Source organism: Acinetobacter sp. FDAARGOS_559 (assembly GCF_003940475.1).
GTDB lineage: Bacteria > Pseudomonadota > Gammaproteobacteria > Pseudomonadales > Moraxellaceae > Acinetobacter > Acinetobacter baumannii.
On the sequence record NZ_RKJG01000005.1, the window covers coordinates 4088537 to 4146207 of the forward strand.

General features: G+C 38.8%; 54 protein-coding genes (2 of these 54 running past the window's edge). 23 read left to right on the forward strand and 31 right to left on the reverse strand.

Translation table 11 applies throughout. From position 1 onward, the window contains the following. The 4 genes from EGS71_RS21260 to EGS71_RS21275 form a co-directional block, all read right to left on the reverse strand. On the reverse strand, positions 1-357 hold the start of the coding sequence (locus EGS71_RS21260; RefSeq protein WP_000278280.1) for a PLP-dependent aminotransferase family protein. Its footprint begins 1062 nt before the window's first position; the window shows 357 of its 1419 coding nt (coding positions 1-357); its start codon is at positions 355-357; its stop codon lies beyond the left edge, outside the window. Positions 358-455: 98 nt separating this feature from the next. Beyond that, on the reverse strand, positions 456-590 hold the full coding sequence (locus tag EGS71_RS21265) for a hypothetical protein (protein WP_000749814.1): 135 nt from the start codon (positions 588-590) through the stop codon (positions 456-458). 14 nt (positions 591-604) lie between these two features. After that, positions 605-1609, reverse strand: coding sequence for a cytochrome d ubiquinol oxidase subunit II (gene cydB, locus EGS71_RS21270; protein ID WP_000566432.1), 1005 nt, complete (start codon positions 1607-1609; stop codon positions 605-607). Continuing rightward, positions 1602-3047: a cytochrome ubiquinol oxidase subunit I gene (locus tag EGS71_RS21275; RefSeq protein ID WP_000052002.1), complete on the reverse strand. Its 1446-nt coding sequence runs from the start codon at positions 3045-3047 to the stop codon at positions 1602-1604. Before EGS71_RS21275 ends, cydB begins: the two co-directional genes overlap by 8 nt. Before the next feature lie 653 nt (positions 3048-3700). Here EGS71_RS21275 and EGS71_RS21285 point away from each other — a divergent pair. The 4 genes from EGS71_RS21285 to EGS71_RS21300 all read left to right on the forward strand — a co-directional run bounded on the left by EGS71_RS21285 (position 3701) and on the right by EGS71_RS21300 (position 9164). Further along, positions 3701-4519 (forward strand): hypothetical protein, encoded by an 819-nt coding sequence (locus tag EGS71_RS21285; protein WP_000471024.1) that lies wholly within the window; start codon positions 3701-3703, stop codon positions 4517-4519. A gap of 118 nt (positions 4520-4637) precedes the next feature. Further along, positions 4638-5933 (forward strand): acyl-CoA dehydrogenase family protein, encoded by a 1296-nt coding sequence (locus EGS71_RS21290; protein ID WP_000183272.1) that lies wholly within the window; start codon positions 4638-4640, stop codon positions 5931-5933. Between the two features lie 177 nt (positions 5934-6110). Continuing rightward, the gene (locus tag EGS71_RS21295) at positions 6111-7502 is read left to right on the forward strand and encodes an LLM class flavin-dependent oxidoreductase (RefSeq protein ID WP_000166741.1); all 1392 of its coding nucleotides are present in this window, start codon (positions 6111-6113) and stop codon (positions 7500-7502) included. Positions 7503-7697: 195 nt separating this feature from the next. Continuing rightward, complete coding sequence (locus tag EGS71_RS21300) at positions 7698-9164, forward strand: MFS transporter (protein ID WP_000027030.1); 1467 nt, start codon at positions 7698-7700, stop codon at positions 9162-9164. 59 nt (positions 9165-9223) lie between these two features. On the opposite strand, the gene EGS71_RS21305 is transcribed toward EGS71_RS21300, so the two are convergent. After that, entirely contained in the window at positions 9224-10408 is a 1185-nt protein-coding gene (locus EGS71_RS21305; RefSeq protein ID WP_000472480.1) for a hypothetical protein, read from the reverse strand. Positions 10409-10849: 441 nt separating this feature from the next. Between EGS71_RS21305 and tauA the strand changes: the two genes are divergently transcribed. From tauA to tauD, 4 genes are read left to right on the forward strand one after another with little or no spacing between them, the layout of a single operon-like run. After that, the gene (gene tauA / locus EGS71_RS21310; RefSeq protein ID WP_000651495.1) at positions 10850-11890 is read left to right on the forward strand and encodes a taurine ABC transporter substrate-binding protein; all 1041 of its coding nucleotides are present in this window, start codon (positions 10850-10852) and stop codon (positions 11888-11890) included. A 9-nt stretch (positions 11891-11899) separates the two neighbouring features. Next, a complete protein-coding gene (locus tag EGS71_RS21315) occupies positions 11900-12694 on the forward strand; it encodes a taurine ABC transporter ATP-binding protein (protein ID WP_000114470.1) in 795 nt (264 codons plus the stop codon). Next, positions 12691-13560: a taurine ABC transporter permease TauC gene (gene tauC, locus EGS71_RS21320; RefSeq protein WP_001092656.1), complete on the forward strand. Its 870-nt coding sequence runs from the start codon at positions 12691-12693 to the stop codon at positions 13558-13560. Before EGS71_RS21315 ends, tauC begins: the two co-directional genes overlap by 4 nt. A gap of 8 nt (positions 13561-13568) precedes the next feature. Beyond that, complete coding sequence (gene tauD, locus EGS71_RS21325; RefSeq protein ID WP_001099243.1) at positions 13569-14450, forward strand: taurine dioxygenase; 882 nt, start codon at positions 13569-13571, stop codon at positions 14448-14450. A gap of 67 nt (positions 14451-14517) precedes the next feature. Here the strand turns inward: tauD and EGS71_RS21330 are convergent, their stop codons facing one another. Together EGS71_RS21330 and EGS71_RS21335 are read right to left on the reverse strand one after the other, a co-directional pair. Continuing rightward, a complete protein-coding gene (locus tag EGS71_RS21330) occupies positions 14518-15252 on the reverse strand; it encodes an aspartate/glutamate racemase family protein (RefSeq protein WP_000694031.1) in 735 nt (244 codons plus the stop codon). Continuing rightward, positions 15249-16718: an NCS1 family nucleobase:cation symporter-1 gene (locus tag EGS71_RS21335; RefSeq protein ID WP_001066262.1), complete on the reverse strand. Its 1470-nt coding sequence runs from the start codon at positions 16716-16718 to the stop codon at positions 15249-15251. Before EGS71_RS21335 ends, EGS71_RS21330 begins: the two co-directional genes overlap by 4 nt. Positions 16719-17114: 396 nt before the next feature. Between EGS71_RS21335 and EGS71_RS21340 the strand changes: the two genes are divergently transcribed. Next, positions 17115-17864 (forward strand): GntR family transcriptional regulator, encoded by a 750-nt coding sequence (locus EGS71_RS21340; RefSeq protein ID WP_002015881.1) that lies wholly within the window; start codon positions 17115-17117, stop codon positions 17862-17864. 38 nt (positions 17865-17902) lie between these two features. On the opposite strand, the gene EGS71_RS21345 is transcribed toward EGS71_RS21340, so the two are convergent. Beyond that, the gene (locus EGS71_RS21345; RefSeq protein WP_000375416.1) at positions 17903-18793 is read right to left on the reverse strand and encodes a LysR family transcriptional regulator; all 891 of its coding nucleotides are present in this window, start codon (positions 18791-18793) and stop codon (positions 17903-17905) included. A 194-nt stretch (positions 18794-18987) separates the two neighbouring features. On the opposite strand from EGS71_RS21345, the gene EGS71_RS21350 reads away from it, so the two are divergent. From EGS71_RS21350 to EGS71_RS21360, 3 genes are all read left to right on the forward strand, one after another. Beyond that, a complete protein-coding gene (locus EGS71_RS21350) occupies positions 18988-19674 on the forward strand; it encodes a hydrolase (protein WP_001043290.1) in 687 nt (228 codons plus the stop codon). Between the two features lie 110 nt (positions 19675-19784). Then, positions 19785-21659, forward strand: a complete 1875-nt coding sequence (locus tag EGS71_RS21355; RefSeq protein WP_000136116.1) for an amidohydrolase — start codon at positions 19785-19787, stop codon at positions 21657-21659. A 57-nt stretch (positions 21660-21716) separates the two neighbouring features. After that, the gene (locus EGS71_RS21360; protein WP_000784878.1) at positions 21717-21878 is read left to right on the forward strand and encodes a DUF1427 family protein; all 162 of its coding nucleotides are present in this window, start codon (positions 21717-21719) and stop codon (positions 21876-21878) included. Positions 21879-21946: 68 nt separating this feature from the next. Here EGS71_RS21360 and arsC read toward each other — a convergent pair whose 3' ends face one another. Then, positions 21947-22375, reverse strand: coding sequence for an arsenate reductase (glutaredoxin) (gene arsC, locus EGS71_RS21365; protein WP_000138010.1), 429 nt, complete (start codon positions 22373-22375; stop codon positions 21947-21949). 84 nt (positions 22376-22459) lie between these two features. Between arsC and EGS71_RS21370 the strand changes: the two genes are divergently transcribed. Further along, positions 22460-22789 carry an ArsR/SmtB family transcription factor gene (locus EGS71_RS21370; protein ID WP_000610147.1) on the forward strand — a complete coding sequence of 110 codons (330 nt, stop codon included), beginning with the start codon at positions 22460-22462 and terminating at the stop codon, positions 22787-22789. A 100-nt stretch (positions 22790-22889) separates the two neighbouring features. Next, positions 22890-23924: an ACR3 family arsenite efflux transporter gene (arsB, locus tag EGS71_RS21375; RefSeq protein ID WP_002015531.1), complete on the forward strand. Its 1035-nt coding sequence runs from the start codon at positions 22890-22892 to the stop codon at positions 23922-23924. 91 nt (positions 23925-24015) lie between these two features. Here arsB and EGS71_RS21380 read toward each other — a convergent pair whose 3' ends face one another. Then, the gene (locus EGS71_RS21380; protein WP_000886381.1) at positions 24016-24918 is read right to left on the reverse strand and encodes a LysR family transcriptional regulator; all 903 of its coding nucleotides are present in this window, start codon (positions 24916-24918) and stop codon (positions 24016-24018) included. A 101-nt stretch (positions 24919-25019) separates the two neighbouring features. Between EGS71_RS21380 and EGS71_RS21385 the strand changes: the two genes are divergently transcribed. The 3 genes from EGS71_RS21385 to ahpF all read left to right on the forward strand — a co-directional run bounded on the left by EGS71_RS21385 (position 25020) and on the right by ahpF (position 27843). After that, positions 25020-25580: a chromate transporter gene (locus EGS71_RS21385; RefSeq protein WP_001017018.1), complete on the forward strand. Its 561-nt coding sequence runs from the start codon at positions 25020-25022 to the stop codon at positions 25578-25580. Next, on the forward strand, positions 25580-26101 hold the full coding sequence (locus EGS71_RS21390; protein WP_000501457.1) for a chromate transporter: 522 nt from the start codon (positions 25580-25582) through the stop codon (positions 26099-26101). The genes EGS71_RS21385 and EGS71_RS21390 overlap by 1 nt, the downstream gene beginning before the upstream one ends. Before the next feature lie 176 nt (positions 26102-26277). Next, a complete protein-coding gene (ahpF, locus tag EGS71_RS21395; RefSeq protein ID WP_000886815.1) occupies positions 26278-27843 on the forward strand; it encodes an alkyl hydroperoxide reductase subunit F in 1566 nt (521 codons plus the stop codon). A gap of 53 nt (positions 27844-27896) precedes the next feature. On the opposite strand, the gene EGS71_RS21400 is transcribed toward ahpF, so the two are convergent. The 8 genes from EGS71_RS21400 to EGS71_RS21435 all read right to left on the reverse strand — a co-directional run bounded on the left by EGS71_RS21400 (position 27897) and on the right by EGS71_RS21435 (position 41459). Next, entirely contained in the window at positions 27897-29903 is a 2007-nt protein-coding gene (locus tag EGS71_RS21400) for an esterase/lipase family protein (protein WP_000498041.1), read from the reverse strand. Positions 29904-30019: 116 nt separating this feature from the next. Beyond that, positions 30020-30961, reverse strand: coding sequence for an ABUW_2363 family tetratricopeptide repeat lipoprotein (locus EGS71_RS21405; RefSeq protein WP_001009736.1), 942 nt, complete (start codon positions 30959-30961; stop codon positions 30020-30022). Positions 30962-31064: 103 nt separating this feature from the next. Continuing rightward, positions 31065-31880, reverse strand: a complete 816-nt coding sequence (gene cysE / locus EGS71_RS21410; protein WP_000917698.1) for a serine O-acetyltransferase — start codon at positions 31878-31880, stop codon at positions 31065-31067. Beyond that, positions 31873-32712, reverse strand: coding sequence for an RNA methyltransferase (locus tag EGS71_RS21415; protein WP_000051400.1), 840 nt, complete (start codon positions 32710-32712; stop codon positions 31873-31875). Before EGS71_RS21415 ends, cysE begins: the two co-directional genes overlap by 8 nt. A gap of 14 nt (positions 32713-32726) precedes the next feature. After that, entirely contained in the window at positions 32727-36290 is a 3564-nt protein-coding gene (dnaE, locus tag EGS71_RS21420; RefSeq protein ID WP_001160984.1) for a DNA polymerase III subunit alpha, read from the reverse strand. A 214-nt stretch (positions 36291-36504) separates the two neighbouring features. Then, a complete protein-coding gene (locus EGS71_RS21425) occupies positions 36505-37572 on the reverse strand; it encodes a type II asparaginase (protein ID WP_000956445.1) in 1068 nt (355 codons plus the stop codon). Positions 37573-38255: 683 nt separating this feature from the next. After that, positions 38256-39563, reverse strand: a complete 1308-nt coding sequence (locus EGS71_RS21430) for a dicarboxylate/amino acid:cation symporter (RefSeq protein ID WP_000810598.1) — start codon at positions 39561-39563, stop codon at positions 38256-38258. Between the two features lie 465 nt (positions 39564-40028). Next, the gene (locus EGS71_RS21435) at positions 40029-41459 is read right to left on the reverse strand and encodes a pyridoxal phosphate-dependent aminotransferase (RefSeq protein ID WP_000078703.1); all 1431 of its coding nucleotides are present in this window, start codon (positions 41457-41459) and stop codon (positions 40029-40031) included. 240 nt (positions 41460-41699) lie between these two features. Here EGS71_RS21435 and msrB point away from each other — a divergent pair, with 240 nt between their 5' ends. The 4 genes from msrB (at position 41700) to EGS71_RS21455 (ending at position 44143) form a co-directional block, all read left to right on the forward strand. Then, positions 41700-42119: a peptide-methionine (R)-S-oxide reductase MsrB gene (msrB, locus tag EGS71_RS21440; protein ID WP_000521160.1), complete on the forward strand. Its 420-nt coding sequence runs from the start codon at positions 41700-41702 to the stop codon at positions 42117-42119. Beyond that, positions 42116-42601, forward strand: a complete 486-nt coding sequence (locus EGS71_RS21445) for a glutathione peroxidase (RefSeq protein ID WP_000066032.1) — start codon at positions 42116-42118, stop codon at positions 42599-42601. Before msrB ends, EGS71_RS21445 begins: the two co-directional genes overlap by 4 nt. After that, positions 42601-43446, forward strand: coding sequence for an AraC family transcriptional regulator (locus EGS71_RS21450; RefSeq protein ID WP_000535310.1), 846 nt, complete (start codon positions 42601-42603; stop codon positions 43444-43446). Before EGS71_RS21445 ends, EGS71_RS21450 begins: the two co-directional genes overlap by 1 nt. Positions 43447-43510: 64 nt before the next feature. Next, entirely contained in the window at positions 43511-44143 is a 633-nt protein-coding gene (locus tag EGS71_RS21455) for a LysE family translocator (protein ID WP_000451670.1), read from the forward strand. Between the two features lie 57 nt (positions 44144-44200). On the opposite strand, the gene dapC is transcribed toward EGS71_RS21455, so the two are convergent. The 6 genes from dapC to EGS71_RS21485 all read right to left on the reverse strand — a co-directional run bounded on the left by dapC (position 44201) and on the right by EGS71_RS21485 (position 50994). Then, complete coding sequence (gene dapC / locus EGS71_RS21460; protein ID WP_002009171.1) at positions 44201-45370, reverse strand: succinyldiaminopimelate transaminase; 1170 nt, start codon at positions 45368-45370, stop codon at positions 44201-44203. Between the two features lie 25 nt (positions 45371-45395). Continuing rightward, positions 45396-48059, reverse strand: coding sequence for a [protein-PII] uridylyltransferase (gene glnD / locus EGS71_RS21465; RefSeq protein ID WP_000608324.1), 2664 nt, complete (start codon positions 48057-48059; stop codon positions 45396-45398). Positions 48060-48086: 27 nt separating this feature from the next. Beyond that, a complete protein-coding gene (purT, locus tag EGS71_RS21470; protein ID WP_085944079.1) occupies positions 48087-49304 on the reverse strand; it encodes a formate-dependent phosphoribosylglycinamide formyltransferase in 1218 nt (405 codons plus the stop codon). Between the two features lie 102 nt (positions 49305-49406). Beyond that, positions 49407-49796: a tautomerase family protein gene (locus EGS71_RS21475; RefSeq protein ID WP_000084507.1), complete on the reverse strand. Its 390-nt coding sequence runs from the start codon at positions 49794-49796 to the stop codon at positions 49407-49409. Positions 49797-49928: 132 nt separating this feature from the next. Then, on the reverse strand, positions 49929-50270 hold the full coding sequence (gene ygaH, locus EGS71_RS21480; protein WP_001047275.1) for an L-valine transporter subunit YgaH: 342 nt from the start codon (positions 50268-50270) through the stop codon (positions 49929-49931). 1 nt (position 50271) lies between these two features. After that, positions 50272-50994, reverse strand: coding sequence for an AzlC family ABC transporter permease (locus EGS71_RS21485; protein ID WP_001111398.1), 723 nt, complete (start codon positions 50992-50994; stop codon positions 50272-50274). Between the two features lie 121 nt (positions 50995-51115). Here EGS71_RS21485 and EGS71_RS21490 point away from each other — a divergent pair, with 121 nt between their 5' ends. After that, complete coding sequence (locus EGS71_RS21490) at positions 51116-51586, forward strand: hypothetical protein (protein ID WP_025464664.1); 471 nt, start codon at positions 51116-51118, stop codon at positions 51584-51586. Between the two features lie 72 nt (positions 51587-51658). On the opposite strand, the gene EGS71_RS21495 is transcribed toward EGS71_RS21490, so the two are convergent. Then, positions 51659-51994 carry a hypothetical protein gene (locus tag EGS71_RS21495; protein ID WP_000736698.1) on the reverse strand — a complete coding sequence of 112 codons (336 nt, stop codon included), beginning with the start codon at positions 51992-51994 and terminating at the stop codon, positions 51659-51661. Positions 51995-52166: 172 nt separating this feature from the next. Then, on the reverse strand, positions 52167-52874 hold the full coding sequence (locus tag EGS71_RS21500) for a Crp/Fnr family transcriptional regulator (protein WP_000342695.1): 708 nt from the start codon (positions 52872-52874) through the stop codon (positions 52167-52169). Positions 52875-52966: 92 nt separating this feature from the next. Between EGS71_RS21500 and EGS71_RS21505 the strand changes: the two genes are divergently transcribed. Continuing rightward, a complete protein-coding gene (locus EGS71_RS21505) occupies positions 52967-53488 on the forward strand; it encodes a DUF962 domain-containing protein (protein WP_000067185.1) in 522 nt (173 codons plus the stop codon). A gap of 46 nt (positions 53489-53534) precedes the next feature. Here EGS71_RS21505 and ychF read toward each other — a convergent pair whose 3' ends face one another. The 5 genes from ychF to EGS71_RS21530 all read right to left on the reverse strand — a co-directional run. Further along, on the reverse strand, positions 53535-54626 hold the full coding sequence (ychF, locus tag EGS71_RS21510) for a redox-regulated ATPase YchF (protein ID WP_000506572.1): 1092 nt from the start codon (positions 54624-54626) through the stop codon (positions 53535-53537). Between the two features lie 93 nt (positions 54627-54719). Continuing rightward, positions 54720-55379, reverse strand: coding sequence for a methionine ABC transporter permease (locus EGS71_RS21515; protein WP_001153960.1), 660 nt, complete (start codon positions 55377-55379; stop codon positions 54720-54722). Beyond that, positions 55360-56436 carry a methionine ABC transporter ATP-binding protein gene (locus EGS71_RS21520; protein WP_085944078.1) on the reverse strand — a complete coding sequence of 359 codons (1077 nt, stop codon included), beginning with the start codon at positions 56434-56436 and terminating at the stop codon, positions 55360-55362. The genes EGS71_RS21515 and EGS71_RS21520 overlap by 20 nt, the downstream gene beginning before the upstream one ends. Before the next feature lie 5 nt (positions 56437-56441). Further along, positions 56442-57275, reverse strand: coding sequence for a MetQ/NlpA family ABC transporter substrate-binding protein (locus tag EGS71_RS21525; RefSeq protein ID WP_001007356.1), 834 nt, complete (start codon positions 57273-57275; stop codon positions 56442-56444). A 13-nt stretch (positions 57276-57288) separates the two neighbouring features. Continuing rightward, on the reverse strand, positions 57289-57671 hold the end of the coding sequence (locus EGS71_RS21530; protein WP_000079416.1) for a MetQ/NlpA family ABC transporter substrate-binding protein. It continues 448 nt past the right edge of the window; the window shows 383 of its 831 coding nt (coding positions 449-831); its start codon lies beyond the right edge, outside the window; it ends in the stop codon at positions 57289-57291.

Consider the following 57671-nt stretch of genomic DNA (forward strand, 5'->3'; position numbering starts at 1 on the left):
AGCTAAAAGTTGACTATCAGGAAAAGCTGAACCAAAAGGCACAACAGACTCATGTTGAATCGATTTAAGATATTTAAAAACTAAAGAATTAATTTCAATTTTAGAATTAAGTGAAACGACCGAATATTGTTCCAGTGGCTTTAGTGCAATTTGCTCGGCAACAAAATATCCCGATTTTTCTTTTGAATAGATCAGACCTTGTGATTCAAGCTCCTGATAAGCATTCATCACAGTCATTAAACTAAAACCAGAACGTTGGACCTGATCTCTTAATGAAGGTAATTTCTCATGTGCATTTAAAGTGCCGCTTTCAATAAGTTGGCGAATGCTATGGGCGAGTTGTTCGGATTTATACATGTATGGGCTGCACGAAATAACAAAATAAAAGATGCACTGAACCAATAATAAATGCCGCTTGCAGAATCTACAAACGGCATTTGTTTATAAGGATGGGTTTACTTTAAGTAAGGGGCAGCATAAATCAATATCACTTTAAACAAACCCGCAATCACAGCTAAGGCTAAAAAACCGCCAAGCCATAACAGAATAAACCATTGGGTTTGACTGAGTTTAACTGACGACTTTTTCATAACACCCCCGTACCTTAATGATAACCTTCATCACCTACACGAACTTTGTCACGGAATACCCAGTAAGACACAATGGTGTAAGTAATAATGATTGGAATCAGAATAAGCGCACCCACTAAAGCAAACATTTGACTGGAATGAGGCGCTGCCGCTTGCCAAATCGTAACTGATGGTGGAATGATATTTGGCCACAAACTAATTACAAAACCAGTAAAGGCAAGGAAGACCAATGCCAAGGTATATATAAATGGTTTGTGATCTTGCTGTTTTTTACATGCCGATAAAATCAGGCCAACAAACAATAAGACCAAAATAGGCACTGGACTAAAATAAAACAGATTTGGTAAAGAGAACCAACGCTCTGCAATTTCGGGGTGTGTTAACGGCGTATATAAGCTGACGGCACCAAAGATAATGAGCAGCGCAATAATTAACTTTGGCATCAGCTCATACATACGTTGCTGCAAGCCTTTTTCAGTTTTTAAAATGAGCCAACCACAGCCTAAAGTGGCATACATGGCAACTACACCAATACCTGTGAAAATGGAGAATGCAGTAAGCCAGTCAAAAGGGCCACCGGCAAAAATACCGTTTTCGGTTTTAATCCCTTGAATATAGGCCCCTAAAATAATCCCTTGGAGGAAGCTCGTTAAAACCGAACCCCAAATAAAAGCTAAGTCCCAAAGGTGTTTGGTCCGATGAGCTTTAAAACGGAATTCAAAAGCAACTCCACGGAAAATCAAGGCAATGACCATGAAAATAATAGGCAGGTAGAGCGCAGATAAAACCGTTGAATAGACCAGCGGGAAGGCTGCATACAGGCCAGCACCCCCAAGTACCATCCAGGTTTCATTACCATCCCAGACAGGAGCGACGGTATTCATCATCACGTCACGTTCTTGGCTATTCTTAATGAAGGGGAACATAATCCCGATTCCTAAGTCAAAGCCATCCATGACCACGTAAATTAAAACACCTAAACCGATAATACCGACCCATATTAAAGAAAGATCAATCATGACGGTTCTCCCCAGAGTTTTGTTTGCTGTCAATATTTTCATCAACTGCACTAAGTGGACGCATCGGTGTTTTAAAGTGTCCTACGCCGCCTGCTTCCATATTTGGCGTGTCGATAAATACAGGGCCTTTATTAATGAGTTTTAAGGTGTAGTAGATACCGCTACCAAAAACGATGGTGTAAACCACCACAAAAATAAAGAGACTTAGACCCACCTGATCTGCTGAAACAGTATGTGATAAACCATCTTTGGTTCGCATAATGCCATATACCACCCAAGGTTGACGGCCTACTTCGGTAGTAATCCACCCAGCCAGCATTGCCACATAACCTGCAGGCCCCATCACTACAGCAAATTTATGAAACCATGATGTTTCATAGAGTTTTCCTCTTTTACGTAACCAAAGAGCAATGAGTGATAAGGTGACCATAAGGACGCCAAGACCCACCATGACACGGAAACTCCAGAAAATAATGGTCGAGTTTGGACGGTCTTCAGGTGCGAATTCTTTTAAGCCAGTCACTTGACCATCTAAACTGTGAGTCAAAATTAAGCTACCCAAATATGGAACGCCCACTTCAAAGTGATTTCGTTCTTCTTTCATATCCGGTATGGCAAATAATAGTAACGGCATAGGCTCGTTATGATTGGTTTCCCAGTGACCTTCCATAGCAGCAAGTTTGGCCGGTTGATGCTCACGAGTATTTAAACCGTGGTTATCGCCAATTACCACTTGTAAACAAGAAGTCACAAGCACCATCCAAAGACCCATCGAGAATGATTTTTTCACCAATTCATCACGACGGCCCTTTACCAAGTGCCATGCAGATGTTCCCACTACCAATAAAGATGAAACCAAGAAGGCAGCAGCACCCATATGTGCAAAGCGGTAAGGGAAGGACGGGTTGAAGACAATAGCTAGCCAGTCTTTTGGCACAATAATGCCATTTTCGATGGCAAAACCTTGCGGCGTTTGCATCCAGCTATTGGAAGATAGAATCCAGAACATGGAAATACATGTTCCGATGGCAACCATAAGCGTTGCAAAGAAATGGGCTCTAGGACCAACACGGCCCCAACCAAACAGCATGATTCCTAAGAAACCCGCTTCTAAGAAGAAGGCACTCAAGACTTCATAGGTAAGTAAAGGACCAGTAATGCTTCCTGCTACTCGTGAAAACTCACTCCAGTTGGTACCAAACTGGTAACTCATCACGACACCGGAAACAACTCCCATACCAAACGCAACGGCAAAGATCTTAATCCAGTATTTAAATAGATCTTTATAAATAGGGTTTTGCGTTCTTAACCATTTCCATTCTAAAACTGCCAAAAAACAGGCAAGTCCAATAGAGGTGGCCGGAAAAATAATATGGAAGGATACTGTAAAAGCAAATTGTATTCGTGCTAATTCTAAAGCGGTTAGACCGAGGCTCATAAACTTTCCCCCTGTGAACTAGCTGATGATGATTAAATGATTTAAATACTTAATTTCAGGCAAAAAAGTACTTTGGCAATTAAGCTTACTTCTGTGATAAATGTTCTTAGCAAGTAAAGTGCCAACAGGGTAAAGCAACATAATTGCTTGATATTTCAAGAGAATAGAACGATTGATTGTTCTCAATCTGTTAACAAAGTTTAGGCTTGATGTTGCATTTGTAAAAATACATGTTGCATTGAAACATTGATGAAATATCTGGCGATATGCAATAGATCGTTTCATGAAAACTACCTACCTTAAGAAGTTTTCTTAATCATGCACTCACTGTATTTGTATATGTAGATACAGAAATTTTTTATAAAACTATAACAGTTAAACCGTGTTTTGATGGCGTGCTATAGTTTTTTTTCAATCATCTGTAGCTATATATCCAGTCCTCTAAAGTTCAAAATAAAAATGAACAGGATTTACCGCCAACCTAAATCAACTTTCAAGACTCAATGTGAACGCTGTTTTAGATTTTATATAAGTACATGATAGTGTTCTTCTTTTCTATTCCATTGTTGTTTTGTGTAGGGCCTGGTTGTTGCGTGTTTCTTAAAGACCTAAGTGTAAGTGTAGCGCTTCTAAAATAGCTTGGATGTTAAAAAATGTTTATCACTTCTCAACTGAACATTATTCATAAAATTATTAAAAATCAGTCTATTTCCACCTTGGTAATAGATCAGTTGGAACAGACTTATGTGAACCTTGAAGCAACCTTACTTAGAGCGAAAATACTTAGGGATTTTTCTAAAACTCAAACCGTGTATTTAATTCAGTCTCACATTGAGCCACAGCAAAGCAGTTTGACTTATCTATTCTCGCCATTTATTTTTGCAAACTTAAACAAAGCAGCCATTTATACAACACCGGCGACTCCACCTGTGCTAAATATCCTTAATAAATACTATCAAGCTGACAAGAAGGTCGTATTTAAGGTAGACGAAGTTCTAGAAAGCCTAAAAATATATCTAGATTTAGAATTAATGGAGATGGGAGAAGCTGACTTTATTTATTTGAATTTAATCAAAGCATTGTGTCGAAGTGATATCTCTACAGTTTTTTTAATTACCCATTTAGAGCTTGATTTAGAGGCGTTAAAGCAACTTGAACAGTTCTTAAAAATAAAAATTCATTGGGTAAAAGTCATAAAAGATAAGGGTCTAAAAGGCTTGGATCAGTTGGATATGCGTAAATTATTATTTAAAAATAAAGATGAAATGCATGTTCAATTATGCGCTCTGTTTGCTCAAATGAATGCAGCACTGGTCGGCCTATGCGATACCTTTACTGCCAGTCAAATGACACACTTAATTGATGACATGTTTTATTCAGAGCATATTTTCGAAAAACTTTCTGTCTATTCAGAATATATGCAAACCTTATTGCAAAGTCAGCATAGTCTTCACAAAAAACAAATTGCTTAGCAATGCCATGCTTTTGATTGGTGTTATATCAAGATTGAATACTGTTATAAAAAAATAATCGTTTTCATGTGAAATAAATATTTTATGGTAAAAGCAAAGCAATATTGGTTTTACTTACATGACAAATTTAAATTTTGAGCATCATCTCGGTTCATTAACTCACGCTGCACTGAGTCAGGCTTCAATCATTTCGCGGGTATGGGGTGAAGGACCTTCTGAACGGTATGATGAATTGGCAAGTAACTTCAGACCGACTTTTGCCCGTATTAAAGAAGGGGCTTTAATCCGTGAGCAGCAGCATATTTTGCCCTATGAACAACTTCAATGGCTTAAGGATATTGGTTTTACACGGTTAAGACTTCCAAAAACTCATGGGGGCTTTGATGCAACCATTCCTGAACTATTTGCATTGCTCATTGAACTTGCAGAGGCCGACTCAAACTTACCGCAAGCTTTGCGTGTGCATTTTGGTTTTACAGAAGATGTCTTGGTAAGTAAAGATAAGGCGTTTCAACAGCGTTGGCTTAACCGAATTGCCAATGGCGAAACAGTGGGTAGTGCATGGTCTGAAGGCGGGAAAGAGTCAATCGATCAGTTCGAAACTCATTTATATCGAGACAGTGAAGGAAAAATTCGCGTTAAAGGGAAAAAATATTACACCACAGGGAGTCTATATGCAGACTGGGTGGATGTTGGTGTAACAGATTTAAAGGGTGAATCTGGCTCAGTCGTTGTTCGCCGTGAAGATGAAGGTGTTGAAATTGTTGATGACTGGAATGGCTTTGGTCAGCAACTTACCGCGAGTGGTACAGCATATTTCCATGACGTATTGGTGGATGAAACTGAAATTTTACCTGACGATGACCGTTTTAAATATTCAGCGGCTTACTATCAACTGGTCCAGCTAGCAATCATTACAGGTCTAGGACGTGCTGCAACCTATGATGTTTCTCAAGCTGTTGCTAAACGTACCCGAAACTATACGCATGCGAATGCCCAATTTGTAAAGCAGGATCCGCAAATTTTACAAGTCGTAGGCCAAATCCGTGGCGCGGCTTATAGTGCAGGAGCGATTGTTGAAAAAGTTGCACAAAGCTTACAGCGTGCTTACTTGGCTGCATTTCAAAATAATGAGCAGCTTGAAGAAGAACAAAATGCACTTGCCGAGCTTGAAAGTGCGCAGTCTCAAACGGTCATTACCGATCTAATTTTAAATGCTTCCACGATTTTATTTGACGCTTTAGGTGCTTCTGCAACAGACAAAGATTTAGGTCTAGATCGATATTGGCGTAATGTAAGAACTTTATCTTCACATAACCCAAGAGTATTTAAAAATCGAATTGTAGGTGATTTTAGTGTGAACGGCACATTACCACCGTATCAATGGCGAATTGGTGAAGTTGCTAAACAATAAATTATAGTTTTAGATATTAAGCTGCTATTTTTAGCGGCTTAATATTATTTATATTTTTTAAAATAAATTATAAAAAACTATTAGAATAAAATCATATTTTGTTTGGGGTATATATTATAAAGAAAATATAAAAATTGCTTTAGTATAAAAATTAAATAAAATGCTGGTTGATATTTTATGACTAAGAGAATTAGTTTTAACGCTTTTGAAATGAATTGTATTGCCCACCAATCTCCTGGATTATGGCGACATCCTCAAGATCGATCTGTTGAATATAAAGATTTAGAATATTGGACGGATTTAGCCCAAATTCTTGAGCGTGGTTTTTTTGACGGTATTTTTATTGCAGATGTGCTTGGTATTTATGACGTTTATCATCAAAGTGCTGAACATGCTTTAACAGGCGCGGTGCAAGTTCCAGTCAATGATCCTTTGCAGATTGTGCCAGCGATGGCCGCAGTCACAAAGCACTTGGGTTTTGGTGTCACGACTTCTATTTCCTTTGAACATCCGTATCCTTTTGCTAGACGTATTAGCACGCTAGACCATTTAACCAAAGGGCGAGTTGGTTGGAATATCGTGACGTCTTATTTGGAAAGCGGTTCAAAAAACTTGGGCCTAAAAACTCAGGTTAACCATGATAATCGTTATGATATTGCTGATGAATACTTAGAAGTCCTTTACAAACTTTGGGAAGGTTCTTGGGAAGAGGGTTCGGTACTACGTGACCGTGAAAGCGGTATCTTTGCTGACTATAAAAAAGTGCATCCAATTCAGCACGAAGGTAAATACTTTACTGTACCGGGCATCCATATTTGTGAACCATCACCGCAGCGAACGCCAGTACTTTATCAAGCAGGCGCGTCATCACGCGGCCAGAAGTTTGCGAGTCAAAATGCCGAGTGTGTATTCATCGCAGCGCCGTCTAAAATTGCCACTAAAAAAGTGGTACAGGGCATTCGCCAAAAATTGGTCCAAGAAGGCCGCGACCCGTACTCAGTTAAAATTTATGCACTTTTGTCGATTGTCACTGATGAAACCGATGCAAAATCACAGGCTAAGTTTAAAGAATATCAAAGCTATGGAAGCTACGATGGCGCTTTAACATTGCTGTCTGGCTGGTCGGGTGTGGATTTTTCACAATATCAACCCACCGATAAAGTTGAATATATTCAAACCAATGCCATTCAATCTTTATTAGATTCTTATGTAAATGCAGACCCAGAACGTGTTTGGACCATTGAAGAAATTGCAAATTGGAATAGTTTAGGTGGTAATGGACCTGTACTTGTAGGTTCGGCAGAAACCGTTTCGGATGCTCTACAGCAATGGGTTGAAGATACCGATGTCGATGGCTTTAACTTAGCCTACATTTTGGCGCATCAAACCTTTGCCGATGTAGTTGAGTTTATTGTGCCGGAGCTGCAAAAACGAGGGGTATATCAAACCTCATATGCACAAGGAACATTAAGAGAAAAACTATTTGGTGCTGGGCCATATTTGCCTGAAAATCACCGAGGTGCAAAATATCGTAATCTAAAAGAGTTAAAACTTGCTGAGGCGAGTTAAATATTTTGGAAAGTCTTTAAATAAATAGCTGGTTAAATACCAGCTTTTATTTTGTCTTTTTATATCGATTTTACTGCTGAGTTAATAATGAAAAGATAATTCTATAATTTAGATTAAAACATCAGATTAATTTGTTTTTGTATTATGTAAATAATCATTATTTTGTTCCTGTGATTAAAATTCAGGAATTATTAAGTGAGCATACAAGAACTCGATCATAACCATCGTTATGAAATTAAATCTCCCGATGATGTTTCACAATTAATTTCCAAATTTGCAGGGAAGGGTAAATCGAATAAAGTTATTTGGTTGGCACTGATTGGCGTATTTATTGATGCCTATGATCTAACAACGCTCTCTTTCGGTATTGAGCAAGTCATCTCAGAGTTTTCCTTAAACCCAGTCATGACCGGTGTGGTGGCATCAGCAATTGTTTGCGGAACCATTGTGGGTAACCTGATTGGTGGTTGGCTGACAGATAAAATCGGCCGTTATCGGGTCTTCATGGCGGACATGGTGCTGTTTGTTATTGCTGCAATTGTCGCGGGCTTTGCACCAAATGTTTGGGTTTTGATTTTAGCCCGATTCATTATGGGAATTAGTGTTGGTATTGATTTGCCTGTTGCAATGTCATACTTATCTGAGTTTTCCAAATTTAACGGTAGTAGCAACAAGGCAGCGCGTCTAGCCGCATGGTGCCCAATGTGGTATGCCGCTTCTTCGGTGTGTTTTGGGCTGGTTCTGGCGCTTTATTTTCTTTTACCACCCGAGCATAGCAACTGGTTATGGCGAGCATCCTTAATTTTTGGAGCAGTGCCAGCATTACTTATTATTTTTATTCGCGGTAAATATTTGACTGAGTCACCAATCTGGCTTGCAAACCAAGGCGATTTAAAAGGGGCCGCTCAAGTTCTACAAGAATCCTATGCAATTCATGCAGTCGCTACAGTTGAAAAAGTAGAAAGAACTGCTGAAAAGAAAAAGCGTGAGGGTTTTGCAGTTTTATTTAATAAAACCTATTTGCCAAGAACTATTGTGGCAATTGTGATTCACATTTCGGTGGCATTTCAGTACACGACCATTGCCTTCTTTTTACCTTCTATTTTAACGCGTTTCTTTCATACCGATGTCTTGACGACCATTACTACAACACTCGGGCTTAATTTATTGTTTGCATTTACGGGCGGGCTGTTAGGTGTATTTGTTGCCAGCAGATTTAAATCTCGTCATGTGTTGCTTACAGGCTTTTTACTCCAGTTTATAGCCCTCATTGCCTTGGCATTCATTGGTGAACCCGGTAATAGCTTTTTACTCTACACTGCAATTGGCATGCTCGGGCTTTGGCTTTTTGCTGAAGGTTTTGGGCCAGGTGCACAAATGATGGTTTATCCAACCATGGCTTATCCAGCTTCGATTCGTGGCGTTGGGGTTGGCTTTAACCGGGCAGTAACGGGCGTTGCTCAAGCAATTGCTTTGTTTGTTTTACCAATCTGGATGGCGGGATATAAAACCGATGTTTACCTGATTATTTCTATCTTTGCGTTTATTCCTTTAATTGTGATTGGACTACTGATTAAGTTTGAGCCTACCGCCCAAGATGTTGATGTTATTGATGAAGATAAAACAGAACTTCCTCTCAATAATTCACCAGTAATTGACTAGAGTGAAATAGATATCTAAATAAAAACAAAGGCCAACATCTGTTGGCCTTTGTTTTGGAGTTAGAAGTAATAAGCAAAAATTACAAATGCTTTTTTGTTCCATTTATCGTTAGTTCCACCAGCCGCAAGGCCTTCACTGTCTCCTAAATATGGATCGTGTTTACCCACCAGCAACTCGGCTTGTACTGTCAATTTTTGATAGTTAAACGCAATGCCGGGAATAAAACGGGTGGAGTCTTTGAAGCCATCTTGCTCTTTTCGATAAGAACTATAGTTTAGGTAGGGGCGAACAGAGGTAATTGGGCCAAACTGCTGAGGAAATAAATAGCTGAGTTCTGCTGAATAAATCTGGCCTTTGGTTGCTGAGTTAAATGAATAATCGAAACCACCTAAAGTCAGGTGGTCTTTATATTGAGCGTCGGCATTATCAATGTCTTGATAACCAGCCAAAAGCTGTAAATTCCATTGATTGTAATTGGTATTGCTAAAAACTGAATAGACTTGGCGATCGCCATCTTGTCCTGAACGTTTATTTTCAATGGTGGAGTACCATGCAGAGGCGCCAAGTTGAGTAGAGAAATTTTCTTGGCCTAAGATATTCTTAAAGGTATGAGCACCGCGAACAACAATTGAGTTCTTTTCTTTGGTATTAGTGCCTTGCGGTACAGAGTCATCTGCATTGACAGGGTTGATACTAAAACGACTCGAGTCTTTGCTTTTACCTCTATAGGTGCCACCATCGGTAGGATAAAAGGCGAGTTGTGCTTCATTGATTCCATCATTGAAATCATATTTTACCCCAAGGTTGTGTACATCTTCCCAACCAGCACTATTGGCAATGCCTAAATAATAAGTATTTCCCCAAAAGCGGCCCAAGCCAAAAGGAACGGGGTTTAAGCCAGCAATAATTTTACTGTTGTCATTAATTTTATAACCTAACCACGCATCGGTAAGCCAATTGGCATCTCCTAAATGCCCGTAATATTCATAAACCCGATAATCTAGGCGGCCTATCCATTTCGGGGAGTTGTAATCTAGCCATAAGACCGCGTCATTAAAAGAAAATTTACTGGTAGTGGGATCAGAGTCAAAATCATAAATATATTTAGCCCGAACAGTACCACTTACTTTAAGTTCACCTTCTTCAGCATTGCCAAAGGTAAGGGCTGCATGACTTGAGAGGCTGAATGTAAGCAAAGACGTTGTAATTAATGTTTTTGTCAAAATTTGAGAATGTTTAAACAAAAGAATTTTTCTCCTCTTAAAAATAAAAATTAAATTTGCCTCATGTATAAACCAGAAAAAGATTTGTCCAAATCTTAATATTTGCAGAAGATTCAAGATAAAAAGATAATAAAATCTGTACTTTATATAAAAGAATGAAAATTAATGAAATGCAAAACTTTGGGTATAGAGACAAAAATAAAAATGATGAAATATGAGTAGGATAAAATAATTAAAAGGGGGATGTCAGGGTCTTCTGATCATATGATTTGGGAATATCGTTTTTAATTATTGATATATAAGTAATTTAATTTTACCACTAATCTGTAAGTTTGCTTGAAATTTGCTTTTTACCAAAAGATAAAAACTTATGAAGAAAAGTTATTTATAAAAACCAGATAAGCAACTCATATTTTTTTATTTTTCATTATAAGGCCAGCTGCATACCATGAGCTTATATTATTGAAAGATCATGAAATTATGAGCACGAAGACCAAACCGTTGATTATCACGGCAATTGTTATAGTCGCAATTGTTGCATTTATCGTATGGCAAAATAAAAAAGACAATAATACAAGTGCTTCAGTTCGTGACAATAAACCTGTCGTGATTGCTTATCAAACTGGGGTTGACCCAAGCAAAGTTGCACAGGCGAATGGAGACTATGAAAAACATAGTCAACGTACTATTCAATGGAAAAAATTTGATGCGGGTTCAGATGTTGTCAATGCACTTGCTTCAGGTGATGTGGTACTTGGTAATATTGGTTCAAGCCCACTTGCTGCCGCGGCAAGCCGTAATTTACCGATTGAAGTATTCTTAATTACTTCAAAACTTGGTGCATCTGAAGCACTCGTGGTGAGTAATAAATCAGGCATTAAAACTCCTCAAGATTTAATTGGCAAAACCATTGCTGTACCGTTTGTTTCGACAACCCATTACAGCCTTTTGTCTGCACTTAAACATTGGAACATTCCAGAAGACAAAGTAAAAATTATTAACTTGCGTCCACCTGAAATTTCAGCTGCTTGGGAACGTGGTGATATTGATGCTGCCTATGTGTGGGAACCTGCTTTAAGTAAAGCCAAAGCATCTGGTACGGTTTTAACTGACTCAAAACAAGTCGGTGAATGGGGTGCTCCAACTTATGACTTATGGGTTGTACGTAAAGACTTTGCAGAGAAAAATCCTGACTTTTTGAAAGCTTTTGTCCAAACCACACTTGAGCAACTCGAAAAATATAACCAAGACCCAGCCGCTTACGTTAAAGATGCCGATAACGTGCAAAAAATTGCGCAGCTCACAGGTTCTGATGCAAAAGATATCCCGCTTTTATTAAGTGGAAATATTTATCTTGACCACGCTCAGCAAAAACAAACATTAGATGGTGAATTTGCGCAAAATATTTTTGATACAGCGAAGTTCTTAAAAGGTCAGGGCAAGGTCGATCAACTTAAAGCCGATTATAAAGGCAATGTGAATTCTTCATTTTTGCAGCCTTAAGGAGTTGTCATGAGTGTACTTGAAGCCAAACATATTCATCTGACTTTTCCTAAACAGCAAAAGCCAGTTTTACAAGACATTAACCTAACCATTGAAGAAGGTTCTTTAACCGTGATTTTAGGTGAGTCGGGTTGTGGCAAAACAACTTTGCTTAATATCTTGGCAGGGTTTCAAAAGCCGAGTTCTGGTGATGTGCTTGTAAATCATGAAGTCGTAACTGGACCAGATGTAACTCGTGCTGTTGTATTTCAAGATCATGCCTTACTTCCTTGGTTGAATGTTGCAGATAATGTTGGCTTCGCTTTGCAGTTAAAAGGTTTAAAGCGTGCAGAGATTGAGAAACAAGTGAGTGCAATTTTAAAAATTGTGGGTTTAAGTCACGTTGAAAAAGCCAATATCTGGGAACTTTCCGGTGGTATGAAACAACGTGTTGGTATTGCCAGAGCTTTGATCAGTCACGCGCCGTTTATTTTATTAGATGAACCTTTTGCCGCATTAGATGCTTTTACGCGTGAAAACATGCAGCAGTTAGTGCTCGATTTATGGATTCAACAAAATAAAAGCTTCTTTTTGATTACTCATGACATTGAAGAAGCATTATTGCTCAGCAATCAGTTAGTTCTGATGACAGCGCATCCAGGCAAAATTGTAGAAACTCTACACCTCGATTTTGCCCAACGGTACCGTCAGGGCGAGTCTATTCGTTCAATTAAATCGGATCCTCAATTTATTCAGCTCAGAGAACAGTTATTTGAAAGTTTAAGGGCACAAAAACAAAGCGGTAAGGAGGCGTTACCTACATGAACACTAAAGATAACGTCTATGAATATGACAAAGCAGAGCTTAAACCTGAGTTAAATGTGCAAACAGAAAATGCTTCATTTCTATCATCATTTTTTGAGAAGCATCGTACTTTGGCGGTCAGCATAATCAGTGTGGGAAGTGTAGTTGCACTCTGGTTCCTCATTACTGCTTTGCATGTTGTACCTGAACTGTTTTTACCGAGTCCACAGGCAGTCTGGCAAAAATTTATATCGGTCAGCCAAGAAGGCTTTATGAAAGCAACTTTGTGGCAACATTTGGCAGCCAGCATTTCTCGTGTATTTTTAGCTTTGATTGCTGCCGTGGTGATTGGTGTTCCGCTGGGTTTGTGGATGGGGCTGAACAAATGGGTTCGCGCTGTTCTAGATCCTTTGGTTGAATTATTACGTCCAATTCCACCGTTAGCTTATTTGCCATTACTTGTTATTTGGTTCGGTATTGGTGAAACCACAAAAGTACTTTTGATTTTCTTCTCGATTTTGGCGCCTGTCATTATTAGTAGTGCGCATGGTGTGTTAAGCCATCAGCTTAATCGTGAACGTGCGGCATTGTCGTTAGGGGCAAGTCAGTCACAAGTCTTTTGGCATGTCATTTTACCAACCGCTTTGCCTCATATTATTACCGGTATTCGTATTGGTCTTGGGGTGGGCTGGTCAACATTAGTTGCAGCTGAGTTGGTTGCAGCGGACCGTGGTATTGGTTTTATGGTGCAATCGGCAGCACAGTTCTTAATTACCGATACGGTGATTCTGGGCATTATTGTGATTGCGATTGTCGCAGTTAGTTTTGAGCTGTTTTTACGTTGGTTACAAAAACAGTTTTCTCCTTGGTATGGTCAGCAGTTGTAGTAAAGAAGATGAATACAGTAGTAGCAAACTTAAATATAGAAGTGATCAAGCCTACCATTGGCGCAATTATTCACGATATTGATTTGAATGCGTTAAATGAACAGACAACGCAACAAATCCAGCAGGCTTTGCTTGATCATCAAGTCATTTTTTTTCGAAAGCAACAATTAGCTCCGCAAGCACAAGCAGACTTGGCCCGTAGTTTTGGCACGTTGCATGTGCACCCGATTTATCCTTCAATTGAAGATGTACCTGAGGTGATGGTACTCGACAGTTGGAAACAAGATTTGCGTGACAATGAACTTTGGCACACAGACGTGACTTTTAGTAAAACTCCACCTTTAGGTTGTGTGTTGCAAGCCATTAAAATTCCACCTGTAGGCGGTGACACGTTGTGGTCGAGTAATACAGCAGCTTTTAAAGGGCTTCCGCTTGAGTTACAGCAAAAATTGCGTGGCTTAACTGCAACACACGATATTCGTAAGTCTTTTCCACTTGAGCGTTTTGCCCATAACGAAGAAGAGCGTGAAAAGCTTTTACAAACCTTTAAGCGTAACCCGCCAGTAGTTCACCCAGTGGTACGTACTCATCCGGTTACAGGTGAGCCTTTGTTATTTGTAAGCGAGGGTTTTACCACACACATTAATGAGTTACCCGAGCAAGAAAGTGAGCAATTACTTAACTTCTTGTTTGAACATGCGACCCAAGAGCAATTTCATTTACGCTGGAAATGGCAAGACGGTGACGTCGCGATTTGGGATAACCGTTGCACACAACATAAAGCATTATTTGATTATGGCGATGCCCATCGAATTATGCACCGCGCAACTATTAATGGCGATGTGCCATTTTATAAAGAAGAACAACAGCCAGAGTTAGCAGAGGCTTAATTCTTTTGATTATTCTTTGTTTCAATTCCAAATCTGAGTTTTGAGCTGGAATTGAAATATTAACTCTTTAGCGTACTCCAAAACCTGACAATATGCCTGTGTAGTTCTTTACAGGAGGTGAGGCCCAATCACCAACTTTGCTTGTTTTTAAATTTAACTGAACTAACATTTCAGCTTGTTTAACTGCTGCTGCAACGCCGTCTATAACTATTACGCCCAACTCGTTTTGTAGTTTTAGGCATAAATCGCTCATACCTGCACAGCCCAAAACAATCGCATCGCTTTTATCTTCTGCGAGTGCTTTTTTGCACTCATCTCTTATTGTTCGATAAGCATCTGAGTCAGGAAGCTCCAACTCTTCAACTGCAATGTCACAAGCTCGAACATTTTTGCAAAATGGTGTAGCCCCGTAGCGATGAGCCAGATGCCAACTCATATTCACTGTGCGTTGTAAGGTCGTGACCACACTAAAACCAGTACTTACATAACTTGCAGTTCGCATAGCTGCTTCGGCAATCCCAATCACAGGTGCCGAACTGATTTCACGGGCGGCATAAAGCGCAGGATCACCAAAACAGGCAATAACATAAGCATCTGCATCTAGAAGTTCACCTTGGCGAATTTCCTCTAGCACACCTACGGCACTTAGGGCTTCATCATAATAACTTTCAATTGTTGCAGGGCCCATTTGAGGACTCACAGCAATAATTTGAGTATCAGAATTTGCGACTATCTTTGCTGATGCAGCAATTTTGTCAGTCATGCTTTGGGTGGTATTAGGATTAATAATTTTAATTTTCATTGTACTTTTACCTTAGTCATTGCTGATTTAGCATGGGCAAGCGGTTGGTTAAGAAATCGGTAAATGACAAAACCGAATCCCATCCCAATAAACCATGTGAAATTAGCCAGCCCAGACAGTTGTGGTAAAAGTACGCAGAGAATAGGAATTAATGAAGCTGGAATTAACGCATAAAAGGCAGAGTGGTTATAACCATTTTTGTACCAATACGAGCCTTGAGTATCTAAAGTATATAAATCATCTACCACGATTTTTTGTTTTTTAACGAGGTAAAAATCGGCGAGCAATACACCAAAAAGTGGACCGATAAATGCACCTAAAATATCAATGGTGTAATGGATCACTTGAGGGTTATTAAATAAATTCCATGGGGTAATGAAAATTGAACCTACTGCTGCAATCATTCCACCCGTGCGCCAGCTAATTTTGCTCGGTGAAACGTTGGAAAAATCAAAGGCAGGTGAAACAAAGTTAGCGACAATATTAATTCCGATAGTGGCAATCATTAAGGTCAAACTACCTAAAATGACTACAAATGTGTTATCCAGTTTTCCAACCATCTCGACAGGGTCTGTAATAAGTTTTCCATATACTGGAAGCGTTGCTGCAATACACACCACAGTAAGTAAAGAAAAGCCTAAGAAGTTAATTGGTAAGCCAAGAAAGTTCCCCATTTTAATCGCGTTAAAGCTTTTACCATAACGAGAGAAGTCGCCAAAATTCAGCATCGGTCCTGAAAAATATGAGACAACAAGCGCAATAGCACCAATCATGACTGGTACAACTGCAAAACCGTCGTATTGAACCCCACTTAAATTTAAATCAATATTCTGCCAGCCAGCTTTCCAGATCAGCCAGACTGCCATGGCAAACATTACAACGTAGACAGCTGGACCCGCCCAGTCAATGAACTTACGAATGCTGTCCATGCCAGACCAGAAAACAATCGCTTGTAGTAACCAAAGCAGCATGAAGCCAACCCATCCTAAATAGGAAAGCCCAAGAAAGCCGTAAGTTGAAACATCAGCATAGACTGACCATTCTGGAAAGAACTTTAAAATGACCAATAAAAAAGCACTGGAGGCCAAATAAGTTTGAATGCCATACCATGCGACAGCAATAAGACCACGGATAACGGCAGGGATATTTGCACCAAGCACACCGAAAGTGGCACGACAAATCACAGGATAGGGCGTGCCTGTTTGTTGGCTAGACTTGGCAATGAGATTTGTAAAAAACTGAACAATTGCAATGCCGATGAGTAAAGATAAAAGTACCTGCCAGCTATTTAGCCCTAGTGCAAAAAGGCTCCCAGCCATGACATAGCCGCCGACACTATGAACATCAGACATCCAGAAGGCAAAAATATTATAAGCGCCCCATGTTTGCTTTTTTAAAGGAGCTAAGTCTTGATTTGTCAGTTTTGCATCATAAGAAGGTTTAATTATTGCTTCGGTATTATTCATCTTGAACACTCACTTCCTTAAGATGGAGGCACTTTCAGCAGTATTGTTTTTCTGTCTAAAAGAATGAAATTAAAATTGTGTACAATGTGATATTTAAATTGTGCACAATTTTAATTGAGCAAAAGTTATGCCAAATTTAGGAAGTAGTGTTTATGAGTCATTAAAACTGGTATGGATTTTGGATATGAAGAGACAGATTTATAAAATGAGAAGTGCTTAATTTTTTATAAAAAGTAAGTAAATTTAGGTATATAAGTGGATATTTAGAGATCTAATATTAAATTGTTCAGCTCAACATAAGCGTTGTGAAAATGAGAGAAATATTTCCAAACGCTTAAGTTAAACTTACACTATTCAAAATAGATGAAGTTCTAAAAAGAGGAGGCATTAATAAAAATGGAGAAATCAATGCCATCGAATGCACCAAAAAAAGCCGTAGAAATGAGCAATGATGAAATTGATGACCATATATATAACGCTATTGTAGATGCTATTTTAAATCGACAACTTGCCCCTGGCGCACGTTTAGTTGAAGCACCCTTATGCGAAGCATTTGGTGTAACGCGAGGAGTGTTAAGACGTGTTTTCGTCAAACTTGCACATGATAAGGTTATTGAAATTCAACCCAATCGTGGGGCACTCATCGCAAAACATAGTGCAAATGAAACAAAAGAAGTCTTTGAAGCACGCAGCATGCTGGAAATCGCCACTGTAAGAAAACTAGCACAAAAGTCTCATCGCCTAGATTTTAGTGAGCTTCGGACTTTGGTAGAACAAGAGTCGCATGAGCGTTTAGCTGGCAATTGGGCCGAGTGGATTAAGCTATCAGGTCAATTTCATTTAAAGCTGATTGAAGCTAATCAAAATTCGATCATGACCAGTTATTTGCAGACACTTATTGCGAGGACTTCGTTATTAATTGGCTTATATGAAATTCCAAAACATAATAATTGTTCGGCAGATGAACACCGTGCAATTTTAGATGCCATTGAACAAGGCGATGAAAAACGAGCAACGCAATTGATGGAAGAACATTTAGAACACTACGCAACCACATTTATTGAAGAAAACAGTACAGTATCTGCCGAGCAAAATTTATTAAATTTATTTAAAAATAAGAGAATTGAAACACCTCAAACTAATTAAAAATCTGGGCCAATTCCTGTGGAAAAGGCCCAGATTGGTTATTTTATGGGAATGATTTGATGTGTTAAAAAATCAATAAATAGTTTTACTTTCTTCGATAAAATCTTACGATTTGGCCATGTGACATATAAGTGAAGTGGCTGACTGGTATAATCTTCCAAACATTTCTGTAACTTACCTTCTTTATAATAAGGCTCTGCAATAAACTCTGGAAGAAAAACAATACCGTGATCTTTTAAACACATATCCAATAATAGTTCACCATTATTACACGTCATCACAGGGAAACAATTAAAAGACACTTCTTTCTGATCTTTTTGAAAAATCAATTTTTTATGTCGGCTATCTTGATAGTAAATTAGAAACTTATGTTCTTTAAGTTCTTCTAAAGAAGTAGGTAATCCATGTTGATTGAAATATTCAGGTGTTGCATATAAATAACGTTGATAGGTATTTAAAATTTTACTATTTGCCAAACTTGGCGCAGATCCATCTAAGCGTATGGTCAGATCAAATTTGTGTTGATTCACATCTAATAGCTGATCTGTCATAAACAAATCAATTTTAATACTGGGATATTTCTCAATAAAGTCTGAAATGATATGTTGAAGGAAAATGTTGCTAAAAGACATGGGCGTATTGAGCTTGAGTTCGCCTTCAGGATATTGCTGGTTATAGCTAATCTCGTAAGTTGCCCATTCAAATTCACTCAATATAACCTTGCAATGTTGGTAAAATTTTTCCCCACAACTGGTCAGATTCATTTGTCTGGTTGTTCGATTTAATAGTGTTGTTTTTAAATCATTTTCGAGATAGCAAACACGTTTGGCTACCAAATCACGAGAAATATCGAGTGCTCTAGCTGCGCTACTAAAATTCCCATGTTCTACGACACTTACAAAAGTGGAAATACAGTCTAATCGATCCATGGATAACTAAAAATTAAAAAATATATATCCATGATTAAACTATAAAAATTAAAAAGCAATCATTGATTTGATTGTATCCATACAGGATACAGATTCGAGCTGTTTTGCTGTCTATGTTTTTACATTTTTATCTGTTTTGATAATAACCAGTAGGCAATTTTAAAGCCTTATATAATGAATAATGGAGTTTAGACGTGAATAAATCACTTTTAGAACAACTATCACCAACCAATTGTCAGGTTATTTTTATTGATCATCAGCCGCAAATGGCTTTTGGGGTACAGTCAATAGATCGCCAAGTATTAAAGAATAATACTGTAGGGTTAGCAAAAGCGGCTAAAACATTCAATATTCCTGTCACCATTACAACGGTTGAAACTGAAAGCTTTTCTGGTCATACCTACCCAGAACTTTTAGATGTATTTCCAGATGCTCCTTTACTAGAACGTACTTCAATGAATTCATGGGATGACCAAAAAGTACGTGATTCGCTTGCAAAAAATAATCGTAAAAAAGTGATTGTTTCAGGTTTGTGGACTGAAGTGTGCAATAACACCTTTGCTTTTGGCGCCATGCTTGAAGGCGATTATGAGATTTATATGGTCGCAGATGCTTCAGGCGGTACATCGAAAGAAGCACATGACTACGCCATGCAACGCATGATTCAGGCAGGTGTTGTTCCGGTAACTTGGCAACAAGTATTACTCGAATGGCAGCGTGACTGGGCACACCGTGATACATACGATGCAGTTATGGCGATTGTACGTGAGCATTCTGGTGCTTACGGTATGGGTGTGGACTATGCCTATACGATGGTACATAAGGCACCTGAGCGTACAACATCAAAACATGAAGTACTTGCACCCGTTCCTGCAAAATAAAACAGTACTGATTTAGATAAAGGTATGTCTAGTATTCAATATTTAAGTGATATTAATACAGATATATCTTTATTTTTTTAGAACGATAATTCACAAGAATGGAGTTCAGAATGACCGAAATAAACCTCATACTTAAAAACGGTAAAATCACAACACTAGATCCTCAAAACCCCGAAGTACAAGCAATTGCGATTGCAGATGGTAAAGTCGTCCGCACGGGTACAACTGATGAGGTTATGAAACTCGCAACTCCAACAAGTAAAGTTGTAGACTTAAATGGTCGTCGCGTTATACCGGGTCTAAATGACAGTCATTTGCATATTATTCGTGGTGGTCTAAATTACAATATGGAACTGCGCTGGGAAGGTGTGCCATCCGTTGCAGATGCACTACGCTTACTCAAAGAACAAGCAGATAATACGCCTGCTCCACAATGGGTCCGTGTAGTAGGCGGTTGGACTGAGTTCCAGTTTGCCGAAAAGCGTTTACCGACTTTAGAAGAAATTAATAAAGCTGCGCCAGATACTCCGGTATTCGTTTTACATTTATATGCCAGTGCCTTGTTGAACCGAGCTGCGCTTGATGTATTAGGCTTTAATAAAGACACGCCAGACCCACCGGGTGGCAAGATTGTAAGAGATGAAAAGGGTGAGCCAACAGGTCTGTTGCTCGCAACTCCATCCGCTATGATTTTATATTCGACCTTAGGTAAAGCGCCGAAATTGCCAGTTGAAGATCAAGTCAATTCGACTCGTCATTTCATGCGTGAATTAAACCGATTAGGTATTACTTCAGCAATTGATGCAGGTGGTGGAGGTCAAAACTACCCTGAAGATTATGATGTGATTAAGCAATTACATGATCAAAATCAAATGACTGTGCGAATTGCTTATAACTTATTTGCTCAAAAGGCAGGCCAAGAGCTTGATGATTATCGTCGCTGGACAGAAATGACATTCCCGGGTGATGGTGATGAATTATTTAGAATGAATGGAGCAGGTGAGAACCTGACTTGGTCAGCGGGTGACTTTGAAGATTTCTATGAGCCACGTCCGGATTTACCAGAAAAAATGGAAGGTGAACTCGAAGCTATTGTAGAGCACTTGGCTGAAAAGAAATGGCCATTCCGTATCCATGCAACTTATGATGAAAGTATTAATCGTCTGCTCAATGTATTTGAGCGCGTCAATTCAAAACAGCCATTTGCGACACGATTTATTATTGACCATGCCGAAACTGTATCTGAGCGTAATATCGAACGTATTGGTGCGTTGGGTGGTGGTATCGCGATTCAGCATCGTATGGCATATCAAGGTGAGATTTTCGTAAAACGCTATGGTGCCGAAGCTGCCCAAGCAACGCCACCAGTCAAGAAAATGTTAGAACTCGGTGTACCTGTGGGTGCGGGAACAGATGCGACTCGTGTTGCATCTTATAACCCTTGGGTGTGTTTGTATTGGCTGACTACAGGTAAAACAGTAGGTGGGTTACCTTTGTATGATGAAAAAAATCTATTAGATCGTCAAACCGCCCTCAAACTCTGGACGAAAGGTTCGGCTTGGTTCTCAGGTGAAAAAGATATCAAAGGTTCACTCACAGCAGGGGAACTTGCCGACTTAGTTGTGTTGTCAGATGACTACTTTAAAGTTGAAGCAGAAGATATCCAGTGGATTGAGTCTGTACTCACTGTTTTAGGTGGAAAAGTGGTGTACGCAGGGGCAGAGTTTAAGCAAGACGATCCGCCGTTACCGCCAGCATCTCCAACATGGTCGCCAGTAAAACGCTTCGGTGGTCAGTGGCGCTTATCTGAAAACCGTAATGCACCATCGAATCAATCATTACAGTCACAAAGTGCATTGTGTGCATGTGCTAGTAGCTGTGGAATGCATGGACACAGCCACGCTTGGATGCTTGATGTTCCTGTAAATGATAAGGACAAAAAATCTTTCTGGGGCGCACTTGGGTGCTCGTGTTTTGCATTTTAAATAAAACAGTATGGGAACCTGCCTCATTAAATAGCTTGTTTCCTTAAGGTATGTACGATGAAAATGTACTTGTTATCTTTGGCTGTAGGGTTGCTTGTTGGTGTCTTATATTATGTTTTAAATGTTAAGTCACCAGCTCCACCTCTTGTTGCATTAGTCGGTTTATTAGGCATGTTAATAGGAGAGCAACTGCTTCCTTTTATCAAATCCTATTTTTAATCCGTTTCATTCAAAAAAGCTAAATGGTGCCATGTCATTTAGCTTTTTATATTAATAAGTATCTTCAATTACTTTAAACGACGGCCTTGTTCATCAATGATCACTTCACCATCTTCTTTTGCAAAATAGCCTAAGTTTTGTGAATCTAAAATGTCTAGTACCATCTCAGAAGGGCGGCAAAGTCGCGTGCCTTTTGGTGTAACCACAAATGGGCGATTAATTAAAATTGGATATTGCACCATAAAATCAATTAACTGTTCATCGGTCCAATGGTCTTGTTCTAACTCTAAATCTTTATAGGGTTCAACATTTTTACGAATTGCTTCACGTACACTTAGGTTCGAATCCTTAATGAGTTGAATCAATTCATCTTTACTTGGCGGTGTTTGCAAATATTCAATAACGATAGGTTCAATTCCTGCATGACGAATAAGCGCCAATGTATTGCGCGAGGTCCCGCAAGCAGGGTTATGGTAAATCTTCACTAGCTCAGTCATGACAAATTTATCGATGAATTAAGATATTGCATTTATATATGGATATTCGTATATTTGCAATAACGAATATATTTTGTTGAAGATATGATCAACCAAGTCGATTTCTTTAAATGTCTATCTGACCAAACTCGGTTAAATATTCTTAAATTAGTTCTAAATAAACAAAATATTTGTGTCTGTGAGCTAACCGAACAGCTTGAGTTGAGCCAACCCAAAATTTCTAGACACTTAGCTTTGTTACGAACTCATGGCGTATTACTGGATGAAAGAAAAGGACAGTGGGTTTATTACAGCTTAAATCCTGATTTACCTGTTTGGGCTTTAGATATTTTAAAAGTGATAGAAAATGACGAGAGTGGGACAAAAGTAAAACAACAAGATCAGTCTTTCATCACGACAACGTGTTGTGATTAATCTTCCTAAATTTTGTCTTAGAAAATGCAGATTTATTTAGCATAAGTGCATAAGTCATTTGTGTGTATTGAACGTAATTAATTTCTTCTTCGAGTAGAACATGACCAAACAAGGGCTTTCCTTTTTAGATCGAAACCTGACGCTATGGATTTTTATAGCAATGGCTTTAGGTTTAGCGATTGGAGTTTTCTTTCCTCAGGCATCTGTGTCTTTAAATGAATTAAGTGTAGATAACGTTAATATTCCAATCGCAATCGGTTTGGTTTTAATGATGTATCCGCCATTGGCAAAAGTGGACTATGCGGCTTTACCAGAAGTATTTAAGGATAAGAAAACCTTAACTTTATCTTTGATACAAAACTGGATTATTGCTCCAGTTTTAATGTTTATCCTTGCGATTGTTTTTTTGCATAACTATCCGGAGTATATGACGGGCCTTATTTTGATAGGCTTGGCACGTTGTATTGCAATGGTATTGGTCTGGAATGGCTTAGCTTGTGGTGATAACCAATATGTTGCAGCTTTAGTCGCCTTTAACAGTATTTTTCAGATTTTATTTTTTAGTACCTATGCATGGTTGTTCTTAACTTTCTTGCCGCCATATTTTGGTGTGGCAGGACAAGTGATTGATGTCAATTTCTGGACCATCACACATGCTGTTTTGGTGTACTTAGGTATTCCATTCTTAATGGGTTTCTTGACACGTTTGATTTTAGTCAAGTCGAAAGGGTTGGAATGGTATCAAACTAAATTTTTACCAAAGATCAGCCCGATTAGTTTAATTGCTTTACTTTTTACCATTGTGGCGATGTTTAGTTTAAAAGGTGGCGATGTGGTGAGCTTACCTTTAGATGTATTACGTATTGCGATTCCACTCACGATTTACTTTGTAGTGATGTTCTTTATTAGTTTCTTTATGAGTAAACGGATGGGGAATAACTACCCACGTACCACTGCTATTTCATTTACCGCGGCAGGTAATAACTTTGAGTTGGCTTTAGCTGTAGCTATTGCAACTTTTGGTTTAGCATCACCTGTAGCATTTACCACAGTGATTGGACCATTGGTTGAAGTACCCGTTTTAATTTCACTCGTCACCGTTTCGCTTTGGTTAAAGAAAAAGTATTACTCTTAAAATCGTAAAATTTATTTGAACTATTTTTTGCTAAAAATGACTTTAACAAAGTGCCTTTATATAGGCACTTTTTATTGCCTAGCTTTTACACTTAGGTCATTGTTGGTAATAGTTTTTGCATGAGTTCAATGAAGTTTGACACTTTAGCTGAGTTTTCATTTTCTCGTGTAATTAAGTAAATAGGCGCATTTAGTTTTATCGAATCATCAAACTCGCGATAGACGATTTCATGGTCCCAAAAGTTATGCATTGAAGCCGGCACAATACTAATTCCAATACCGGCAGCCACTAAATTGAGGGTCGCAGTAGGGCGTGGCGCTTCTTGAATAATACGCGGACTAAAACCTGCCTGATAGCAGCTATATAAAATATTGTCATATAAGCCTTGCCCTGAAGAGCGACGGTATAAAACAAAATTTTCCTCTGATAAGTTACTTAAACTAATTTTTTTCTTCTGTGTAAGCGGATGGCCGATAGGTAAGGCCACCACCATTGGCTCGTTTAATATATGAAGATGCTTCAAACCAATATCTCGGCTAATCGGCGCTCTTAAAAAGGCAATATCAAGTTTTTCTGAAATTAACCAGTCCAGTTGCTTTTGACTGCCTGCTTCTTCAAGTTTGGTTTGCACAGCAGGGTACATTTCTCGATATGAACGTAATACGAGTGAAATGAGCGGATGCAAACCTGCGGAACTTGTAAAGCCAATATTGAGTTGTCCAGTTTTACCTTGGCTAACATCTTGGACTAATTTAGGAATATGGCGGGCATGTTCTAATAAAAGTTGTGCTTCTTTAAATAATGCTAAACCCGCTTCCGTCGGTTCAATCCCGCGCGGTTGACGAATAAGTAACTGTGTACCGAGTTCTTGTTCAAGTTTTTTAAGTAAACGCGTTAAAGGTGGCTGTTGAATAAACAAACGGTTTGCTGCATGAGTAATATTTCTTTCTTCAACCACCACTACAAAGGCATGAAGCTTATATAAATCGAGCATAGGAATACCTTTAGGGTATGGTTAATGAAAATAAAAGCATTTGTAGATATATCATAAAAGTATCATTCTATCTTGGTCGGATAAAGTGAAAAGTAACGAAAATGAACCATGTTGAGATTGCCGTGCAGAAGGATACCGTTCCTACTTGCACAGAGTTATTTTTAGGTTTTTTAACATTAGGTTTAATTGGATTTGGTGGTGTGCTGCCTTTAGCCCGTAAAGTTATTGTAGAGCAAAGGCATTGGTTAAGCCCTGAAAAATTCACTGAGTTACTTGGTCTGTGTCAATTTTTACCGGGCGGCAATATTATTAATTTATCGGTTGCGATTGGCATGGAGTTTCGCGGTGTCCGTGGAGCAGTGAGCTCACTCATTGGTTTAATCTTCGCACCTACCGTAATTGTTGTACTTTTACATTATGTCTATGAGCAGTTCCAAGACAACTTAATGGTTAAACACCTTTTTGAAGGTTTAGGAGCAGCAGCAGCAGGGCTTCTGGTTGCCACAGGTCTGAAAATGCTTAAGCCTTTGTTATGTAATCCATTAGCAATCTGTGTTGTGGTAGCGGCAATTGTCAGCATTGCCTTTCTAAAAATTCCTTTACTTTTGACTATGCTGATTTTACTTGCGTTTTATTCAGCCATCATTTGGAGACGTGTGTAATGGGTGCCGTACTACTTACTTTAGCAATCATTTTTACTCAGTTGTCTCTTATTGCATTTGGTGGTGGGAATACGATTTTGCCCGAAATGCAACGCCAAGTAGTCGATATCCATCACTGGATGACGGCGCAAGAATTTAGTGCTCTGTTTGCCATGGCACAAGCTGCACCTGGTCCAAATATGATGATTGTACCTTTGGTAGGGTGGCATGTAGCAGGGTTGTCTGGTCTATTGGTGACGTCTACTGCTAAATTTTTACCGTCATCTCTTATTACTGTATTTGTGATGAGAGGCTGGTCAAAATTCAAAGATAAGAAATGGCGCCGTGTTTTACAGCTTGCTTTACAACCTGTCACTGTGGGAACGGTACTTGCCAGTGCTTGGATTATCTCTGAGGCAGCGGCAATAAATACTTTACTTATCATTATGGTAGTCATTGCAACTTTATTATCTTTAATTAAAAAAGTTCATCCTTTGCATGTTTTGATTGCTGGGGCTGTATTTGGTGTGGTCTTACTCTAGTTTAACCAGTTTGCCGACCTGCGCTGGGATGAGTTCAGGTTGGCTTTTTTTGATTGAAGAAATGATAAAATCTAAAAAACCGATCAAATATATAAAAACATACTGTTTTACCTATTCATTGTTTTAACGTACTATGCATCTATTGAAAGAATTTGGATGCATTGGAGTAAAAACAGATGTTAGATCAAAACATTAAAACTCAATTAAAAGCTTACCTAGAACGTTTAGAAAGTCCAATCGAATTAGTTGCTGCTTTAGATGAATCAGACAAAGCTGCTCAAATTAAAGAATTAGTAACTGAAATCGCTGAGCTTTCTGACAAGGTAACAGCCCGTTTTGACGGTAATAATACACGTCGCCCAAGCTTTGGTGTGGCTAAAGCAGGTGAACAACCTCGTGTGTTCTTCGCAGGCTTACCAATGGGTCATGAGTTTACGTCTTTGATCTTGGCTCTGTTACAAGTGTCTGGCTATGCACCTAAAGTTTCGAATGAAGTTTTAAATCAGATTAAAGGCTTAAACCTCAAAGCCAACTTTGATGTGTTTGTTTCGCTTAGCTGTCATAACTGTCCGGACGTGGTACAGGCCCTTAACCTGATTGCCATTTATAATCCGAACACCACGGCAACCATGATTGATGGTGCATTCTTCCAAGACGAAGTGGAACAACGCAAAATCATGGCTGTACCGATGGTATTCCAGGACAATGAACACATTGGTCAAGGTCGTATGACCCTTGAAGAGATTGTGGCAAAACTTGATACCAATTCAGCTGAAAAAGACGCAGCAGCACTCAATGCCAAAGATGCGTTTGATGTATTGGTGATTGGTGGTGGACCTGCGGGTGCAACAGCTGCAATCTATGCAGCACGTAAAGGCATTAACACAGGTATCGTGGCTGAACGCTTTGGTGGTCAGGTCATGGACACCATGGACATTGAAAACTTCACTTCTGTGCAAAAAACACAAGGTCCTAAGTTTGCTGCTGAAATGGAAGCACATGTTCGTGAATACGATGTGGATATCATGAACCTGCAACGTGTCAGCAAAATCACGGGTGCAGACCAAACAGCAAATGGCTTGGTTGAAGTTGAACTTGAAAACGGTGCAAAACTTGAATCGAAAACTGTGATCCTTTCAACAGGTGCACGTTGGAGAGAAATGAATGTACCGGGTGAAGCTGAATACCGTACCCGTGGTGTTGCTTACTGCCCACACTGTGATGGTCCATTGTTCAAAGGCAAACGTGTTGCCGTGATTGGTGGTGGTAACTCAGGTGTTGAAGCTGCAATTGACCTTGCAGGTATTGTTGAGCATGTAACTTTAGTTGAGTTTGACACTAAACTTCGTGCTGACCAAGTGTTGCAAAACAAGTTAAATAGCTTGCCAAATACCACTGTGATTATGAATGCATTAAGTACAGAAGTATTGGGTGACGGTTCACAAGTAACCGGTCTTAAATATAAAGACCGTGCGACTGATGAAGAGCATGTGGTAGAGCTTGCAGGGATCTTTGTACAGATTGGTTTACTTCCAAACACTGACTTCTTAAAAGACAGTGAGGTTGAGTTAACCAACCGTGGCGAGATCATTGTCAATGACCGCAACGAAACCAATGTGAAAGGTGTATTTGCTGCGGGTGACTGTACCACTGTACCGTACAAGCAGATCATTATTGCTACAGGTGAAGGCGCTAAAGCATCACTCTCTGCGTTTGATTACATCATCCGTTCTGAGCAATAAAATCTGACCTAAAACAAAAGAGCCAAAGGATATCCTTTGGCTCTTTTTATTTTTTATGGTTTATACAAACCATGTTCAACTAAATGCTCTCGTAAAATACGACGTAGTTCTAATACGGCTTGAGGTGTTAACTGAATAGAGTGTCCACCCGGTAGAACTTTCTCAGATTTAGCACCTTCTAAGTGAGCACTTTTATAAGGAACAATACCATCGGTAATCACATTTGGATCATCACTTTTGGTAATGTTGCCCATAATTGAGTGGAAGATTAACCCTTGATGTGGATTAATATTCTCAGTGAGTTCCATAAATTTAGATTGATGGCTTAAGTCGCTTGGTCCATTTTGAATCAGGCCATTATCAATATTATTCAAGAAATCTTTAATATCTAAATTTTCTGTGGTGAGCGAAGTTGCAACAGCTGATAAAAAAGCACCCGGTAAGCGGATAATTTTACGCGCAGCTAATGTGAACCAACGATCGGCATAATCTGTACCTCGGTGTGGCGATGCCAAGAAAATTGCACGATCAAAGTTACTAATTGAATGCATTTGCAACCGTTCAGTCACCATAGGATGTTTCTTAAAACGGTTTTGCTGACGGATCGTCATCATCTCCAAGGCAGGTTTAGTAATATCAGCATCACTTACAAGTAAACGGCTAATAATTCCTCCCATACTATGACCTACAAGCACCGCATCATGCGCAGCAGGATCACTTGGGTTTAACGAACCGAACGCTTGTTTTAAGAGTGCATAAATCTGGAACCGGCTTTCCAGAATGGGCATATTGGTCGAGTAGAAAACTTGCCAAACTTGATAGTTATCTCTTAAAACAGTATCGCCCATGACATCGTTAGTGAGTGCAATCCATGCCTCAGGACTACTTGCCAAACCATGGACCAACACAATAATTTTTTTGTTTGGATTATAAGGTTCAAGCATATATAAATGCGGCATGGTTAAGTGCTGATCACGATCAATCAAGCTTAAATAAGCCGCTACACCTAGGTTGTTTTCAGCTAACCACAGACCATAAGGAGCTGAGAAGTTTGCAGCTAAAGGATACTGCTTACCAGCGACATTAATATTATCGGTTCGATAAGGATCATAAACCCGAATCACAAATTCTGGGTCATTAATAATTTCTTGAATGGTTTTAGCATGTTTAGGCTCTGCAACAATAGTTGCCGCTAAATAACGTGCATGGTGAATATTTGGATTTACACCATTTTTATAGCTGTAATTAAGTGGATCTAAAATGTATTCATTAATATCTTCTTTGCCTGAACTTGGGAAGACAGCTACAAATTCGGAACCGAAACCATCACGACGGTTGATTGTTCTTAAACCTGAGAAATTTAAGTTATAACTTGAAATTAATTTTTCTAATTTTTGGCCAGACAATTGTCTATGAAACTCAAAATCAATTGAATATACACTCTTACCAATATGGATTTGTGGCTCTACCACATTTTTTTGTGGATACCTTAAATCATACACACTGACCATTTTGGCAATCGCTTGATTATAGAAGTCGCGTATCTGAACTTGTCTATTATCAAAAATACGATCAGTTGGCTGACGTTTTGTAGAAAACAGATAAGCATAGCTATAACGGATACTCTTATCGAGTAGACTTAACTGTTGATCTAAGCATTCATCATATTTATTTTGAATAACTTTTTGTTCTTCAGTTGGCTTATGTTTAGTGAAACGACTAATTTTACATTCAGAAGAATCTGACAAAGCCATTGCTTTCGCCAGATACATTTCACTTGCAGCCGATAATAGCTGTTCATCTAAAATTTGGGGCAGATTTTTAAGTTGATTAACACAAGTGTCAGGGGAGTCTGTACAGGCCTTAGCTTCTTGCCCTGACATAGACAAAACGTTAAGACTTGCTTCACTTAGTTTATCTTGGGTAAGAATACTATTACGCTCATTTGCAATAGTAACGTTGAGAGCTTGTTGCTTAACATTGACGACCTGACATCCACTCAGAATTGAACCGAGGAGTATGACCGTGAAGAGCGCTGAGTTTCTTTTTCTAACAAACATTATGGTCAAATATGTGGATCAGTAATATGCTGATCATACAAATTTTAAAGTATTTTTCAATTGATCAAACATAAAAAAAGGGCTGTCAAATCAGCCCTTTTATAAAGTTTAAGCGTTTACTTTTTTGTAGCTGCGCTTGGGGTAGTAGAAGACATAGCAGGGTTTGTTAAAACTTGCCATACATTCCAGCGACCTTGTTTTTCAATTTCTTGAATTAAACGGTCTGCTACTTCAGCTTCATCAGGGTATTTAACCTTGTAATTTTTTAGAGTCTGAATTGCATTTTTCTTTTGTTCCATTGCAATATAGTTATTTGCAGCGGCTAAATATGCTTCCTGAACATTACCTTTAATAGCTTTATCTAAATAAGGAATAGCCTCACGTTGACCACCACCTTCAGATAAGCCAAAACCAAACCAGAAATTCGCTTCAGCATCATCTGGATTAATTTTTAAAAGTCTTTGTGCATATTCTAAAGACTTAGTGGTATGAGCAGTACCTAAATCAAGGTTACGGGCAAGTACACTTGCTTTAAAAGCACGAATAAGAATATCAAATGAAGCATCTGGATTAGCAGCTAAAGTATCTAAGCGCTGAGTCACTTCCTTAAGTTTGCTTTCAAAGCCTTTACGTTCTTGACGGTCAGTAAAACGAGGTGGATAGTGACGCGCTTTACCTTCAACAAGTTGTAAGAAGTCATCAATTTCAGTTACATCAATTTCATTATCGCCCGCTAAAACTGCGTACTTCATTGAACGTTGTGAGTTGTTGACTGTAGGTACGATCAATTTATTCGTATCTAATGTAAGTGTTTTGGTTGGATCGTCCTGACGAGTTACAACCATTTTGGTTATAGGCTGTGCAGCAGCTTCTTTTAAAGCAACTTCAAATGCAGGCGGAGCATCATAATTAAATGGGTTTAATGCATAAAATGGAGGTGTAAGCTCTGGTTCCTTAAAAACAAACGGCTCAATTTTTTGTTCTTTTACAGGTGCCATGGTACACGCTGTTAAACTTGAGGTCGCAAGAAGGATATATGCCAAAGGCTTAAAATTCATAGGATCTTCCGTTCATTTTATAAAGTTAAATAAGGTACAACAAGTCTAGGAAAACCTAAACCGACATGCAAGGGTAAGCGTGTTACATTATGAATCAAGAATATTACGTTTTTGATGTCTTGTTTTGCGCACCGCATTCACGACGAACTTCTTCAAGAATTTTTAGCTCTTCATCACTAAAAGGCTGTTCATCTTGACTTTCTTTTTTGAAAGTTGGGTCAAGTTCGGACAAACGCTGGCACAAATTATTCATACGCGTTTCATTGTGCTGAATACGGTCAAGTAAAACTCGCATTCCTTCTAAAATTGGGTCAGATTGATCAGCAGTAGTCGCATACGGAGCAAAACCAATACTTTGTGCATAATCACGGCGACGTTCTTCATCTTTATCTTTAGTTTTGTCGGCATCTTTATAGATATAACGTGCAGGGTTACCAACAGCTGTTACACCAGCAGGAACTGCTTTTGTGACTACCGCATTTGAACCAACTTTGGCGCCTTTACCTACCGTAAATGGACCTAAGATTTTCGCACCAGCACCGACAACCACGCCATCTTCTAAAGTTGGGTGACGCTTACCTTTATTCCAAGTCGTACCACCTAAGGTAACACCGTGGTATAGCGTTACATCATCACCAATTTCAGCAGTTTCACCAATTACAACGCCCATGCCATGATCGATAAAGAAGCGTTTGCCGATTTTAGCACCAGGGTGAATTTCAATACCCGTTGCAAAACGACTAAATGACGAAACAAAACGGGCGGTACCTTTGCAATCTTTTTTCCACAATTCATGTGCAAGTCTATGCAAAAGTAAAGCGTGTATACCCGGGTAAGTGGTAAGTACTTCGAGTGTATTTCGTGCAGCAGGATCTCGCGCGAATACAGCCTGTATATCTTCTTTAAGCTGTTTAAGCATTGGGTTGATCCTCCTTGTCCGATGATGCTTTTTTCCATTTGCCGCTTGTGAGGGCTTGGACTCGACTAAAAATACCGCGAAGTAAATGATATTCCATACGATCTAATTGTATACGACCAAATAAACGACGCAAGCGTAAAGGTAGTAAACGTGGATTTTCTGGATCTAAAAATTCAATTTCGGTGAGCATTTTTTCCAAATGAGGGTAGAACTCTTCCATTTGCTGCTGAGTCACTAACGGCTCATCCCATTGCATGCTTTGACCTTGAGCAAGCGGCATTTGCCCAGCATCAGAAGCAACTTCTTTTTGCTCTAATACCGACATACGAAGTTCATAACAAACCACTTGAATCGCTTGAGCAACGTTAAGTACACCATAGTCCGAGTTTACAGGAATAGTAAGGTGATAGTTTGCCAAAGCCAATTCTTCATTGGTTAAACCGCGGTCTTCACGCCCAAAAACGATCGCAATTTGTTGTCCTTGAGCAGCCGCCTTGATTGCTTCTTTGGAAGCAGGGCGAACATCTAACAAAGGCCATGGAATAGTACGGCTTCTTGCACTTGTCCCGAAAACTAAATGGCAATCTTTAATTGCTTCTTCGAGTGTTTCAACAATTTCAACCTGTTCTAATAAATCTTGTGCACCAGCAGCAAGCGCCTGAATATCTGGATGTGGATACGTTTTTGGTGAAACCAGAACCAACTTACTCAAGCCCATCGTTTTCATTGCGCGTAAAGCACTGCCAATATTAGCTGGTAAAGTGGTATTGACCATGACAATACGCACTTGTGCTAATTGTTTTGACACGGCGGTGTCGTCAAACAAACTCATAAGATTTCCAGAAATTACGAATATTGAGAAACTTCGCTTTGGTATGAATCCAATGCATCATCAATAGTCATGTCCACAGGAGGTGAGGCAACAGGTTGTGGACGAACAGGTTCTGCTGCTTTAGCTGCCTTAGATTTTACCTGATATTCAATATGAATATTATCCTTACCAAAGTAATCTCTTAGTTTGGCAAGAAGTTCATCTAAAGGAGCGACTTTCCATTGTGGGCCAAGCTGAAGCTCAGCCTGAGCATATGGTTGGTCAATCTGTAACTGTATTGCAATATGCTGATGCATATCGACATTACAATAAGGCAATAATATATTTTGTAGATCTTTTGCCAAACTTGGTTGCAATAGATCATGGGTTAACTTGATTTGAATGCTATTGGCGCGTTTTTGTCTGATTTCATTTAAGCTAAACGCTTTGTTCAAGCGTCCCATTGGACGATCAAAACCTTCACGCTCATAAATTTCGCCTTCAAAGACGACTACGCGCTCAACTTGAATAATATCTTTAAAGCGTTGGAAACGTTCGTGGTTACAGCTGACTTCAATACGTGCTGTTCCGTCGTCAAGCACAATAACAACCCGGTTTGGGAAATTCGCTACATCAAGGACGAGTCCTGCATAAACAGTCGTTACACCGCGACGAGTTGCGGTAATTTCATTAAGTTTTGCAGGAATAAACGCTTTGAGTTCTTGACGATAAACATCAATTGGGTGACCTGTTAAATATAGTCCAAGCGTATCTTTTTCGCCTTTGAGACGAACTTCATCACTCCATGGCTTAACAGGTTTAGCTGGTTTACGTTGAACTTCTTCAACTTCACCAAATAAGTCCATAATACCGCTTTCACGGTTACTACGTGCCTGTTCGGCAGCTTGGACAGCTTCTGGCAATTGAGCCATTAGACTTGAACGTTCAATACCTAAACAATCAAGCGCACCAGCACGGATAAGTGCTTCTAAGGTTCGTTTATTGATTTTTTTCAAATCAATACGATGGCAGAAATCGAATAGGTCAGTATAAGGCCCTTGTTGGCGACGTGAGTCAATAACAGACTGCATTGCCTGTTCACCAACACCTTTAATTGCCCCTAAACCATAAACAATGGTTTTATCATCGCTCGCATGGAAATGATAAGTCGACATATTGACTGATGGCGGTAAGACCTCGAGTCCGTTATTTCGGCAGTCATCAATCAAAAATACGACACTGTCAGTGTTCTGCATTTCCGATGACATTACTGCTGCCATAAATTCGGCAGGATAGTGGGCTTTTAACCATGCTGTATGGTATGCAACAAGTGCATAGGCTGCGGCGTGCGATTTGTTAAAACCATAGCCTGCGAACTTTTCCATATAGTCGAAGATATGGTTAGCTGTGCTTTCATCAATACCTTTTTGTCCAGCACCCTCAAGGAAGATTTGGCGCTGTTTCACCATTTCTTCAGGTTTCTTTTTACCCATCGCACGGCGGAGCAAGTCAGCGCCACCGAGTGTGTAACCTGCACAAATCTGTGCAGTTTGCATTACCTGTTCTTGGTAAACCATAATCCCGTAGGTTGGTTCTAATACACCTTCTAGCAATGGATGAAGATACTCAAATTCTCCACCATGCATACGGTGAATAAAGTCTGGGATCAGATCCATCGGACCCGGACGATATAAAGATACGAACGCAATAATTTCTTCGAATTTACTTGGACGCGCTTCTTTAAGCATTCGTTTCATACCGACGGATTCAAACTGGAATACCGCGGTTGTATTTGCATCAGCAAAGACAGAATAAGCTTTAGGGTCGTCAAGAGGGACGTGTGAAATGTTTAAAGGGTCATTGCTATCGCGGTTTTTATTAATATTTTGAATAGCATCTTCAATAACGGTTAAGTTACGTAGACCCAAGAAGTCGAACTTTACGAGACCTGCAGCTTCTACATCATCTTTATCATACTGTGCTACGCGGTTAGTACCGTCTGCGTCACAAAGCACAGCAGAGAAGTCGGTAATTTTACCGGGTGCAATAACAACACCACCGGCATGTTTACCTGTATTTCTGGTAATACCTTCTAACTTTAATGCCATTTCCCAAATTTCGCTGGCATCATCATTATCTGGGTTGGAAGGGTTGGTAACAATATCTTTAAGCTGAGGTTCCATTTCAATCGCAGTTGCCAAATCCACACCAAGTGGCTTAGTTGGAACCATTTTTGAAATACGGTCAGCTAGACCATAAGACTTTCCTAAAACGCGGGCAACGTCACGAATCGCACCTTTCGCAGCCATCGTACCGAACGTTGCAATCTGAGACACCGCTTCACGGCCATAAGTACGTGATACATAATCGATCACACGGTCACGACCTGCGATACAGAAATCGACGTCAAAGTCGGGCATCGATACACGTTCCGGGTTTAAGAAACGTTCGAAGAGTAGGTCATAACGAAGTGGATCAAGATCTGTAATTTTTAAGCTATAAGCTACTAATGAACCTGCACCTGAACCACGGCCCGGTCCAACAGGGACACCATTGTTTTTCGCCCATTGAATGAAGTCCATGACAATCAGGAAGTAACCAGGGAATCCCATTTTCAGGATGATTCCGACTTCATAATCTATTCGTTCATCATATGGTTTACGAATTTCGGGCCAGTCTTCACCACGCTTTTCGACAGGATAAAGGTAATTTAAGCGCTCTTCCAAACCTTCCTTTGATAAGTGCTCAAAATAGGTATCGATGGTAAAACCATCAGGAATTGGATACTCAGGTAAAAAGTAAGTACCGAGCTTTAAAGTGACATTACAGCGTTTAGCGATTTGATAGGTGTTTTCAATAGCACTAGGAATATCTGAGAACAGCTCAATCATTTCATCAGAAGTTTTGAAATACTGCTCTGGACTATATAAGCGCGGACGTCGATCATCTGCTAAAACATAACCATCTGCAATACATACACGAGCTTCGTGCGCTTCGAAATCTTCTTTTTCAATAAAGTGCACATCGTTGTGCGCAACAACACCAATATTATATTTAGCTGCAAGTTTGGCAGCTTCTTGAATAAAATCTTCTTCGCCAGGACGATCAGTACGTGTTAAGGCTAGATAAACACGATTACCAAACTTTTCAATCCACTCTTCAAGTAAAGGTTCTGCTTTTTGCGGGTTAGATGAGCAAAGCATTTGCCCAACATCACTATGTTGGCCAAGTAAAACAATAATATCTTGATGCTGCTCTAGGACCCATTCTTTTTGTACACAAGGGATACTGAGTTGCTGGCCTTCAATAAAGCCACGCGAAACAATTTCAGTCAATCCTTTCCATCCAATATCGCTCATTGCAAGCAAAGTTGCACGATGTTGGGCATCATTAAGACGGATTGTACTACCCAAAATTGGCTTAATGCCTTTCTTAAGACAAGAGTTATAAAACTTTACAGCAGCATGAAGGTTAGATAAGTCGGTAAGTGCCAGCGCAGGCATTTCATCCTTTACCGCAGTCTTGACCAAGTCGGGTATGCGAACAATCGACTCTGTAATCGAAAATTCTGTGTAAATACCGAGATGAACAAACTGCATAAACCAATCCTTAATGCGACCGCAGCATAGTTTAACACGCAAAGTTCAAACGAAATGCTTAATATTTTGGCAACTGTTATGGATTTTAGTATTTAAACAGAAGGTTGAGAACACGAAAGTGAAGGATTGATCAAAGTTGTTCTTTTATTTTTAAAGAGAAAATTAAAGCGGATAAAAAGAACCAGCCCAAATTGATTTGGGCTGGCTAGAAATTTTAGTACTGCCAGAACATGCGTTGAATTTCTTTCGCATCGTTAGTTTTTGTAAGTGCCAACGCTGCAAGAAGACGTGCTTTTTGAGGATTCAAATCATGAGCTGCTACCCAACCATATTTAGAGTCAGGTTGTTCTGCATCACGTAATACAAAACCTTGTGGAACGCGTGATGAGCGGATAATTTGAATACCATTTTTGTCATGAAGGTTTTGTAATGTTGGAACGATATATTTCGCTACAGAACCATTACCTGTACCTGCATGAATAATCGCTTTAGCGCCAGCTTTTGCATATGCTTCATAAGCATCAGGAAGCATAGAGTCAGAACCATAAACGATTTGTACTGTTGGAAGAGCATCACCTTTAATATTTTCAATATTAAATTCTGAAGCATTGGTATGACGTTTAACAGATTGTCTAAACCAATATGGTTTGCCTTCAACAAGTGTACCCAAAGCACCCCATTGGCTTACAAAAGCATTTGTATGAATGTTGATGCCTTTAGTTACATCACGAGCAGCAAAAATAGAGTCGTTCATGAGAACCATAACGCCTTTATTTTTTGCATCATCAGAAGCGGCCAATGCAACAGCACTATAAAGGTTAAGTGGACCATCTGCTGAAAGAGCAGTTGATGGGCGCATTGAGCCAACAAGTACGATTGGTTTATCAGTATGAACAACAAGATTTAAGAAAAAAGCTGTTTCTTCTAAAGTATCTGTACCGTGTGTAATCACAACGCCATTTACAGTTGGCTTTTTAACAAGTTCATTTACTTGACGAGCAATTTGTAATAATTCCTTGTCAGTAATACTTTCAGAAGCTACTTGTAATGCTTGAATACCAGATACATTTGCCAAATCTTGGATTTGAGGAACTGCATTGATTAAAGCATCAACTGGAACTTTTGCCGCCGTATAAGTTGCACTATTTGCTGAGCTTGCGCCAGCACCAGCAATGGTACCGCCAGTAGCAACAACAACAACATTGTTTTTTGCGTAAAGTGGGAGAGAGCAGGCTAATAAGCCCATCGCTAAACCGAAAGATTTAACAGTTTTAGTCAACATCGAAAATATCCTTATGAAGTGACGAAGTATAAAGTTTGCCGAATACGCCTGCTTTTCCTAAGCAAAATACATACCATGTAAAACATATCCGTAACTTGTTTGAATAAAAGCATCCTTGAATATCATTTTGTTTCGACAACAATCATTTAAACATTGCTTTTATTCAGCGCTAATAAATATCATGAAAAAAATAAAAAATCTATTAAGTTTTTCTAATTTATCTGAATTTATTTACTTTTTAATATAATTCACGCAAATGATTTTTTAGTCTTTATAAAATTAAAAAATAATAGGTTGGGTTGGGTCTTTATTTAACATTTGGTGGATTTATTGAATTGATTTTTAAAACTATATTTATTAAGAATATAAAATAAAATTTTTCATGTTCGAATTAAATAATAATCTTAGTTGTTTAATATAATGAATCGATCATAAATTGAATTAAAAAATAATCAGTTAGTGTATGTTTCTAAGTATATAAATTTTTGAATGATTATTTTTTATTCTGTTTTTAAGGTTTACTTTTAAGAAATTTAATAGGAATTAAAATCCATAATTTGGCCTATTATTTAATATAGAAATACTGATAACTTTTTATTGTTTAGTTCGAAAGAAAAAAAGAGCAATTTTATAAGGTCGTATAAAATTGCTCTTAAGTTGGGAGAGTGGGAGAAAAAGGAAACTTAAGCGATTGTTTGTTCTTGAGTTGATTTAATTAATACAGGCTCTGGTAATTCTTCAGTATCAGCTACTTTATCGCCTTCAAGTTTGGCAACAACTGCAGTCGCAATACTATTACCTACTACGTTTGTTGCAGTACGGCCCATATCAAGGAACTGATCAATACCAAGCAATAATAGAATGCCGGCTTCAGGCAAATGGAACATTGTGAGTGTTGCCGAGATAACTACAATAGAAGCTCTTGAAACACCCGCAATACCTTTACTTGTCACCATAAGCGTTAACAAAATCAAGATTTGTTGAGTGAAGCTCAGATCAATATTGTAAGCTTGAGCGATAAAGAGTACTGCAAAGGTGGTGTACATCATCGAACCATCAAGGTTAAATGAATAACCCAAAGGTAAAACGAAGCTAGTCACTTTTTTAGGCACGCCGAACTTATTTAAAGCATCCATAACTTTAGGATAGGCTGATTCACTTGAAGCTGTAGCAAAAGCAAGTGTTACAGGTTCACGGATCAATTTACCTAAACGGAAGATATCTTTTTTAAGTACGATTGCGCCAACAGAGAACAAAATGACCCAAAGTAATAGCAGACCGAAGTAGAATTCTGCGATTAAAATGCCATAATCAACAATTAAGCCTAAGCCTTGTACTGTAATTGCTGAAGCGATTGCAGCAAATACTGCAAAAGGTGCGAACATCATTACGTAGTCAGTAATGCGAAACATGATTTTACTGAGTTCATCAGTTAAGCGAATGATAACTGAGTCTTTTTCTTTGCCCTGATTTACAAAAGCAAGAGCTGAACCAAAGAAAATAGAGAAAACAAGGACTTGTAAAATATCATTGTTCGCCATTGCTTCTGCAATGCTGCGTGGGAACACGTGACTCAAGAATGATTGCAAGGTAAAACCAGTAGTTGTTGGGAGAGAAGAACTACTAAGTTGTTGAGCTGTTGGTAATGCTAGGTCTAGCGCCGCGCCAGGTTGGAAAAAGTTTGCTAAACCCATACCGATGGCAAGTGAGACAAACGAAGCGGTAATAAACCAAGTCATTGACTTGAGTGTGATGCTACCAATTGAAGTTGATTTGCCCATTGAAACAATGCCGCACACAATTGTAGCAAATACCAATGGGGCAATAATCATTTTGATGAGACGTAAAAAGATATCTGTGACGATGTTGAAATAAGAAGCGATTTGCTTCAGTTGCTCGCCTTCATTAAAGAAGTGATGACAGATCCAACCCGTCAATACTCCTAGTAAAATAGCAACCACAATATACTTGAGCAATTTCTTTTGCTTCATAGGAACCTCTATCCTTTGGGTTCAATCATCTTTTAGATGGGATAACGATGATTGAAAGCTTTCCTTGTAGTTCAGTTCGGTCCTGTAACTGATTTCATCTTCCTAAATTTGCATCAGTATTAACCGAATCGAATATGGTGATGTTGTTATGGGAAGGGATTGTTGCTCGGTTTTGAAGCAGTGTGAAATGCAAAAAAATATCAACTTATGCATTTTTTGCATAATAACGAAAGGAGGAATAGGGGATAAATATAGTAATTTAAACGTTTGGTAAAAAAATATGGATGAGGTTTTTTGAGAAAATAAGTCTTATATATTATTTTTAAAAGTTTATATTATTCAGTATATTAATTTGGTTTATTGATCTGATTAAAATAGGTGATATTAGTTTTTAAATAATTATTTAAATGATATAAAAATAAAAAAAGCACTTAATTTAAGATGCCTTTTTTATTATGCATTTTTTTAACGGCGATTGGCCAAGAAACGACCTAAACGACCAATTGCTTCACGTAATTCGTTTTCTGCCGGTAAGAAAACAACACGGAAATGGTCTGGTGTTGGCCAGTTAAAACCTGTTCCTTGAACTAATAGTACTTTTTCAGCACGAAGTAAATCTAACATTAACTTTTCATCATCTTCGATTGGGTAAATGTTAGGGTCAAGACGCGGGAAACAATACATTGCGCCTTCTGGTTTAACACAGCTTACACCAGGAATTTCATTTAACATTTCCCATGCGATATTACGCTGTTCATATAAACGTCCACCTGGTCGGATCAAGTCATTAATAGACTGATAGCCACCAAGCGCCGTTTGAATTGCATACTGAGCTTGTACGTTTGCACATAAACGCATTGAAGCTAACATATCCAGACCTTCGATATAGTCTGCTGCACGGCTCTTATCGCCTGTGATTGCCATCCAGCCTGAACGGAAACCAGCAATACGATATGCTTTTGATAGCCCATTGAAAGAAATACATAATTGGTCGCCTGCTAAAGAAGCAACAGCAACATGTTCAATGCCGTCGTAAACGATTTTGTCGTAAATTTCGTCAGCAAATAAAATCAGGTCATGTTTCTTTGCAAGTGCCACAATTTGCTCAAGCACATGACGTGGATATACCGAACCAGTTGGGTTGTTCGGATTGATAATGACAATACCACGAGTGTTTGAAGTAATTTTACTTTCAATATCGGCAATATCAGGATACCAACTGTTTTCTTCATCACACTTATAATGAATGGCTGTACCGCCTGACAGGTTAACGGCAGCTGTCCAAAGCGGATAGTCCGGCATCGGAATGAGCATTTCATCACCATCATCGAGTAGGCCTTGCATAGCCATGACAATGAGTTCAGATACACCATTACCGATATACACGTCATTAACATGCATATTTAAGATGCCTTTTTGCTGGTAGTACTGGCAGATTGCTTTACGTGCCGGAAAGATACCTTTTGAATCTACATAACCAATTGCATTTGGTAGGTTTAAAGCAACGTCATTAATAATTTCTTGTGGTGCTTCAAAACCAAATGGGGCAGGGTTGCCGATATTCAGCTTAATGATTTTATGTCCTTGCTCTTCCATTTCATTGGCGGCTCGTAATACTGGTCCGCGAATGTCATAACAAACATGCTCAAGCTTCGATGATTTTTTAATTTCTCGGGAAGTTGGCATGGATTGGAGAGTAGCAGTATTTTTAGACATAGCTGGATTCACTTTTGCATATCGGTATAAATAACTTTTAAATGTTTTGACTGTTACCAAATTAAGATCATGTTGATCTTTAAGTAATTCAACAATTTTTTCATGGGTAAAGCCCGATTGCTGATACTGTTTGATAACTGGTAATAGTTGCTGGAAAAGCACACTTTTTTTCTGAGACATGTTTTGTCCTATACAACCGTGCCACACAAGAATAGCACCATCTTTGCTTCCTTAAAAGGAAATAAAATAAAAAATTGCTTTCTTTTGTTTTTGTATTTTGCTTACTTTCTGCTTTCTGTTATTTAGATGTTTAAAATCCAACAAATTTTACGTTCAGAGACTAGTGTTTTTTTGATGAATGGCGTAAATATAAAATACGATTATCAATTTATGTTTACATCAGAATAAAAGGTGCAGGTCATGGGAAAAGTTAATAAAACAGACCGAGAATGGCAAAGAGAGTTATCACCTGAAGAATATCGGATAACGCGACAAAAGGGCACTGAACCAGCATTTACGGGGCAATACTGGAATACTAAGCAACATGGCACATATGTTTGTCGTTGTTGTGGCGCGGAATTGTTTTCGTCAGATGCAAAATACGATAGCGGTTGTGGTTGGCCAAGTTTCTTTCGCCCTCTGAATGGAAGCGTTATTGATGAACATGAAGATTTAACGCATGGTATGGTCAGAACGGAAATTGTTTGTCATGATTGCGAAGCTCATCTTGGGCATGTTTTTGAAGATGGACCACAGCCGACAGGTTTACGCTACTGTGTGAACTCGGCATCATTACAACTGAAAACACAAGAAAAAAATGATGAGGAAACCTATCCATGAGTAACATTTATCAGTTTGAAGCTGAATTGTTAGAGGGAGATATTAAACAATTCGCTGATTACAAAGGTAAAGTTTTATTAATTGTAAATACTGCAAGTAAATGTGGTTTTACTCCACAGTTTGCGGGCCTCGAAAAACTTTATGAAAAATATAAAGACCAAGGTTTAGAAGTTTTAGGTTTTCCCTGCAATCAGTTTGGTGGGCAAGATCCCGGAAGCAATAAAGAGATAGGTACATTCTGCCAGCGTAACTATGGAGTGAAATTCCCTATGTTTGCCAAAGTAGATGTAAAAGGTCCTGAAGCTCATGTGATCTTTAGATATTTAACCCGTGAAGCAAAAGGAATTTTAGGAAGCAGTACTATTAAATGGAACTTTACTAAGTTTTTAGTTGGTAAAGATGGTTCGGTTTTAAATCGTTATGCGCCAACAACCAAGCCTGAAGCATTGGAAGCTGATATTGAAAAAGCATTAGCGAGTTAATGGGTTCAATGAACGCTATTCCTCAAACTTTCGAGTTTTGGCAAGATCGGCGAATGCCTTATGTGGAAACCCGAAGGTCATGTTTTGGCAGAACATGTTATAAATCTCATAGCCATCCAACATTTTCAATTGGTGCTATAGATGAGGGGAATAGTGTTTTTCAAAGTTCTTTTGGCACTGCACAAAAGATCTCGGCGGGTACATTAGTTATTGTGCCCGCACATGTTGAGCATTCATGTAATCCTATGCCAAATCAGGCATGGAGTTACCAGATGCTTCATTTAGATCTAGCATGGTTAAATCAACTGTATTCAGAATTTCAAGAGCAAGGTCTTGATTTACATATACCTCAGCATAAGCCGCTCATTATAAAAGACGAATCTTTATATGAAGCTTTTACTGAAATGAATGAGACATTATTTGATGCGCAAAAATTAATTTTTGAAAAAGAGCAGTCTCTTCTCCATTGCCTGATTCATTTGTTATTACCTCATTTTATTTTAGAAGAAATACAAAAGCCTCAATATTTATATAAAGACTTTTTAAACCTGATCGATGTGATTTCATCCTCAGAGGGTTTTATTTCTTTAGAAGAACTTGCTCAACGAGTAGGTTTAAGCAGATATGCAATCATACGTCTATTCAAAGCAAATGTAGGTTTAACTCCACATGCATTTCAAATTAATTTAAAAATTAATCAGGCTCGAGAGCAGCTCAAACAAGGCGTGCCACTTGCCGAATTGGCTGTAAATTTAGGTTTTAGTGATCAAAGTCATTTCCATAAAGCTTTTAAAGCACATACAGGGGTAACTCCTCGGCAGTTCCAGCTCGCAGCCGCGCAATAATTTACAAGAAATTGTTTAGCTCTATTTCTAAGATTTTCCAGACTGTTTTACAGATGAAGCTGTTATGGAAGTTTTTTTAGTTATTGCATTTACTCATTTTTTAGCACTCTTATCACCGGGTCCAGATTTCTTTCTTATTCTCACTAGTCTTCTACAAAAAGGACGCCGTTATACATATGGTATTGTTCTAGGAATCACTTTGGGAAATGCTTTAATTCTGGCTGGATGCCTGTTTAGTTTTATGTTGCTTGGAAATCTAAGTAGTATCTTACTTTTAATATTTAAATGGCTTGGCGCTTTGTATTTGGCTTATTTGAGTTTTCTTTGTTTTAATGCAGCCCGATCTACAGTTCTAAATTTCTCAACCGATGTAAATAATTTAAGTGACCAAGCAAAAGATAAGCGCAACAAAATTAAAAGCTTGGTATTAGGTTTGCAATCGAGTCTTCTAAATCCAAAAAATATTATGTTTTATAGTAGCTTAATGCTGCTTATACAACATAAATTTAGTTTATTTCAAAAACTGCTTATGAGTGTATGGATGGTCGGTGTGGTGTTAATCTGGAATATCTTATTGGTTAAACTGCTGGCCTATGAACGAATCTTAGTCAAAATTAAGCGCTCTGCAACAGGTTTATATTATTGTTCTGCGGTAGCTTTTATTCTTTTTGCTGTGCTTTTGATTACATATAAATAGTGTTATAGCCCAGTTGTACAACCTGAGTAAAAGGCTGTACAACTGCTAAGAAGAGGCTTACAGAATGGCTTTTAAACGCTTAACTACTTCTTCACATTGAGCTAAATCTGCCACTAACGCCATACGTACATGGTTAGCTCCAGGGTTACCTTGTTCGGTATCACGAGATAAATAACGGCCCGGTAAGACTTTAATATGTGCTTTTTCCATAAGCATTTTGGCAAAAGTTTCATCATTATCCACTTTTAACCAATAGTAAAAACCGGCATCTGGTTTTTGTAATGGAAGCAAATGACCTAGCTCAGATTGAAATAAGTCAAATTTTGCACGATATTGCTTACGGTTTTCTTCAACATGGTTTTCATCGTTCCACGCTGCGATTGAAGCAAGCTGGTGTTGTACTGGCATTGCAGCGCCGTGATAAGTGCGGTATTGCAAATATGGCTTTAACAGATCAGCATCACCCGCTACAAAACCTGAGCGCAAACCTGGTAAGTTTGAACGCTTTGAAAGTGAATGAAATACGATACAGTTTTTGTAGTCATCACGGCCAAGCTCAGCACAAACTTCTAATAGGCCAGTAGGCGCTTGGTCAAACCAAAGCTCTGAATAGCATTCATCAGAAGCAATAACGAAATTATATTGATCAGATAAGGCAATTAGCTTTTTAAATTGTTCTTTGGAAAGCACAGTACCTGTTGGGTTACCCGGTGTACATACAAAAAGTAGGGCTGTCTTTTCCCAAACTTCTGCTGGTACTGCATCAAAATCACCTAAATAGCCATTTTCTTCCTTGCAATTAATGAAGTATGGCTTTGCACCTGCAAGTAAAGCCGCACCTTCATAAATTTGATAAAACGGGTTCGGCATCACCACATAAGGTGCATCTTCACGATTAATTAATGCCTGTACAAAAGAGAAAATGCCTTCACGTGTACCAGAGACAGGCAAGATGTGGTTTTCAGCACTAATGCTGTTAAGTTTAAAGCGCTTAGTTAACCAATCTGCAATGCTTTGGCGAAGCTCTGGTAAGCCTTTACTGTTTGGATAAGTTGATAAATGGTTAAAGTTATCAATAATAGCCTGTTTAACAAACTCTGGTGCTGGATGCTTAGGTTCGCCAATTGATAGAGGAATCAAGGGAAGGTTAGCAGGAGTAGTATCCTTAAAAAGTTGGTTTAACTTTTCAAATGGATACGGGTGTAATAACGACAAGCTAGAGTTCATTAAACAGTTACCAAGTAGTTGAGTTTCAGTGCTGACAAATTTGATTAGATGCTTCATCTAATGCAGCTTTCAATTTTTCCGAGAAGAGTTTGACCTCTTCGTTATTCAGCGGTTTTCCATCTTTTTTGGTGACAAAGAAAATATCTTCGGCACGTTCACCTAAAGTTGCGATTCGGGCTGAATGGATGTCTAAACCTTGCATCATAAATAAACCACCCACGCGTGCAAGTAGGCCGGGGTGATCGAGTGTTGAAATTTCGACCATATTTTGCTGTAAGGCTTCATTTAATGTTACGTCGACTGTATTTTCAATATCGAAGTGACGTAATTGACGTGGAATGCGACGTTGCATGAGTCCCGGATATTGGTCTGGTTGACTAAGGGCTTTCACTAATGCATTTTTAACGGTTTCTTCACGTTCTGGGTCGGTAAGCAATGTCCCGAAACGATCCAGTACAACATAAGTGTCTAAGCTAAATGCTGTACTTGCCGTGATAATTTTTGCGTCCTGAACGTCTAAGTTCATTCGGTCTAAAACGGCAACAGTGGTGGCAAATAGGTTAGGTTGATCGCGAGTATAAATAAAGATTTGCACCGCATCTTGAGCTGCTTTACGGTGAGCACGCAAGAGGACTAATGGCTCTGGATTATCACCGTGTTTTAAAATTGCTTGTGTATGCCACGCAATTTCATCTGCCGATTCTTTAATGAAGTATTCATCACCAAGTTCTTGCCAAACTTTTTCGACATCTGCCAATGCGAAGTTATTTACTAGTAATTCACTTGCTGCAAACTTGGTGTCTTCAATTAACATTTGGTAGTCAACAGGACGGCCTAAACCTGTACGGATTACATCACGAGCGTGCGTATAAAGTTGACGCATAAGTGATGCACGCCATGTATTCCATAGTTTTGGATTTGTCGCGTTAATATCGGCAACCGTTAATGTATACAGATAATCAAGATGCTCCATATCGCCCAGTTTTTCAGCGAAATCTTTCACGACATCAGGATCAGAAATATCTTTTTTCTGAGCGGTCAAAGACATGAGCAAATGGTTTTGAATAAGCCATGCAATTAATTTACATTCACGCTCTGTAAAGCCATGTGCACGACCAAACTCAATCGCGTCTTCTGCACCAAGTTCGCTATGGTCACCACCGCGACCTTTTGCGATGTCATGGAATAAAGCAGCAATAAATACAATATCTTGACGAGCAAGACGTTGGAAAACTGAACTTACTACAGGGAATTCTTTGGCAAATTCAGGTTCTCTAAAACGATTTAAATTACGCAGCAATAATAATGTGTGAGCATCGACCGTATAGATATGGAACAGGTCATATTGCATAAGGCCCATAATTTGGCCAAAAGCAGGAATATAGTTTCCTAAAACACCATAACGTTTCATTGCAACCAAGGTATCGTATAAACGATATGGTGAGCGAATAATCGACATAAACAGTGCTTGATGCTCTGGATTATCGCGATAACTTTGGTTGATTCGTTTCGCGGCAAGAATAAGTAAGCGTAAAGTCCGGGCGCGAATACCTTCAATATCTGGTCGATTGGCTAAAATATAGAACAGCTCTAAAATTGCGCTTGGATGTTCTGCAAATATTTTATGATGTTGTACGGCAAGTTTATTATCGACAATTTTAAAGTGATCGTTAACAACTTCAATTTTGCGTTCATAGTTGGGCAGTCGAGGAGTAATCACTGACTCGCTAAAATACGCAAGCAACATTTCATTGAGTGTTGAAACTTGCTGCGCCGTACGGTAGTAGCGTTTCATGAATTGCTCAACACCATAATTTACAGGTTGGCCTTCTTGACGAACATAACCAAATTTAGCGGCAATTTCCCTTTGATGGTCAAAGAGTAAACGGTTTTCATCCCGTTTAGCTAAACGGTGTAAATGATGTCGAATTTCCCAAAGAAAACTTTCTGCTTCTTCTAAAACTGCCAATTCAAACTCTGAAATGAAACCTAAATGCACTAAGTCATAAATACGATTTACGCGAAAGTGACGTTTGGCTATCCAGCCAATTTGGTTAATGTCACGTATACCGCCCGGTGCATTTTTAATGTCGGGTTCTAAATTACTTTCAGTATTGTTGTGTTGGTGATAACGCTTGGCTTGCTCTGCCATTTTTGCGTCATAAAATGTTTTATCTGTCCATGTCTGTGAAACAATACGGCGAGGCCATTTCGCAAGCTGACTATTACCCGTAATTAATCGCGCTTCAATTAAAGTTGTTGCAACGGTTAAATCTGTAGCAGCCTGTTCAACACAGCTTTGAATCGTGCGAACACTAATGCCAGGTTTAAAGTTTCCAACGTCCCATAAAGAAGAAATAAATGTAGAGATACGTTTTTCGTTTTCTTCGTTAATTTCATGCTCCGATAGGATCATGATATCGACATCGGAATAGGGCAACATTTCACGGCGCCCATAACCGCCTACAGCAAAAAGGCCCAGTTCTGTCTGATCGAGTTCAGCATGTTTCCATAAAAAGATCAGTGCTTCATCTACTAAATCTGAACGGGCTTTAATGATTTCACGAATAGATTGCCCATTTTCATATGAATCTTGCAACTGCTTTTCTACATCCGTTCGCCATTGATTAATGGCTTTAATATCATGATGACTTGAGACATAGTTCAACAATGGCGATATATTGATCATGAAAATGGGTCTACCAATAAGTAAAAATTAAGAGTTTGTTTGAACGCTTACTTGATCAGCGGTTTCTTTCGCTAAACTACGAGCAAGATCAGTATTTTCAGCACGAGCGGTTGCTACCCCCATACGACGACGTTTGAAACCTTCTGGTTTGCCAAACAGGCGTAAATCGGTGTCTGGGTGTGTTAAAGCTACATTGAGATTGCTATAACTTAAATTGCTGGCATCAACTCCAGCATAAATTACTGCACTTGCTGCAACACTGTGGCGTGCTGTGTTTACAGGTAAACCTAAAATTGCACGTGCATGCAGTTCAAATTCACTTTGAAACTGAGATGCTAAAGTTACGAGTCCTGTATCGTGTGGGCGAGGTGAGACTTCACTAAACCAAACCTTGTCGCCTTTAATAAACAGTTCTACACCAAAAATACCACAGCCACCAAGTGCAGTTGTCACTTTATTTGCAATACGTTTTGCTTCTTCGAGTGCCGCCGCCGTCATTGGTTGAGGTTGCCAGCTTTCTACATAATCCCCGGCATCTTGGCGGTGACCAATTGGGTCACAGTAATGAGTTTCGATTTCACCAGTTTCAGGGTTTTTAGCGCGAACGGTAAGTAATGTAATTTCAAAATCAAAATCAATTTGAGATTCAATAATAACCGTGCCTTGGTTAACACGGCCACCTTGCATCGCATATTCCCAAGCTGCATCGACTTCATCGAAACTTTTTACACGAGACTGACCTTTACCTGAAGATGACATGACTGGTTTTACAAAGTTTGGATAACCAATGTCATCGCAAGCGGCGCGGAAGCTTTCGAGCGTATCAGCAAAACGATAAGCAGAAGTAGGTAGGCCAAGTTCTTCAGCCGCAAGACGGCGGATGCCTTCACGGTTCATTGTGAGGTTTACAGCTTTAGCAGAAGGGATGACAGTTGCTGTTTTGCTCGCTTCAATTTCAAGTAAAACTTCTGTCGCAATTGCTTCAATTTCTGGAACAATTAAATTTGGTTTAATTTTCTCGATGAATTGTTTTAATTGGGCAGGATCTGCCATGTTTAATACATAAGAAAAATGTGCAACTTGCATTGCTGGTGCGTGATCATAACGGTCGGCTGCATGTACTTCTACACCAAGGCGTTGTAAGGAAATTACAACTTCTTTGCCAAGCTCTCCTGAACCTAACAATAAAACTTTAAATGCAGAAGATTGAAGTGGGGTACCGAGTGTCACGCTCATGCGAATCATCCTGACAAAATTATTTTTTTAAGCATAGCAGAACTTATGGTGGAGTTAAGCCTTATCATGCATAAAAAAAGTAATTTTGTCGGACAATTAAAAAAGTGGTTTTTAGATGTTAACCTGATAGTTTAAAAGCAATTCATCCGCATTTTTACCACGGATGCCCCAATTTTCTTTAGGTGTTTCAAAAATAGTAATTTCAATGTCTTGTGGAGAAATTCTACATTGTTCTTGAATATTACGAAATAAGGTTTGAATAAGCTGCTTTTTAGTGGCTGGGCTGCGGCCTGCAAACATTGAAAGTTCAATAATAATGTAATGCTGGCTCCTGTCAGAAGGATAAATGAAATTTCCTGGTTTAAGGCTAATAAAACGTTGAAACTTCTTCTCAACAGGATATTTCAATTCTTCAATAAGCGCTTGATGGATTGCATGAGAAAGTAATTCTCGGTATTGCATAATGGTTTGTTCATTTGCATAAATTTTAACTTGTGACATTTTTATCTCTATATAAGTAGCTAAGGTTATCTTTTTAATCAATTCAAAAATTAAATTTTCCAAGCCAGGAGTTTCAATCTTAAACGCCTCTGGCCAGATTTTATTTTATATAAGGAAGATCAGTTTATCTATTTATAAAGGTAAATAAGTATAGATCAGACCATAAACAATTGCGGCAGTTAAAGTTGCCGGTACGATTTTCTTAAATTTAAAATAAAGACCTGCTAAAACTAAAAAACCGATAAGCATTGCGAAACTCTTATTGGGAGTTTCAAGGAGAGGTGGAAGGGTAGCAACTACAAGCATGGCACTAATTGCAGATATTCCAATACTTCCTAAGGCAATTTTGATCCAGATTGAGCCGCGTCTTTGTTGGTTGCCCTGTAGTTTTTGTATTACAAAAAAAGGTCCAAAGCGTGAAGCAAAATTGGCTATGCCTACAATAATGCCGACCAAAATAATTTCTAGGTTCATATTAAGCCTCAACCTCATCATGCTGTTTCAGTACATAATGTTTAAATAGACCAGCTAAAATGCCTGAAAAAATACCTATAAAAATAGCGGCTGATAAGTTAATCCAATAACATGCCAAAGCTGAAACTACTAAAGATACAGCAACTACAAGGCTATGCTTTCGTTCAAACGCCGCTAATAAAAAACTTAAGAATAAAGCAGGTAATAAGAAGTCTAAAGCTGCTTGTAAAAACTTTGGTAAATGAGCAACTTGATCGGCAAATAATCCACCTAACAAAGAGCCACTTGCCCAAGCCATCCAACTAAATAGACTTAAGCCTAACATCCAAGACTCGGACCATTGTTGTTTGCGCTGTGAAAGTTGGATCATTCCACTGGCAAAAACTTCATCCGTTAAGCCCCAAGCCCATACTGCCGTTTTCTTAAGATTTAATTTGTTTGGAATCAGGTTGTATAGAGCAGGTCCATAAAGGACATGGCGAATATCTAGTGCAATGACTGTTAATGCTGTTAGCCAAATGGATGAACCGCTAGCCAAAAGCGCGACAACCAAAAATTGGCTAGCGCCGGCATACATTGAACAAGATAGAAAAAAAGCTTCCCATGGTGTAAAACCAAACTGGGATGCAGAAACGCCAAAGGCAAAAGAAACGGGTAAATAGGTGAGTACGATAGCTTGGCTATCTTTGGCGCCTTGCCAAAAAGTTGCTGTTTGGGCAGGCATCAATTGTTGTTCGGACACAATACACCTTGGCAATAAACCAAATGATAAAAATACTTGAAAGATTGAGTATTGTAGCCGAATTTAATAGCATAGTGCCGAAATGTTTAATCGGCAGTTTGATATGTTCAAGGCAAAGATTCGTTTAGTTTATATCGCCATGATGAGTGCAGGTATTTTTACATTGCAGGGCTGTGATAATGGTAATCAAGGTGCAGAAAAAAAAGTAGAAATTAAGCCAGCACCGAAACTAACCAATGATGCAACTGTTTATGCTCAAAAAGCATGGACATTAATTAACACGGTTGAGCATTTAGTTTATGAAAAACAACTCAGCCAAATTGATGACAAAGTTCGTAAACCTTTACGTCAATTAAGTACAGACTGGCGCATTAATGTAAAAATGACGGATTCGGTGACAGAAGGGAAATACGCACTCTGTCGTAAGGCTCTGACAAGTTTAGATATATGGGCACGCGAAACGCTAGAAAACAATAGTTCAGTTGCCCAAAAACAAGCGGACTATGAGCGAGATAAGGCTCAATGTAAGGATGCGATCGATACGCCAAATCTTGGAAATACTTCGCCAAAATAAAACTAATGAATCTAAAAAAGCGAGATGACCAATCTCGCTTTTTTGCTTTAAACGGTAATGGGTGAATGATAATTAAGGTTTTGTCGCAGCTTTAGCTGTGTTGGCAGTTTTTACAGCATCTTGCTTCATTTGGTGAGTCATTTGATGTGATTCATGTTGTGCATGAGTCATACTAGTCATTGCATCATGCTTTTGCATGGTTAAGTCTTTTTTAACTTCCTGTTTAGTTTTAGTTGCCTCTTTCTTTGCTTTTTGAGCTGTAGCTTTTCCATGTACCGCTACACATTTTCCACCTTTGTGATTTGGTCCAGTACCGCCTTGTAGTTGAGTTCCTTTTGGACATGCAAATGCCGAAACACTTAACATAGCCAATACGCCTGCTGTAAGAATTGTTGATAATTTTTTCATGTTAATCAGCGCCTTGTTGAGTATTATTGCTCAGCTTGAGTGTAAGGTGAAAAATTCTGCTTTAAAACATTTATTTTGTGGAAATAGAGTTTGAACAATGTTTTGATTTGCAGTGTTATCTAATTTTTTAATTTAATTTTAAGTTTTTATTATATAGCAGCGTTTCTTACAATTATGAATGAACTTGAGCAATTACTTTTAATTTTTCAATATCTAAAATCTCAATTTTTCTAAAAGCAATTTTAATAATATTCTGTTTTTCAAGTAGGCTCAATTCATGGTTGATCGTCTGCCTAGACGTAGTCAGCATGTTGGCTAATTGCTCTTGAGAAATCTGAATGTGATGATCTTGAATAAGAATATGGTTACCGTATCCTTCTAAAATGAACAGAAGACGTTGTGCCAGCCTTTGAGAAATACTGCGTGTTTGTATCGCAATCTGTTCTAAGAAAACGTACCTGAGTTTTTGGCTAGTTAAACGTGCAAAATAATACCAATAATATGGATGTTCTTTTAGTAGCTCATTTAATGGTTTTGCGGGAATATGCAGAACTATACTTTTTTTTAAAGCAATCGCGTCGTGTGACCGTGGCTCATGATCAATTAAAGATATTTCACCGAACCACATAATCGGCTCAGCAATTGCAGAAAGTGCTTCATTACCATTTACATCGACATAACCTAAGCTAATTGAGCCTTCAAGGACTGTATAAATACCATCAAACTCATCTTGAGCGTGGAAAACATAGCTATTTTTCTCAAAAGTAATTTGCTTGCCATGTTCTAAAATAAACTTTTGAAATGCTTCCGGAAGCACGCTAAACCATGTGTTTTCTTTTAATCGGTTAATATAAATTAGGTCCAATATTCGGTCATCCATGAAAAAATTCATTACTTTGTCAAATAGCTGACAACTTTAAATTTTCCTTATTTGTACAGTATGACTATAGTTAGGTGAATAGGGAATAACTCATGTCAAATCTGGAGCAGAAACTGAGCCAATATGCGGCTTATCATTTAAATCATCAAAATATTTTGACGCATTTTATAGGCATTCCACTCATCGTGTTTTCAATTTTATGTTTAACAGCGAGGGCAGGAATCGATATTGGTAATTTTAAAGTTACTTTAGCTATGGTACTGATTGCATTCAGTACAATCTATTATTTATTTCTAGATAAAGTTTTTGGCTTAATCATGCTTATGATATTGGTGGCCGTGTATCCACTGGCAAGCCAAATTGCCGAACTTTCTTTAGGACAATGGTTGGCTGCAAGTATTGGTTTCTTTGTGGTGGGATGGGCTTTTCAGTTTGTAGGGCATTATTTTGAAAAGAAAAAACCTGCTTTTGTTGATGATGTAATAGGACTTGCAATTGGACCACTATTTGTATTGGCAGAATTTATATTTATGTTAGGCTTTAGAAAGCCTTTGCATGAGCGAATTTTACACGAGGCGCGCAGTAAACGAGAGATGATGGATTTAAGCCATTAAATATAAAAAAGCCCCAATCTAGTGGGGCTTTTTTTTAAGCTTTAACTTAAACGTTAAAACGGAAGTGCATTACATCGCCGTCTTGAACAACGTAAGTTTTACCTTCTAAACGCCATTTACCTGCTTCTTTAGCGCCGTTTTCACCGTTGTATTGTACGAAGTCATCATATGCAACAACTTCAGCACGGATAAAGCCTTTTTCGAAATCAGTATGGATAACACCAGCTGCTTGAGGAGCCGTTGCACCAACTTTTACTGTCCATGCACGAACTTCTTGTACACCAGCAGTGAAATAAGTTTGTAAACCTAAAAGTTTATAGCCTGCACGAATAACTACGTTTAAGCCTGGTTCTTCCATGCCCATTGCTTCTAAGAATTCAGCACGATCTTCATCTTCTAATAATGAAATTTCAGCTTCGATTTGGTTGCAAAGCGGCACAACAATTGCATTTTCTTCGGCAGCAAGTTTTTTAACAGCTTCTAAATGTGGGTTGTTTTCAAAACCATCTTCTGCAACGTTTGCAATGTACATGGTTGGTTTCAAAGTCATTAAACCAAAACCACGAATTAATTTGCGTTCGTCATCAGACAAATCAGCCGCGCGAGCTGGTTTACCTTCGTCAAGTAACGGTTGGATTTTCTCTAAAACTGCTTTAGTTGCTACAGCTTCTTTGTCACCGCCTTTAGCAACTTTAGTTAAACGTAAAATTGCTTTAGCAACAGTCTCAAGGTCTGCAAGTGCAAGTTCAGTATTGATAGTTGCAATGTCATCTAATGGATCAATTTTACCATTTACGTGAATGACGTTTTCGTCTTCGAAACAACGTACCACATGAGCGATTGCATCAGTTTCACGAATGTTAGCAAGGAACTGGTTACCCAAACCTTCGCCTTTTGATGCACCAGCAACAAGACCTGCAATGTCCACAAATTCCATAGTGGTCGGCAAAACACGCTGAGGGTTAACAATTGCAGCAAGTTTATCTAAACGTGGATCTGGAACAGGAACAATACCTGTGTTTGGCTCAATGGTACAGAACGGGAAGTTTTCCGCTGCAATCGCTGCTTTAGTTAATGCATTGAAAAGGGTAGATTTCCCTACATTTGGCAGACCAACAATACCGCAATTAAAACCCATGAAAACCACTCACAAATGTGTAAATTAAAAATTGTGGCTGATTTTACATGAAAGCCATGACAAAGTCATGGCTAGAGCAGGGTTCTGTTGTGTTTAAACTTTACGTTTATCGAGTTGCTGGGCTAATGCATCACCAGTCGCTTGTACTAACATGACTAAAACAATCAATACTAAAATAACGGCCAACATAATTTGCATATCAAAACGTTGATAACCATATCGATAGGCAATGTCTCCTAAGCCACCTGCACCAATAGCACCAGCAATCGCAGATGAATTAATCATTGTCACTATAGTCACTGTAAAGCCTGCCACAATACCTGGCAAAGCCTCTGGTAAAAGTACGTGCCAGATAATTTGTTTGCGGTTACAACCCATGGCTTGTGCAGCTTCAATTAAGCCTTGATCGACTTCACGTAGGCTGACTTCTGCAATACGGGCAAAAAACGGAATGGCCGCAATCGTTAAGGGAACAACCGCTGCCCATACGCCATAACTTGTACCCACAATCCAGCGAGTAAGCGGAATAAGTGCAACCATTAAAATTAGAAAGGGTACAGAACGAGTAATGTTGATGACCCAACCCAAAGCTTGATTAATCTTTTGCGACGGATGAATGCCATGTTCAGAAGTGCTGACTAAAATAACAGCGATAGGTAAGCCAATTAAAAAGGCAATGAATGCAGATGCGCCTACCATGAGCAAGGTATCTACAGTTCCAGTAATTAATAAATCAATGAGCTGGTCTTGCATAGCCAAGTACCTCAAATTGTGCAATTGCTGTTAATGCATCTTGTTGTATAGATGAAAGATCAATTTCTACGTTAGGAATACCAACTAAAAGTGAGCCAATAATGTGCCCTTGAATGATATCGACCTGACTTTGATATAAATTGACTGGTGCTTTGAATCTGGCAAGTAGTTCTTGGATATCTGGAACCTGATGTGCTTCAGCCTCATATTTCAGTTTTACAATAATATGAGTCGAATTTTCATCAGGTAGACGGCTGATTTTAAAAGGCAGGGTAATTTGCTCAAGGTTTAATAGTTCTTGAGTAATTTGTTGCTCTGGTCGTGAAAATACCGACCAAACTTGCCCAGCCTCTACAATCTCACCTTGGTCAATCACCACGACTTGATCACAAATTTCTCGAATCACTTGCATTTCGTGAGTAATTAATACAATGGTGAGACCAAGTTCCTGATTAATCTTTTTAAGTAAAGCCAAAATAGTGGCGGTACTTTCAGGGTCAAGTGCTGAGGTTGCCTCGTCACACAGTAAAATTTCTGGGTGGTGAACAAGTGCGCGCGCAATACCAACACGTTGCTTTTGTCCGCCAGAAAGTTGTGATGGATAATAGTTAGATTTATCTGCAAGACCTACGAGAGCCAGAACTTCATTTACGCGTTGGTCGATATCTGCTTTGTTATAATTGGAAACTTTTAAGGGCAATGCCACGTTTTCCCAAACTGTTTTTGCAGACATTAAATTGAAATGTTGAAAAATCATTCCAATCCGTTGACGGGTTTGAATAAGCTCGGAATGGCTCAATTCAGCAATGTTTTGTTGATGAATATGAATGCTGCCAGTATTTACTTGTTCTAAACCATTTAATGTACGAAGTAAGGAAGATTTTCCTGCACCACTTTTACCAATAATGCCTAAAATCTTACCTTGGGGAATATCAAGGTTAATCTCTTTTAAAGCGTGCAGTTTTTGACCTTGAGATTGGTAAAACTTATTTAAACCACGAATTTTGATGTGGGGTAGAGAAAAATCAACTTGTGATCCAAAACTCACCATCGTCATTCTCCTTATTTCCAGCCTTGAAACCACATACCTTTACCAAAGTCCTTATCCAGAATGTCTTGTGCTTGTTTTGAGTTCTGGAATGCTTTAACAAAGGTTGCAAGTTTTTGGTTTTTGTCTTGGTAATCGCGACGGGTCACAAACAAAATTGCATATTTTTTATCGATTGGGTCTAAAAATAATGCGCTATGTGGGTCGGTTACCTTTGCCATTTTTAAGTAATGGGGGAAGCCGAAAATTAAATCGACATCGTTATATGCATGTGCTGTCTGTGGGCCTTCAACTTCAACAAAGCTCAGCTGTTTAGGATTAGCTATAATGTCTTGGGTTGTTGAAAGTTCATTATTTATATCTTTAAGCTGAATTAAGCCAGCACGATGTAATAAAATTAAAGCACGGGCTAAATTGACCGGATCGTTTGGAATAGCTACACGTGCATTTGAAGGAAGTTCTTCAAGTGATTTATATTTTTTTGAATATAAACCCACATGACTTCCTGAACCCACACCAAATGCATGTAAGTCATAACCCGTTTCTTTAACAGCATGACGTAGAAATACGCTTTGCTGGAAAAAGTTTGCATCAATATCACCGTTTTGTACGGCAACATTGGGTGCTCGCCAATCAGAAAATTCAACGAGTTTGACATGAACGCCTTGCTTTTCTACTTCATTGGCAACGCTTTGTAATAGCTCAGCATAAGGCGGGCTAATGCCAATCGTTAAAACATCATCGGCTTGTTTATTTTTAATATAACGGTAACCGACAAGGCCCAGAACTACGATTAAAATCGTAATTCCGAGTAACCAAGGCTTATGCTGTTTGAACTGAATCGCCATAATCTTTCCGTTATTACTTCCAGCCAGGGAACCAAAGTTTTGGCCCAATTTCAGCGTCTAACACAGCTTTAACTTTTGGCGAGTTTTGATAGATCTCAACAAATTTCTTTAATTTTTCTCCCTTATCTTGGTAGTCATCACGCACTACAAACAAAATGGCATAACGTTTATTGGTATTGTCATCCAGTAAAAGCGCACTATTAGGGTCTGCTGTTTTTGCTAAGCGCAAGTAATGTGGATAACCAAAAGCCAAGTCAACATCATCAATTGCACGAGCAGTCTGTGGTCCTTCAACCTCAATAAATTGCAAATTTTTAGGGTTTGAAACAACATCTTTGAGTGCAGATAAGTGATTATTTGAATCTTTAAGCGTAATTAACTTAGCTTGTTGTAAAA

What these genes read in the sequence shown, in the direction of transcription:
- EGS71_RS21265 (WP_000749814.1), bottom strand. Translation starts at nt 590, where the DNA reads ATGAAAAAGTCGTCAGTTAAACTCAGTCAAACCCAATGGTTTATTCTG.
- cydB (WP_000566432.1), bottom strand. Translation starts at nt 1,609, where the DNA reads ATGATTGATCTTTCTTTAATATGGGTCGGTATTATCGGTTTAGGTGTT.
- EGS71_RS21275 (WP_000052002.1), bottom strand. Translation starts at nt 3,047, where the DNA reads ATGAGCCTCGGTCTAACCGCTTTAGAATTAGCACGAATACAATTTGCT.
- EGS71_RS21285 (WP_000471024.1), top strand. Translation starts at nt 3,701, where the DNA reads ATGTTTATCACTTCTCAACTGAACATTATTCATAAAATTATTAAAAAT.
- EGS71_RS21290 (WP_000183272.1), top strand. Translation starts at nt 4,638, where the DNA reads ATGACAAATTTAAATTTTGAGCATCATCTCGGTTCATTAACTCACGCT.
- EGS71_RS21295 (WP_000166741.1), top strand. Translation starts at nt 6,111, where the DNA reads ATGACTAAGAGAATTAGTTTTAACGCTTTTGAAATGAATTGTATTGCC.
- EGS71_RS21315 (WP_000114470.1), top strand. Translation starts at nt 11,900, where the DNA reads ATGAGTGTACTTGAAGCCAAACATATTCATCTGACTTTTCCTAAACAG.
- tauC (WP_001092656.1), top strand. Translation starts at nt 12,691, where the DNA reads ATGAACACTAAAGATAACGTCTATGAATATGACAAAGCAGAGCTTAAA.
- tauD (WP_001099243.1), top strand. Translation starts at nt 13,569, where the DNA reads ATGAATACAGTAGTAGCAAACTTAAATATAGAAGTGATCAAGCCTACC.
- EGS71_RS21330 (WP_000694031.1), bottom strand. Translation starts at nt 15,252, where the DNA reads ATGAAAATTAAAATTATTAATCCTAATACCACCCAAAGCATGACTGAC.
- EGS71_RS21335 (WP_001066262.1), bottom strand. Translation starts at nt 16,718, where the DNA reads ATGAATAATACCGAAGCAATAATTAAACCTTCTTATGATGCAAAACTG.
- EGS71_RS21340 (WP_002015881.1), top strand. Translation starts at nt 17,115, where the DNA reads ATGGAGAAATCAATGCCATCGAATGCACCAAAAAAAGCCGTAGAAATG.
- EGS71_RS21345 (WP_000375416.1), bottom strand. Translation starts at nt 18,793, where the DNA reads ATGGATCGATTAGACTGTATTTCCACTTTTGTAAGTGTCGTAGAACAT.
- EGS71_RS21355 (WP_000136116.1), top strand. Translation starts at nt 19,785, where the DNA reads ATGACCGAAATAAACCTCATACTTAAAAACGGTAAAATCACAACACTA.
- EGS71_RS21360 (WP_000784878.1), top strand. Translation starts at nt 21,717, where the DNA reads ATGAAAATGTACTTGTTATCTTTGGCTGTAGGGTTGCTTGTTGGTGTC.
- arsC (WP_000138010.1), bottom strand. Translation starts at nt 22,375, where the DNA reads ATGACTGAGCTAGTGAAGATTTACCATAACCCTGCTTGCGGGACCTCG.
- EGS71_RS21370 (WP_000610147.1), top strand. Translation starts at nt 22,460, where the DNA reads ATGATCAACCAAGTCGATTTCTTTAAATGTCTATCTGACCAAACTCGG.
- arsB (WP_002015531.1), top strand. Translation starts at nt 22,890, where the DNA reads ATGACCAAACAAGGGCTTTCCTTTTTAGATCGAAACCTGACGCTATGG.
- EGS71_RS21380 (WP_000886381.1), bottom strand. Translation starts at nt 24,918, where the DNA reads ATGCTCGATTTATATAAGCTTCATGCCTTTGTAGTGGTGGTTGAAGAA.
- EGS71_RS21385 (WP_001017018.1), top strand. Translation starts at nt 25,020, where the DNA reads ATGAACCATGTTGAGATTGCCGTGCAGAAGGATACCGTTCCTACTTGC.
- EGS71_RS21390 (WP_000501457.1), top strand. Translation starts at nt 25,580, where the DNA reads ATGGGTGCCGTACTACTTACTTTAGCAATCATTTTTACTCAGTTGTCT.
- ahpF (WP_000886815.1), top strand. Translation starts at nt 26,278, where the DNA reads ATGTTAGATCAAAACATTAAAACTCAATTAAAAGCTTACCTAGAACGT.
- EGS71_RS21400 (WP_000498041.1), bottom strand. Translation starts at nt 29,903, where the DNA reads ATGTTTGTTAGAAAAAGAAACTCAGCGCTCTTCACGGTCATACTCCTC.
- EGS71_RS21405 (WP_001009736.1), bottom strand. Translation starts at nt 30,961, where the DNA reads ATGAATTTTAAGCCTTTGGCATATATCCTTCTTGCGACCTCAAGTTTA.
- cysE (WP_000917698.1), bottom strand. Translation starts at nt 31,880, where the DNA reads ATGCTTAAACAGCTTAAAGAAGATATACAGGCTGTATTCGCGCGAGAT.
- EGS71_RS21415 (WP_000051400.1), bottom strand. Translation starts at nt 32,712, where the DNA reads ATGAGTTTGTTTGACGACACCGCCGTGTCAAAACAATTAGCACAAGTG.
- dnaE (WP_001160984.1), bottom strand. Translation starts at nt 36,290, where the DNA reads ATGCAGTTTGTTCATCTCGGTATTTACACAGAATTTTCGATTACAGAG.
- EGS71_RS21425 (WP_000956445.1), bottom strand. Translation starts at nt 37,572, where the DNA reads ATGTTGACTAAAACTGTTAAATCTTTCGGTTTAGCGATGGGCTTATTA.
- EGS71_RS21430 (WP_000810598.1), bottom strand. Translation starts at nt 39,563, where the DNA reads ATGAAGCAAAAGAAATTGCTCAAGTATATTGTGGTTGCTATTTTACTA.
- EGS71_RS21435 (WP_000078703.1), bottom strand. Translation starts at nt 41,459, where the DNA reads ATGTCTCAGAAAAAAAGTGTGCTTTTCCAGCAACTATTACCAGTTATC.
- msrB (WP_000521160.1), top strand. Translation starts at nt 41,700, where the DNA reads ATGGGAAAAGTTAATAAAACAGACCGAGAATGGCAAAGAGAGTTATCA.
- EGS71_RS21445 (WP_000066032.1), top strand. Translation starts at nt 42,116, where the DNA reads ATGAGTAACATTTATCAGTTTGAAGCTGAATTGTTAGAGGGAGATATT.
- EGS71_RS21450 (WP_000535310.1), top strand. Translation starts at nt 42,601, where the DNA reads ATGGGTTCAATGAACGCTATTCCTCAAACTTTCGAGTTTTGGCAAGAT.
- EGS71_RS21455 (WP_000451670.1), top strand. Translation starts at nt 43,511, where the DNA reads ATGGAAGTTTTTTTAGTTATTGCATTTACTCATTTTTTAGCACTCTTA.
- dapC (WP_002009171.1), bottom strand. Translation starts at nt 45,370, where the DNA reads ATGAACTCTAGCTTGTCGTTATTACACCCGTATCCATTTGAAAAGTTA.
- glnD (WP_000608324.1), bottom strand. Translation starts at nt 48,059, where the DNA reads ATGATCAATATATCGCCATTGTTGAACTATGTCTCAAGTCATCATGAT.
- purT (WP_085944079.1), bottom strand. Translation starts at nt 49,304, where the DNA reads ATGATTCGCATGAGCGTGACACTCGGTACCCCACTTCAATCTTCTGCA.
- EGS71_RS21475 (WP_000084507.1), bottom strand. Translation starts at nt 49,796, where the DNA reads ATGTCACAAGTTAAAATTTATGCAAATGAACAAACCATTATGCAATAC.
- ygaH (WP_001047275.1), bottom strand. Translation starts at nt 50,270, where the DNA reads ATGAACCTAGAAATTATTTTGGTCGGCATTATTGTAGGCATAGCCAAT.
- EGS71_RS21485 (WP_001111398.1), bottom strand. Translation starts at nt 50,994, where the DNA reads ATGCCTGCCCAAACAGCAACTTTTTGGCAAGGCGCCAAAGATAGCCAA.
- EGS71_RS21490 (WP_025464664.1), top strand. Translation starts at nt 51,116, where the DNA reads ATGTTCAAGGCAAAGATTCGTTTAGTTTATATCGCCATGATGAGTGCA.
- EGS71_RS21495 (WP_000736698.1), bottom strand. Translation starts at nt 51,994, where the DNA reads ATGAAAAAATTATCAACAATTCTTACAGCAGGCGTATTGGCTATGTTA.
- EGS71_RS21500 (WP_000342695.1), bottom strand. Translation starts at nt 52,874, where the DNA reads ATGGATGACCGAATATTGGACCTAATTTATATTAACCGATTAAAAGAA.
- EGS71_RS21505 (WP_000067185.1), top strand. Translation starts at nt 52,967, where the DNA reads ATGTCAAATCTGGAGCAGAAACTGAGCCAATATGCGGCTTATCATTTA.
- ychF (WP_000506572.1), bottom strand. Translation starts at nt 54,626, where the DNA reads ATGGGTTTTAATTGCGGTATTGTTGGTCTGCCAAATGTAGGGAAATCT.
- EGS71_RS21515 (WP_001153960.1), bottom strand. Translation starts at nt 55,379, where the DNA reads ATGCAAGACCAGCTCATTGATTTATTAATTACTGGAACTGTAGATACC.
- EGS71_RS21520 (WP_085944078.1), bottom strand. Translation starts at nt 56,436, where the DNA reads ATGACGATGGTGAGTTTTGGATCACAAGTTGATTTTTCTCTACCCCAC.
- EGS71_RS21525 (WP_001007356.1), bottom strand. Translation starts at nt 57,275, where the DNA reads ATGGCGATTCAGTTCAAACAGCATAAGCCTTGGTTACTCGGAATTACG.